Genomic DNA, 54,773 nt, shown 5'->3' with positions numbered 1-54,773 from the left:
GCCGGGATGCCCCAGGTGGTCACGGAACCGGCGCTCAGGGGGGAGCCGAGCAGCTTGGGATCGAAAGCGATCACCAGGATGAAGGCGAAGTACGACGCGAGCATGATGACGGCCAGCGTCCAGGCGAAGCGGCCGCGCTTGGCAACCAGCTCTTGGAAGCGTGGGTCGGCATGGATCTGCCGGTAAACATTTTCATTGTTCATTGGATTGTCTCCACACGATCACAGGCCGCCCGGTGGCGACCAGGCGGCTAATTTACGGTCGGCAAAGGCGATTTCCACCCGACTTTAGTCTGGCTGCATATCGCTGAAACGGCCGTTTCAGAGCCGCTCCAACATCCTGAAATATCTTGTAAGCCGCGGTGCGCGGGCCTTCCGTGCCAGCAGGCATGACTTTTGTCATGGCGCACGAACATGAATCCTGTGCATGAAAAAGTGACGAAGCGGGCCATACATCGGCACCGGCATGGCAGATGCGGCCCGATAACCACGGCGTGACATGGGTCACGGACTCAAGCGCCTCGCTGGCGCCATCGAGATAACGCCCTCCCCTGTCTGCCCGTTTGAGGCTCGGCTAAGATGCGCGCCCCGCTCAACGAGCCTTCGCAATGCACGCTTCCGCCCGTCGCCCACTCCTGCCGTTGTTGCTTGCCAGTGTCCTGGCGCTGTCCGCCATGGCGCTGTTCTGGTACCAGCAGGGCCGAGCCGTACCGCTGCCGGATCTGACCCGGGCCGGCAAGCTGCAGTGCGCGTCCTACAGTCCGTTCGATAAGGATCAGTCCCCCTTCGACCAGCCCTTGCGGCTGCGCCCGGAGCGCATCGACGCCGATCTGGCGCTGCTCGCCGAACGCTTCAGCTGCGTGCGAACCTATTCGATGGAGGGGCTCGAGGCAGTGCCCGAACTGGCTCGCAAGCACGGGCTGCGGCTGCTGCTGGGCGCCTGGGTGAGCCGTGACCCACAGGCCACGCGCCGCGAGATCGAGCAACTGATACGCACCACGCAGGCCAACGCCGATCTGGTGGATGCCGTGATCGTCGGCAACGAGGCACTGCTGCGCAAGGAAGTCACCGCCGGCCAGCTGATCGCGCTGATCGAAGAGGTCAAGGCCGCCGTTGCGGTCCCGGTCACCTACGCCGACGTCTGGGAGTTCTGGCTGCGTCACCCTGAGGTGGCGCCGGCGGTGGATTTCCTGACCATCCACCTGCTGCCCTATTGGGAAGATGAACCGACCGGCATCGACGACGCACTGCGACAGGTCGCCGAGGTTCGCCGGACGTTCGGCAATGCCTTCGCACCAAAGGATATTCTCATCGGCGAGACCGGCTGGCCGAGCGAAGGTCGCCAGCGCGAGACCGCCGTGCCAAGCCGCATCAACCAGGCGCTGTTCGTTCGCGGCTTCGTGCAGCTGGCCGAAGCCAATGGCTGGCGATACAACCTGATCGAAGCCTTCGACCAGCCATGGAAGCGCATCAGCGAAGGGGCCGTCGGCGGCTTTTGGGGGCTCTACGACGCTGACCGACAGGACAAGCACATTCTCGTCGGGCCGGTCAGCAACCTGCCGCACTGGCCGCTGTGGCTAGCCGGCGCGGCTGCGCTCTGGTTGCTCGCCCTGCTGGCGGCCGGCATTCCGGGCGACCGCCGTGCAGCCGCCAGCCTGCCCATCCTCGCGGCACTTGGCGCCTCCCTGACGATGGCATTCGCCGAACTGGCGCTGGTAACCAGCCGCACGCTTGGCGAGGCGGCCTGGGCTGGCGCATTGATCGTCCTGAATCTGCTGGTGCTGCTGCACGCCGCGCTCGCTGCCGGCAGCCGACGGGGCTGGCGCGGGCATGCCTTCGCCTGGATCGAGGCACGCGCCGGCTGGCTGCTTCTGGCCGCAGGTTTCGCTGGCGCGGTGACCATGCTGGCGCTGGTGTTCGACGCCCGCTACCGGAGCTTCCCGAGTACCGCGCTGCTGCTGCCGGGACTGGTCTGCACCCTGCGCCCAGCCGTCGCCGCGCGCCGCGAGCTAAGCCTGCTGGCCGCCCTGATCGCCGCCGGCATCGCACCGCAACTGTTGCAGGAAGGGCTGGACAACCAGCAGGCGCTGGCCTGGGCAGGGACTGCCGCGCTGCTGGTCGTGGCGCTGTGGCGCGGCATTCGTCGGGCGGCGGATCGTCACCGCGCCGGGGCGCAACAATCGTCCGCGGCCGCCTGACGTCGTACCAGTCGCAAGCCGGCCAGTACCACAGCGAAGGCGGCCAGGCTCGCGCTGTAGAGCACCAGCGCAGCCACACCGCAGAACAGCGAAAACACCGCCAGCCAGCTGCCCAGCGGCCGGCGAATGAGGCTGGCGACCAGCGCACCGGCCAATGCCAACCAGGCGAGCAGGCGCCAATGGACGATCAGCCCAAGCGCCGCGCGCGCCTGGCAGGTGAGCTGTTCAGGCTGGGCCAGACAGCGCTCGAGCCAGGTGGCATCCTCCATCAGGGCGAAGCGCGCCCAGTAGAGCGCCGCGAGCCACAGGCACAGCAGCAGGGAAACAGGCAGCAAGGCAGGTACGCGGCGCATCACGGGGCTCCACTCGGCGAGGCGGCACAGCATAGCGGGCGCGACGTCGCGCGCAAGCCGAGGCGTTCTGGTTTGCCGCGGCAGGCTGCGGCATGCTCGCTGCCGTGCTAACAAAGTGCCGCTGCGCTGGTCTTACATCATCAGCCATCGCGCGTTCGCTTCCGTTCGTCGAACTAGGGGCTTCACGGTTCGCCCATTTGAAGAGCCGTGCCGGAGACCGACCATGCTGCAGCTGCTGCGCCTGATTCCCCTGCTGACCTTGCTGGCGCTACCAGCCCATGCGACGGATATCAGCGCCGAAGAATACGGCTTTCCGCTGGACAACCCGTTCGAGGCAACGATTGCCAGCACCCCTCTCGAACTGCGCGCCTCGGTACCGCTGGACGACGACATCGACCAGCGTGACTACAGCCTGCGGCTGCGCCCGGAGCGCGAGTTTTCCCTGCCGGACAATTTCTGGCCGGTCAAGCGCCTGGGTTACCGCCTGGCCCGCCAGGACGGCCCGGCACCGCTGATCTTCGTGATCTCGGGAACCGGCGCGCGCTACTCGGCCAGCAAGACCGAAGCGCTCAAGCGGCTCTTCTACGGGGCCGGCTTCCACGTCGTTCAGCTCTCCTCGCCGACCAGCTATGACTTCATGGCCGCGGCCTCGCGCTACGCCACGCCCGGGCTCAGCCGCGACGATGCGAAGGACCTCTATCGCGTCATGCAGGCCGTGCGTGCCCAGCAGCACGACCTGCCGGTGACCGACTTCTACCTGGTCGGCTATAGCCTCGGGGCGCTCAACGCCGCCTTTGTCAGCGAGCTCGACGAAACGCGTCAGAGCTTCAATTTCAAGCGCGTGCTGCTGATCAACCCGCCGGTCAACCTCTATACCTCGATCAGCAACCTGGACAAGCTTGTCCAGACCCGGGTCAAGGGCGTCGACGACAACACCACCTTCTACGAGATGATCTTCGAGAAGCTCACCCGCTATTACCATCAGAAGGGCTATATCGACCTGAGCGATGCGCTGCTCTACGACCTCCAGCAGTCGCCGCAGCGCATGACCGACGAGCAGATGGCAATGCTGATCGGCTCGGTGTTTCGCCTTTCAGCGGCCGACATCACCTTTACCTCCGATCTGATCAATCGACGCGGCCTGATCACTCCGCCCGATTATCCGATCAACGAAGGCACCAGCCTGGAGCCGTTCTTCCGCCGCGCGATGCAGTGCAACTTCGACTGCTACATCACCGAGCAGCTGATTCCCATGTGGCGCGCTCAATATGACGGGGGCGGCCTGCCGCAACTGATCGATCAGGTCAGTCTCTACGCGCTCGAGGACTATCTGCGCAGCAGCCGCAAGATCGCCGTGATGCACAACGCCGACGATCTCATTCTCGGCCCCGGCGACATCGGGTTTCTGCGCCGCACCTTTGGCGACCGGCTGATGCTGTATCCGCGCGGCGGCCACTGCGGCAACCTCAGTTACCGAGTCAATGCCAAAGACATGCTGGAGTTCATTCGTGGCTAGGTATCTATCGCTGCTGCTGGCAGCCCTGTTGAGTGGCGCCCTGCACGCCGAACCGCGCACGGTGGACGACGACGGCTTCACTCACCCGCTGCGTGAGCTGCGCTTCAACCCGGGGCTGGATCAGCGTGAATTCGAGCGTGCCACCTTCCAGGCGCTGGCGATCTACGATCCGTTCGAATCCTTCAACCGGCGCATGTACCACTTCAACTACCGGCTCGATCAGTGGGTGATGCTGCCGGTGGTGCGCGGCTACCAGTACGTCACGCCGCGCTTCGTACGCACCGGCGTGAGCAACTTCTTCAGCAACCTCGGCGAAGTGCCGACGCTGGCCAACAGCCTCCTGCAGCTCAAGGGCAAGCGGGCGATGAACGCCACCGCGCGGCTGCTGTTCAATACCATCCTCGGCGTCGGCGGTCTCTGGGATCCGGCCAGCCGCATGGGGCTGGTCCGCCAACCCGAGGACTTCGGCCAGACGCTCGGTCACTGGGGATTGCCGCGCGGTCCCTATCTGATCCTGCCGGCACTGGGCCCGTCGAACCTGCGCGATGCCACCGGGCTGGCAGTCGATTTCTCCCTCGAGCGGCAGGTCGACTACCTCAGCTATGCGCAGGCCAGCGGCGGCGAGTTCGGTATCACCGCACTGCGCCTGGTCGACATGCGCTACACCACCAGCTTTCGCTATGGCCAGCTGAACTCACCGTTCGAATACGAGCAGATTCGCTACGTCTACAGCCGCGCCCGCGAGCTGCAAGTCGCCGAGTGACACCTCAGGCCCGGCGGTAGAGGCTCGCCTCGCCTTCCGGGCGCGTCTTGAACCGGCGGTGCGCCCAGAGGTATTGCTCGGGCGTTGCGCTTACCACCTGCTCGACCCAACGATTGATGCGCAGGCAGTCGGCCTCCTCGCTCTCGCCCGGAAAATCCGCGAGCGGCGGGTGGATCACCAGGCGATAGCCGGAGCCATCGGCCAGGCGCTCCTGGGTGAAGGGCAGCACCAGCGCGCGGCCGAGCCTGGCGAACTTGGTCGTGGCGGTGACCGTCGCGGCGGGGATGCCGAACAGCGGCACGAACAGGCTCTGCTTGCGGCCGTAGTCCTGGTCCGGCGCATACCAGATCGCACGGCCGGCACGCAGCACCTTCAGCATGCCGCGCACGTCTTCGCGTTCGATGGCCGACGCATCGAGGTTGTGCCGTTCACGGCCACGACGCTGGATGTAGTCGAACAGCGGATTCTTGTGCTCGCGGTACATGCCGTCGATGGTATGCCGCTGGCCCAGCAGCGCCGCGCCGATCTCCAGCGTGGTGAAATGCAGCGCCATGAGGATGACGCCGCGTCCTTCGGCCTGGGCGGCCTGCAGGTGTTCGAGGCCCTCGATGTGGGCCAGGCGCTGAAGACGCGCGCGCGGCCACCACCAGCTCATGGCCATCTCGAAGAAGGCGATGCCGGTGGAAGCGAAGTTGTCCTTGAGCAAGCGCTCACGCGCGGCCTCATCCAGCGCCGGGAAGCACAGCTCGAGGTTGCGCCGGGCGATGCGGCGCCGAGACCCGGCCACTCGATACATCAGTGCTCCGAGCACGCGCCCCAGGCGCAGCAACGCCGCGTAAGGCAACTGCACCAATAGCCACAACAGGCCAAGCCCGAGCCAGAGCAACCAGAACCGCGGGTGCAGGAAATAGGTGCGAAAACGGGGACGATCCATAACCACACTCGAACTGAACAAACCGCGCATTCTAGCGGCAAACCACGTGCAGGCCGACCCGCGACGCATGGCGTTCCGTCCGCCAGCCGGCCGGCGGCTTGCAGGCGGCGGCGCGCCCCGTTATAAGTCCTCGCCATTTACCGCAGCAGGCAGACCATGAGCCAAGCCGAACCTGATACCCAAGCCCCCGTTTTCCAGCTCAAGGGCAGCATGCTCGCCATCACCGTACTCGAACTGGTGCGCAACGACCTGGACAATCTCGACCAGCAGCTTGCCGCCAAGGTCGAACAGGCACCGGACTTCTTCAACAACACGCCGCTGGTACTCGGTCTGGACAAGCTGCCGGAGGGCGGCCTGGAGGTGGATCTGCAGGCCCTCGTTGCGCTCTGCCGCAAGCACGGCCTGCTGACCCTTGCGGTGCGGACCGGTCAGGCCGCCTATATACAGGCGGCGGGTGTGCTCGACATTCCGGTGCTGCCCCCGTCCGGCGCACGCGAGCGCAAGCTCGACCTGGACAGCAAGACACCCACCAAGCCGAGCGAACCCCAGTACCGCCCGAGCCGCGTCGTGACCACGCCCATCCGTGGCGGCCAGCAGGTCTATGCCCAGGGCGGCGACCTGATCGTGATTGCCCCGGTCAGCCCCGGCGCGGAACTTCTCGCCGATGGCAACATCCATGTCTACGGTCCGCTTCGCGGCCGTGCCCTGGCCGGCATCAAGGGCGACACCAACGCCCGGATCTTCTGCCAGCAACTGGCCGCCGAACTGGTCTCGATCGCCGGCCATTACAAGGTCGCCGAAGACCTGCGGCGCGAGCCTTTATGGGCCGAAGCCGTGAAGATCGGGCTCGCTGGCGACGTGTTGAACATCACCCGCCTTTAACGGATACTGCCGCGAATTTTCCGCACCAAAAACCGGGCTATCCCGCGCCGATCGGCAGGCGGGCCCGACTATTCATATTTAGGGTGAATCACCTTGGCCAAGATCCTCGTAGTCACTTCCGGCAAGGGTGGCGTTGGTAAAACCACTACCAGTGCCGCCATCGGTACCGGCCTCGCTCTGCGTGGCCACAAGACCGTCGTGGTCGATTTCGACGTTGGTCTGCGCAACCTCGACCTGATCATGGGCTGCGAGCGCCGCGTGGTGTACGACTTCGTCAATGTCATCAATGGCGATGCGACCCTCGGCCAGGCGTTGATCAAGGACAAGCGCCTGGAAAACCTCTACGTGCTGGCCGCCAGCCAGACTCGCGACAAGGACGCGCTGACGCTCGAGGGCGTGGGCAAGGTCATCGACGAGCTGAGCCAGAACTTCGAATACGTGATCTGCGATTCGCCGGCCGGCATCGAAAAAGGTGCACACCTGGCCATGTACTTCGCCGACGAAGCCATCGTGGTGACCAACCCGGAAGTCTCCTCGGTGCGTGACTCCGACCGCATGCTGGGCCTGCTGGCCAGCAAGTCGCGCCGTGCGGAAAACGGCCAGGAGCCGATCCGCGAACACCTGCTGTTGACCCGCTACAACCCCGAGCGCGTGCACAAGGGCGAGATGCTCGGTGTCGAGGATGTCGAGGAAATCCTGTCGATCCGCCTGCTCGGCGTGATCCCCGAATCCCAGGCCGTGCTCAAGGCCTCCAACCAGGGCATCCCGGTCATCCTCGACGATCAGAGCGATGCCGGCCAGGCCTACAGCGATGCTGTCGACCGCCTGCTCGGCAAGGAAGTCCCGCACCGTTTCCTCGACATGAAGAAGCCGGGCTTTCTGCAACGACTGTTCGGAGGCCGAGAATGAACCTCTTCGACTTCTTTCGTGAACGCAAGAAGAAGGAAACGCCAGCCGCGATCGCGAAAGAGCGCCTGCAGATCATCGTCGCTCATGAACGTGGCCAGCGCACCCAGCCCGATTATCTGCCGGCCCTGCAGAAGGAGCTGGTCGAGGTGATTCGCAAGTACGTGAACATCGACAGCGATCAGGTACAGGTAGCGCTCGAAGACCAAGGCAGTTGCTCGATCCTAGAACTGAACATCACCCTGCCCGATCGCTGAGAGCCCATCCGCGATCTGGCCCTGCTGCGTTAGAAACAGGCTCGGAATGCTCATTTACTTTAGTAGACTCCGCATCCTCGCCTGTTTTTGCCCCGCAGGTGTCTAGCCCGCGAAATCGTGGACAGGCTCTGAACACCGGCAATAAAAAACGGCGGCCCACGGGTCGCCGTATTCGTTTGTGGAAATTCCATGCCGCTGAGCAATATCGAGATCATCCATCAGGACGCCGCCCTGCTGGTGATCAACAAGCCCACCCTGCTGCTCTCGGTGCCTGGTCGCGCCGAGGACAACCGCGATTGCCTGGTCACCCGCCTGCAGGAAAACGGCTACCCCGAGGCGCGCATCGTGCACCGCCTGGATTGGGAGACCTCCGGCCTGATCGTCCTGGCGCGTGACGCGGACAGCCATCGCGAGCTGTCCCGGCAGTTCCATGATCGCGAGACGGAGAAGGCCTACACCGCCCTTTGCTGGGGCGAGCCCAGCGCCGACAGCGGCAGCATCGACCTCCCACTGCGCTACGACCCGCCGACCAAGCCGCGACATGTGGTCGACCACGAACTGGGCAAGCATGCCCTGACGTTCTGGCGCGTGCTCCAGCGCTGCGGCCACTACAGCCGCGTCGAGCTGACACCGATCACCGGACGTTCGCACCAGCTGCGCGTACACATGCTGTCGATCGGCCACCCGCTGCTCGGCGACCGACTCTATGCCCACGAAGCGGCTCTCCTCGCCCATGACCGCTTGTGCCTGCACGCCAGTCTGCTCTGCCTGAGCCATCCGCACAGCGGCGAGCGCCTGCGCTTCGAGAGCCCGGCACCGTTCTGAACGCACACCTCGGCCGATCCAGGCCGATACGGTAGACTCCGGCGCATTGCAGTCCGGAGTCCACCATGCACGACACCTTCAACCAGGGCCTGATCGAATTCCTGCGGGCGTCCCCTACCCCCTTCCATGCCACCGCGAGCCTCGCCAACCGCCTGCAGGCGGCAGGCTACCAGCGCCTCGACGAACGCGATGCCTGGCAGCTCGAACCCGGCGGGCGCTACTACGTCACGCGCAACGACTCGTCGCTGGTGGCCTTCCAGATCGGCAGCCGCACACTGCTCGAAGGCGGCCTGCGTCTGGTCGGAGCGCACACCGACAGCCCCTGTCTACGGGTCAAGCCTCAACCCGACCTGCAGCGCAACGGCTTCTGGCAGCTCGGCGTGGAGGTTTATGGAGGCGCCCTGCTGGCGCCCTGGTTCGATCGCGACCTTTCGCTGGCCGGTCGCGTGACCTACAGCCGTGACGGACGCATCGAAAGTCAGCTGATCGACTTCCGCCAGCCGATCGCCGTGATCCCGAACCTGGCGATCCACCTCAATCGCGAAGCGAATCAGGGCTGGGCGATCAATCCGCAGAATGAGCTGCCGCCGATCCTGGCGCAAGTCTATAGCCAGGAAACACCGGACTTCCGCGCCCTGCTGGCCGAACAACTGGGCCGCGAGCACGGCCTGGTGGCCGATGTGGTCCTCGATTACGAGCTGAGCTTCTACGACACCCAGCCGGCCGCCGTGATTGGCCTGAACCGCGACTTCATCACGGGAGCGCGCCTGGACAACCTGCTCTCCTGCTTCGCCGGTCTGCAGGCCCTGCTGGCCAGCGGCCCGGAACAGAGCTGCGTACTGGTCTGCACCGACCACGAGGAAGTCGGTTCAAGCTCGCATTGTGGCGCCGACGGCCCCTTCCTCGAACAGGTCTTGCGCCGGATCGTCCCGGAGCCGGATGCCTTCAGCCGTTGCATCAGTCGCTCACTGCTCATCTCGGCCGACAACGCACACGCCGTACACCCCAACTACGCCGACAAGCACGACGGCAATCACGGGCCGAAACTCAACGCGGGGCCGGTAATCAAGGTCAACAACAACCAGCGTTACGCCACCAACAGCGAGACGGCCGGGTTCTTCCGCCATCTGTGTCTGGAAAACGAGGTGCCGGTTCAGAGCTTCGTGACCCGCAGCGATCTGGGCTGCGGCTCGACCATCGGCCCGATCACCGCCAGCCAGCTCGGAGTGCGCACGGTGGATATCGGCCTGCCGACCTTCGCCATGCATTCGATCCGGGAACTGGCCGGCAGCCAGGACCTGGCCCATCTGGTCAAGGTGCTCACCGCTTTCTATCGCAGCAGCGAACTGCCGTAGCGAAATGGGCGCCGGCAGAGAAGGCCGGCGCCTTGTGATCATTCCAGCGATTCGTCGATCACCAGCACGACCTTGCCCGAGACGGTGTTGCTCGCCAGCGCTTCGAAAGCGCCCTGCGCATCGCTGATCGGAAACGAGCGCTCCAGGCGCGAAGAGAGCTGCCCACTGGCGAACAGTGGCCAGACGCGCTCGTGCATTTCCGCGAGCAGGCCGGCCTTGTAGTCGGCATCACGACTGCGCAGCGTGGAGCCGATCAGCTGGATACGCTTGGCGAGCAAGCCAGCCAGGTCCAGCTCGGCTTTGCGCCCGCCCATCAGCCCGATGATCACCCAGCGACCATCCATCCCAAGCAGTTGCAGGTTCATTTGCGCGTACTTGGCCCCGACCGGGTCGAGAATCATGTCGAAGGGAGCAAAGTCGCGCAGCGCCTCCAGGTCCTCGCCACGCAGCACGCCACCCTCGGCACCCAGCGACTCGCAGTAGGCCAGCCGCTCGGCCGACCCGACGCTGACCCAGCAGGGATTGCCAAGCGCCTTGCACAGTTGGATTGCCGCTGAACCAACGCCACTGGCTCCGGCGTGCAGCAGCACCTTTTCGCCCGGTTGCAGCGCGCCAAGGCGGAACAGGTTAAGCCAGGCGGTCGCATAGACCTCCGGAATCACGGCTGCCTCGTGCAGCGACAGCCCTTGCGGTACAGGCAGCACGTGTCGCGCATCGACGACCACCTCCTCGGCCATGCCACCACCGGCCAGCAACGTGCATACGCGATCGCCGATCTTCCAATGACTTCCTGCACCAACCTCACTGATGACACCGGCACATTCCAGGCCAAGGATATCGGTAACACCGGCCGGCGGCGGGTAGTGCCCGGCGCGCTGCAGCAGATCCGCCCGATTGAGGCCGGAGGCCGCCACCCGGATACGTACCTGCCCCTCGGCACATGCCGGGGCCGGCCGCTGCACCCACTCCAGTTCACCCTCGATACCTTGCAATGCCTTCATGCTGCCTCCATAGTGAGTCTTGCCACGTCCCGCCCCAACGCTACTGCTGGCTGATTGCACCACCTGTAACCATCGGGCCCGGGTCTTCTACCGCCGGACGGATGCGTCACGGCGCCTTACTCTCAGATGGCCTAATATGCGTTATTCCTCAGCCTCACGTCGCCCCCATACCATGAAACGCACGTTGCTCTGCACCCTTTCCGCCCTGCTGTTCAGCCTCCAGGCCGCCGCGGCGCTGGCCAAGCCGAGCGACGCCAGCCAGCAGTGGGACTACCTGCAACCCGATCGTGATCAGGTCATCGCCAGTCTGAACATCGTCGAGCTGCTCAAGCGTCACCACTACAACAAGCCTCCGCTGAACGACGCACGTTCCGAGAAGATTTTCGACAGCTACATCGAGATGCTCGATCCGTCACGCAGCTATTTCCTGGCCTCCGATCTGAACGAGTTCCGCCAATGGCGCGATCGCTTCGACGATCTGCTCAAGAGCGGTAATCTCGAGCCGGGCTTTACCATCTACAAGCGCCATCTCGAGCGCCTGCAGAGCCGTCTGGACTATGCGCTGAGCCTGCTGGACAAGGGGGTCGACAGCTTCGATTTCACTCAGGACGAAAGCCTGCTGGTGGATCGAGAAAAAGCGGCATGGGCGAAGGACACGAAAGAACTCGACGACCTCTGGCGCAAGCGCGTCAAGGATGAGGTTCTACGTCTGAAGATCGCCGGCAAGGAGCCTAAGGACATCCAGGAGCTGCTGACCAAGCGCTACCGCAATCAGCTCGCGCGCCTCTCGCAGACGCGTAGCGAGGACGTCTTCCAGACCTATATCAATGCCTTCGCGCAATCGTACGACCCGCATACGCAATACCTGTCGCCGGACAATGCGGAGAATTTCGACATCAACATGAGCCTGTCGCTGGAAGGCATCGGCGCGGTACTGCAGAGCGACAGCGAATATGTGAAGGTGGTGCGCCTGGTCCCGGCCGGCCCTGCCGAGAAGAGCAAGCAGCTGGCACCGGCGGACAAGATCGTTGGCGTCGCCCAAGGTGACGAGGAAATGGTCGACGTCATCGGCTGGCGGCTGGACGAAGTGGTCAAGCTGATCCGCGGACCCAAGGGCTCGGTGGTGCGCCTGGAGGTGATCCCGGCGAGCAACGCGCCCAGCGACCAGACGAGCAAGATCGTAGCCATCACCCGTGAAGCGGTTAAGCTCGAGGAACAGGCCGCAAAGAAATCGGTGCTCAATCTCGAGCACGAAGGGCAGGCTTTCAAACTCGGTGTGATCGAGGTTCCGGCGTTCTATCTGGACTTCAAGGCCTTGCGCGCTGGCGACCAGAACTACAAAAGCACCACCCGCGACGTGAAGAAGCTGCTCAGCGAGCTGGAAAAGGAAAAGGTCGACGGCGTCATCATCGACCTGCGCAACAACGGTGGCGGCTCGCTGCAGGAAGCCACCGAGCTGACCGGACTGTTTATCGACAAGGGACCGACGGTACTGGTACGCAACGCCGACGGCCGCGTGGACGTACTCGCCGATGACATTGAGGGCGCCTATTACAAAGGGCCGATGGCGGTACTGGTCAATCGCCTGTCCGCTTCAGCGTCGGAGATTTTCGCTGGCGCCATGCAGGATTACCACCGCGCATTGATCCTGGGTGGCCAGACTTTTGGCAAGGGCACCGTGCAGACGATTCAACCGCTCAACCACGGCGAGCTCAAGCTCACGCTGGCCAAGTTCTACCGGGTATCCGGGCAGAGCACCCAGCATCAGGGCGTGATTCCGGACATCAGCTATCCGGCCGATGTCGACACCAAGGAGATCGGCGAAAGCTCGCTACCCGAAGCGCTGCCATGGGATAGCATTCGCGCCGCGATCAATCCTGAAATGAACCCGTTCAAACCCTTCCTTACCGAACTCAAGGCGCGGCATGACGCCCGTACACAGGCCGACCCTGATTTCGTCTTCACCCGCGACCGCCTGGCGCTGACCCAGGAGCTGATGAACGAGACGAGTGTCAGCCTCAACGAGCAGAAGCGGCGTGCCCAGCAGGCCGAAGTCGAACGCCGCCAGCTTGCACTGGAGAATGCCCTGCGTCAGGCGAAGGGCGAGGCGCCGCTAGCCAAGCTGGAAACCGATGAGGAAGAAGCGGCTGCGCACGCCGACACGGAACGTGTCGAGCCAGAAAAGGACGCGTATCTGGCAGAAAGCGGCCGTATCCTCATCGACTATCTCGGCCTCGCCTCGGCGATGGCCAAGCATTGAAGGTGCGCGACATAAAGGCACAACGCCAGCACCGTCATGAAACTGCAATAGTCGAAGCTTGAAATACGAGGGCCACCACGGTGGCCCTTTTCTTTGTCTTCGAGATTTCCATGACCGTCACCGAGCAGTTGGGCACGCTGGAACGCATCCTCACACAAGGCACCATCACGACGCTGTTCCAGCCGATCGTCTCGCTTTCCAGCCAACGCATTCTGGGCTACGAAGCATTGAGCCGCGGCCCCTCCGACAGCCCTCTGCACTCGCCCATCAATCTTCTCGCTACCGCGCGTCACGCCGGGCGCCTGCATGATCTGGAAATGACCTGCCGGCAGAGTGCCTGCCGTCGTTTCACCGCGCACGACCTGCACGGAAAGCTGTTTCTCAACGCCTCGCCGGAAACGCTGTTAGACCCGAACCACAAGCCTGGCAGGACACTGGAGCTGCTTGGCCAGTACGGCATAGAGCCGGAGCGCGTGGTGATCGAGCTGACCGAGCAATCGCCCACCGAAGACTTCGAGCTGCTCGACGCGGCCCTGCGTCATTACCGCACAATGGGCTTCTCGATCGCTCTGGACGATCTGGGTGCAGGTTACTCGAGCCTGCGGATGTGGTCGGAATTGCGCCCTGACTACGTGAAGATCGACCGCTACTTCATCGACGGCATTCACCAGGACCGGGTCAAGCGAGAATTCGTCGACTCGATCCTGAAAATCGCCGAAGCCTCCCGAAGCAAAGTGATCGCCGAAGGCATCGAGCTGGAAGACGAGCTGCGGGTGCTCGCCGACATGGGTATCGATCTCGTGCAGGGCTACCTGCTCGGCCGCCCTCAGGAGCAGCCACTGCGCGAACCGGCCCACTTGCCATCCGCTCACCCCGACGCCCTCGAAGACGATGGTGCCACACTGGCCGCTCTGCTGATTCGCCAGCCTGCCATCGGCGCAGAACGCCCCATCGCCGAACTGCTCGACATCTTCCGCCAGCAGGCCAGCCTCAACAGCATTGCGGTCTTGGATGGCACCGGACGTCCGGTGGGCATCGTCCATCGCAGCCTCATTTCGGAAGCCCTGCTCAAACCGTTCGCAACCGATCTGCTGGCTCGCAAGCCAGTCAGCCGGCTGATGAGCAACGACCTGCTCATCGTGGACGTCAACCGTTCGCTGCATCAGGTCAGCCGCCTTCTCACGAGCCGCGCCCGTCAACGCGTCGACGAGGACTTCGTGATCACCGTCGACGGCGGCTATCTAGGTCTCGGACGTGTCATCGATGTTCTCAAACTGATCACCGAGATGAAGATCCAACAGGCCCGCCACGCCAATCCGCTGACCCTGCTGCCTGGCAATGTCCCTATCCGCCAAGCCCTGTCGCGCCTGCTGCAACAACGGCAGGATGCGGTCATCTGCTATGTGGATATCGATAATTTCAAGCCATTCAACGACCTTTATGGCTATGCAAAGGGCGACGAGTTGCTGCTGTGTCTGGCTGAATGCCTGAGTGACGGTCTGGATCCGAGGCGAGATTTCCTCGGTCATATCGGCGGGGACGATTTCATGCTGGTGTTGGGCTTTACCGACTGGGAGACGCGCGTCCGCCAGCTGTTCAACCGCTTCGAAGCACGCTGCCGACGCTTCTATCGCAGCGAACACTTGGCCGAAGGCTGTTTCGTTGCCGAAAATCGCAACGGCCAGGCCGAATGCTTCGCGCTGCTATCGCTGTCTGTCGGGGCGGTACGGTTGCGGGGTGAGCACGCCGAGCAAACGGAGGCTAGCGCACTGGCCGGCCTCGCATCGGAAGCCAAACGACTCGCGAAGCAGCAAGCTGGCTTCAGCCTGCATGTTATCGACGTTCCGAGCGAGGCTCAGGCACCCATTTTTTGTGCAGCGAGCTTGTAGCGATCAGCCAAGGTAGGATCGGCTGGTAGCCCGTGCCCTCCGGCGCGATATAGCTGCTCCAGGCGAATCGCCGCAAGCGGATGCCCACCCTCCACCGCCTGGCTCCACCAGCGAGCGGCCTCCACCCCATCGGGGCCGTGACTGGCGTACTCGCCCAGGCTGATCACCCCCATCTGGTAGGCCGCCTTGGCATCGCCTGCCTGGGCCGCCTGGCGCAGCAAGCGCACCCCTTCCTGCTTGGCACCAAAACCCCGGCCGCGGAAGTAGAGCATATGCCCGTAGAAGCTTTGCGCATCGCGGTCGCCCAAGGCTGCCATGCGCGCAAACTGACCTTCCATCCAGCGCCACAGTTTTGCGTGCTCGACCGCTGCTCGCCACGCCATCAGACGGCGCGCCACGAGATAACCGGTCCGGGCCTGTATTTTCCTGAGCATCAAGCTGTCCTTGAATAATCGTATTCAAACACCCTGGCGACCTCTCCAGCATGCCAACTGGCCGCGGCGGTACCGTCGGCCGCACCAGTGAACCGCCCCAGGCGTGCAACGCATTCGAAGAAACCCGGGCGCGGCAAACGGCTAGCCCCCTGGCTGATCACCAGAGCACTGCGTAGCGGTCGTTCGGCATTCGCATCCAACATCGCCAGGTGCTCCAGCGCTGCGGCCAGCGTCTGCATGGCCGGTGCCGGCAGTTGCAGACGCTCGAGCAACGCACGGTAGGTGACCAGATGACGCTGCCGCTGGGCATCGGCCAACTCCGCCAGCAAGGCCTCCCAATGCGTACGACTAATGCGTACGGATCTGCCGGTCAATCGTCCTCCTCCCAGCCATCGACCCCCAACACGCGCGCAAGCGCTCGCCGAATGGCCGCATCGGGCAAGCGCTCTCCACGCTCGATCAATGTCATATAGGCCGGACTGATGCCAATCGAACGAGCCAGGCTATCGGTGTCCAGGTCAGCTGTCTCGCGCAGCTCAGCCAGTCGCGAGAGCGAAGGGCGCTCCATCCGTGCCGGAGCAGCTGCCTGCTCCGCGGCGGGTTCGCGCCCTGCCGCGACCAGCAAGGCCTGGTATTCATCCCAAGGAATGACCGCATACTCCGGTACGCCATCGCGGGTAATCACCTGCACATTCATCGTCGCATCCTTACCAAAGCTGTGGCGTGATCTTATCAGCGTTAACCGGATACGCATCGCTGAGTCACGAATTCGCCCCAAGCCTGGACGGGGTTCAGCCTGCGAATGCCAAGCGCATCAGCCTTTGGACGAAGCCTGCGCAGATGCAGGCAACTGATCGAGCGCGGCCCGCTCTGAGGCAGACATCGAGTCACGCCAGATGCGAAACGCCGCCAGCTCGGCGGACCACTTTCGGAACACCCAGCTCAGCACCGCAACGTCGTCAATGAAGCCTAAGCCGGGTATCCAGTCGGGCAACGCATCCAGCGGCGACAGGAAATAAAGCAAGGCTGCCACGATCGACACCATTGCCTGGGCGCTGACCGCCCGGTATTCACCTTTCCACCATGCCAAGCAGAGTTGCCTGAGCAAGGCCAGCTGTTCCCTGAGCCTGCTCATCACGCCGCGGGAGCCACCCTTGCGAGCGACAGCTACAAGCAAGCCGGGCAGCCGTCCACCGGCCAGGAGTCGGCGCGCTATTGGCAGGTACGGCAGCAATTTCAGGGGCATTTTCATGTCGGCAACTCCGTGGGATTCGGTTATCCACCGAAGCTGTGGACAACTCTGTGGAAATAGCCTGGATCGATGCCGGCAAGTCAGTACTGCCAAGGCCCAACAACAGAACGGCGCATTTTTGATCAACACTTCAACTGCTTTAAAAACAAGCAGTTAGCTATGCCTATCAGCATTCCTCAGAATCATTGCGCTGGATCGTTCGGAGTGTGGCGAAATGTGCATAACCAGGCCCGCCTGATGTCGAAACGACTTCAGTTCGGACCTGACGACAGAGCGAGGGTTCGAGAGACAGGCGGACCAACGGGTCCGCCTTTCCTTCACAGATGGAGCTTGCTGCGGTTTTTTTCCAGCGTGGCCGCTCCGATGCCTTTGACCTCAAGCAGCTCGTCCACTGACTGGAACGGGCCATGGGCTTGGCGATAAGCGACGATAGCCTGGGCCTTGGTCGCGCCAATGCCAGTAAGTTCGCGGCCAAGGGTCTCGGCATCTGCCGTGTTCAGGTTGACCATTGCCTGCACAGCGGCAGCGCTAGGAGCAGATGGTGCGCCATCGGCCTGATTGGGAGCCGCGTGACTGATTGCGGAGACACCGCAAAGCGCGGTTGCCAAAAGCATGGAACGCAGAAGCGTCATTTTCATGAAGTCATGTCCTTATGATCTGAACGATGAGGCTACGGGACATCCTGCTCCGTAGCCGCCGCAGCTTCGGACAGCGTTTGTCGGGTGTCAAACCTGCCCGGGCATTTTTGCGAAACGCTTCATACCTCAGCGCATCACGTTGAACAGGCTCAGCCCACTGATTTTTACATAGCTCTGCTGGGCAGCCTGCAGCACAACGCTTTGCATCGACAGGCGCGACAGCGCCTCGGGGTAGTCGAGTTCACGCAGTTCCGCCTGAACCGCCTTGTTGACCAGCGCCACATCTTCGTTGTCGGTCAGCGTCGACTCGATCACATTCAAGCGCGCGCCGATGTTGCCGCGCGCCGCGTCGACACTGACCATGCCATGGTCGAGGTTGGTCAGCGCCGCACCAACGGCGTCGCGCACGTCCTCGTTGGCTGTGCCAGTGGTCTCCAGCGCTTGCCGCAAGCCCGCGATGGTGTCGAGAATCCCCTGTTTCTGGTTGCCGGTCTGGCTGAGTGTGATGGTTTCGCCCGAGGCGGAGGGATTACCGTTCACGAACAGGGTGACGCCACCAAAGACCAGCTTGTCCTCCTGATCGGGATCATCATCTAGGCTACCCGAGCCCAAGGTATTGCCGTTCGCATCGGTCACGGTGTAACTGCGCTCGTTCGGGCTGGCGCTGAAGGTGATGCTGATGTCGCCAAGCCCAGCGAATGCCACTTCGTCACTCACCAGAGGCGCGGAAATGGCAAGCGCCGAAGGCGACCCGTCACCAGTCGCCGTGACGGCCGTAACGCGAGCGGCATTGGTTACATTCTCGAATATCGACTTCCCGTTATCGCTGATGGGCACACTCAACGAGCTGGCGATCTGCAGCTTGCGCTGCCCCTCGTCACCGTCGTAGCGATAGCTGCCATCGCCGGTGCGCACGAATGGCTGAGTCTTGCCCTGGAAACCGGAGAACAGATATTCCCCGCGGGCATTGCGCGTATTCATCAAGGAAAGCAGCTCGTCCTCGCGCTCGCGCAGCTCGGACGCAATCGACTTGCGATCCTCCGGATCGAGCGCGCCGTTGCCAGCCTGCACGGCGAGTTCACGCACCCGTTGCAACACGGTATTGACCGAATTGAGCGTGACCTCTTCCTGGGTCAGGCTGTTCTTCGCCGCAGTCAGGTTCGAGTTGTACTGATCGAGCACACTCTGCTGCTGATCGAGCTGCAACAGGCGTACCGACGCGACCGGGTCATCCGCCGGAGTCAAGATGCGGTCACCGGTACTGATCTGCTCCTGCGTACGGGTCACATTGGCATAGTTGCGCTGCAGCCCCGAGACGCCATTGTTGAACGCTTGCAAGGTGGAAATTCGCATGACGGCTGCCTGTTAGCGGAAGGTGCTGATCAAGGTATCGAACAGAGAACGTGCAACTTGAATGATCTGTGCCGAGGCGTTGTAGTACTGCTCGAACTTGATCAGGTTGGCGGCCTCTTCGTCGAGGTTGACTGCCGATAACGAATCTCGATTATCCGTAGCCTGCTTGAGGATGGCGCCCGTGGCTTCGCTGTCCAAACGGGATTGGGCAGTCAGCGTACCGACACGCTCGACCAGCTCGCCGTAGCCATCGGTGAAGCTGGCACCCGACACCGAGCCGTCAGCGGCTACCGTTACGCCTAGCACCTGCTTGTTCTGCAGGTCCACCAGTGCCAGCGCGTTGCGGTTGTCGGACACGCCACTCTGGTTGAACGTCAGGGCGAACTTGTCACCGGTTTGCGGCCGGCCATTCATGGAAAACTCGAACTGGTACGTCTCGCCTGCGGTTGTATAGGCCAGCCGCAGCGTATTGCCGCTTCCCGATTGAAGAGTCGGGGTCGTGGGGTTGCCCGCTTGATCGACGTAGCTCCAGCCCGCAGGCAGAGCTGCCGGATCCAGCGTGTAGCTGCCATCGGCCGCTACGTTGGCCTGCAGCGCTGGCAACGCCGTGAACGCCACCTTGAGTGCATCCCGATCGATCGGAGACGGCGCGGAAATCAGACTGGGCTGGGTAATGCTGCCAGTACCAGCATTTTGTATGTCCGCCTCGGCGCGTGCAGGCGATGCGAAAGCCAGTTGGTCTGCCTGGTCCAGCTCGACGCTGATACCCGCCGCACCACGACGGGTCGGCATGATCTGCACGCGATCGCCGACGCCGAGCGTGTTGCCACCAGCCAGATCAAGAGAGAAGCCGAACTTGTCGTCACCAAAAGCGCCATTGCTCCAGGCGCCACCCGCTTCTCGAATGCGGTAGGTCCCACCGCCCGCGCCATCAAGGCTGACGATCTCGATTTCGTAATCCTTGGTGCCTAGCTGGCTGGTGTCGGTGATATTGACATTCACGCCCGTCGGATAGCTGCGCTTGTCGACCAGATCCGGCGAGTTGATGTCCTTGAACAGATCGACACCGACGTTGCCCTTCAGGTCCAGGCCCTGGCCCAACTGTGCGTTCATTTCGTCCGCAACGCTCAGGGCCAGCCGGCCGAGCGAGTTCAGGGTTGGGTCAAGCACCTCTTCGCGGTAGCGGATCAGGCCACCCAGTTCGCCGCCACTGAGCATCGTAGTAACCGTCTGCCGCGAACTGCCACTGACGAAGTCGACCTGGGCACGGGTGGGGTCGCTGCTGCCGGGGCGAACCTCCAGGCGGTTGACCGTCGCACCGACCACCAAAGGCTGGCCACTACCCACGAAGATGTTGAACGAGCTGTCGTCCTGCGGAACGACCGTCACGCCGACGTACTGCGAAAGCTGCCGCACGGCTTCATCGCGCTGGTCGAGCAGATCATTGGGCTGCTTGCCGTTCGCCGCGGCCACCGCGATTGCATCATTGAGGCTGCCGATGCTGCCAGCAAGCCGATTGACCTGGTCAGTGACGGTCTGCATCTGCTTGTTCAGCGAATCGTTCTGCTGATAGAGCCGGTCGTAAACCGTGTTGAAGCGGCGCGCCAGCCCTTCGGACTCGGCGAGCACCAGCTGACGTGCCGGAATGTTGGCAGGGTCTTCGGCTGCGGTCTGCAGAGCCGAGAAGAAGCTGTTGAGTGACGGTGTGATGCCGGTAGTGGTACCGGCCAGCAGCGAGTCGAGCTGGTCGATCTGGCTTTTATAGGCCTCGACGTCCCGGCTCAAGGAGGTGCTGTTGCGCAACTGCGCGGTCAGGAACTCGCTATAGCTGCGCCGTACTTCGACCAGCGAGGTACCCGAACCGATATAGCCGGCACCGCTGAACTGGGGCGTACGCGTGGCTTGCGTCGCGTCCTGACGCGTATAGCCAGGGGTATTCACGTTGGTCACGTTGTGCCCGGTGATCGACAGCTGCGTCTTGCTGGCGGATAGGCCCGACAGGCCAATATTGAGTAGATCAGCCATGAATTAGCCTCTGGTCCGCATGGCGGGCGCCGATCCTGCATCGGCGACGGTCTGATAGGTCTGCATCTTGCGCGCGATCTGACTGATCTTGCGCGCATACTGCGGGTCGGTCGCGTAGCCGGCCTTCTGCAATTCGCGGACGAAACGTTCGGAATCGCCGGTCTGGCTGGCCACCTGGATCGCAGAGCGATAGCGGTCATTGTTCTGCAGCAGGTTCACGTAGTCGTTGAAGCTCTGCTCGAAGGAGTCGTACGCACGGAAGCCGGCCACCTGACGCGTGGCCATGCCGTTGACGTACTCGGTAGTGGTGGCGGCCGCCGACTCGCCCTGCCAGCCGGTCGACTTGATACCGAACAAATTGTGGCTGTCGGTGCCGTCGCGATGGCGAATCATCGACTTGCCCCAGCCCGTTTCCAGCGCCGCCTGGGCCACCAGGAAGCGCGGTTCGACGCCCAGGCGCTCGGCGGCCTTTTCGGCCATCGGCAGCATGGTAGAGATGAAATCCTGCGGCGAATCGAAACGGGTCCGACTGGCTGCGACGCCCTTTCCGGCCTCGACGCCATTGACGATCAGCGCGCGCTCCTTGGGAGCGGCGAATGCGGTAGCAGGCTTCCAGTTGAGGTCCACCAGCGGTTGCGGAGTGGCATCGCCGACAACCGCGGCCGTCGCCGCTGGGGTTTCGGCGAGTGGCCGTTCCGCCAGGCGCCCAGGGATCGCCAGCCGTCGTTGATTGAGCAAGCGAGAATCGTCACGCGACGACTCGGTTGCCTGCCCCGGATTCTGCGGCCAGGCCGCCGCCTGGGTGCGCTCGACCTGGGCGAACGGATTGGGCCGACTGGTCGAAGCGGTCTGCTTGCTCAACTGGCGCACCAGCACATCGGCCAGACCGATACCGCCGCCTTCCTTGGAGAGGCTCACAGAGAGCTGCTGGTCGTACATTTCCTGGTACTGCTTGGCCGCCGGGCTGTTGAATGGACTGTCCTTGGCCAGTACATCGGTCGCCGAGCGCATCGACTTGAGCATTTCGTTCAGAAACAGCGACTCGAACTCCTGGGCGACCTTGTGGACGTTCTCCTGGCTGTCGCGCTCCTTGCCGACCTTGAGCTGGCTCAGCCGATTGAGATCGTTGTAGCTTCCGCTGTCCAGGCTACGCCGGCCGGCGCCGAGTCGAGTATCCATAACCGCCAAACCCCTTAGATCACAATCAGATCGGCCTGCAACGCACCGGCCTGCTTGAGCGCCTCAAGAATCGCCATCAGGTCGCTCGGTGCTGCGCCGACCTGGTTCACGGCGCGGACGATGTCATCCAGCGTGGTACCCGGGCCGAACTTGAACATCGGTTTGGCCTCCTGCTCGGCCTTGACCTTGGAGTTCGGCAGCACAACGGTCTGCCCACCCGAGAGCGGCTCCGGCTGGCTGACCTGCGGATCCTCGGTAATCGTCACCGTCAGGCTTCCGTGTGTCACCGCCGCCGGCTGAACGCGGACGTTCTGGCCAATCACAATGGTGCCGGTACGGGAATTGATGATCACCTTGGCCACGGCCTGGCCAACCTCGACCTGCAGATTTTCCAGAATCGACAGGTAATCGACGCGCTGGCCTGGATCCAGCGGCGCGGTCACGCTGATCGATCCCCCATCGAGCGCCTGGGCCACGCCCGGGCCAAGCAGTTCATTGATCTGGTCGACGATATTTTTTGCGGTGGTGAAATCGGGACGATTCAGATTCAGCGTCAGCGTATTGCCCTGATTGAAGCCGCTCGGCACCGGGCGCTCGACAGTGGCGCCGCTGGGAATACGACCGGCCGACGGCACATTGACCGTGATGCGCGAGCCGTCGGCGCCACCGGCATCGAAGCCGCCGACGACCAGGTTGCCCTGCGCCACCGCGTAGACATTGCCATCGATACCCTTGAGCGGCGTCATCAGCAGACTGCCGCCACGCAGGCTCTTGGCGTTGCCGATCGACGATACGGTGATGTCGATCGTCTGCCCCGGTTTGGCAAATGGCGGGAGCTCAGCGTGCACGGAAACCGCCGCGACGTTCTTCAGCTGCACATTGCCGCCATTGGGTACCTTGATGCCGAACTGGGCCATCATGTTGTTGAAGGTCTGCACGGTAAAGGGCGTCTGCGTAGTCTGGTCGCCGCTTCCATTGAGGCCGACCACCAGGCCATAGCCAATCAGCTGGTTGGTTCGTACACCACTGATGCTGGCGATATCCTTCAGACGCTCGGCATGCGCCGAAACCCCTACCAACAGCAGACCGAGAAGCACGAGAAGTCTTGCACACATGTCGGTGGTCCTCAGAACGGCCACAGCGGGCTGACGAAGAAGCGGCTCAACCACCCCGGCTGGCTGGCGTCGGCGAACGCGCCGGTCCCGGAATAGGTGATGCGCGCATCGGCAACGCGCATGGAAGACACGGTGTTGTCAGTCGAAATGTCGTCCGAACGCACCAGGCCGGCGATACGAACCAACTCATCGCCGGTGTTGAGCGTCAGCCATTTCTCACCGCGCACCGCCAGGATGCCGTTGGGCAGCACCTCGGAGACCGTGACGGTAATCGAGCCAGAGAGGCTGTTGCTCTGCCCTGCTTGGCCAGAGCCCGACGCCTCTCGGGTGGCATCGAATTCAGCGCCGAGCGACATGTTGTTACCGGTAAGCGGGTTGGCCATCGAGACCGCGCCACCGAACAGCGATCCGAGCCCTATGTTGGCATTGCTGTCCTTCGAAATCTGCGAGCTGGCGTTCTTGCTGGCCTGGGTACGCTCGTTGAGCGTGATGGTGATGATGTCGCCGACCCGGAAGGCCTTGCGGTCGTCATACAGGTTGGTTTCGAAGCCCGCCTGGTAGATGGCACCGTTGGTCTGCGCCGCCGGGAGCGGCGTACGCGGCAACACCGGTGCGTAGTAGGGATCGTTCGGCTTGGGCGCCGGCGCGACACAGCCGCTCAGCGTCAAGGCCGAGGCCAGGGAGAAAGCAAACATCATGCGGCTCATAAGTACCTCAAGCCTTTCAGGGCCATTGAAACGGCGACGGAACGACATGCCCCGCCTACAACGGCCAGCGCCCGTCAGAGCTGCTGGGTGACGAAGGACAACATCTGGTCGGCGGTCGAGATCACCTTGGAATTCATCTCGTAGGCGCGCTGCGTAGTGATCATGTTCACCAACTCCTCGACGACGCTCACGTTCGAATTTTCCAAGGTGTTCTGCAGCACCGTGCCGAGGCCATTGAGGCCCGGCGTGCTGACTTGCGGCGCGCCACTGGCAGCGGTCTCCAGGAACAGGTTGTTGCCCATTGCCTGCAAGCCGGCCGGATTGATGAAGTCGGCCGTCTGCAGGTTGCCAATGATCTGCGGCTGCGGATTGCCGAAGGTGGTGACCGACACGGTCCCGTCTTCGCCCACGGTAAAGGTCTGGGTTTCCGGCGGTACCACGATCGCCGGTTCAAGCGCGTAGCCGTTGGAAGTCACCACCTGGCCGTCGGCATTCAGATGAAAGCTGCCGTCACGGGTGTAGGACACCGTGCCGTCGGGCAACAGGACCTGAAAGAAACCACGGCCATTGATGGCCATGTCCAGCGGCTGCTCGGTGGTCTGCAGGCTGCCGGTGGTGAAAATCTTCTGCGTGCCGGTGATGCGCACACCGGTACCCAGTTGCAGGCCCGACGGCAACTCGCTGTCCTGTGTCGACTGGCCACCAGGTTGGCGACGGATCTGGTAAAGCAGATCCTGAAACTCCGCTCGGTCCTTCTTGAAACCGGTCGTCGAGACGTTCGCCAGGTTGTTGGAGATGGTGGTCAGGTTCATGTCCTGAGCGGACAGGCCGGTCTTGCTGACCCAGAGTGCAGGAAGCATGTGCTTTCTCCTCGGCGCGACGCGCTGATTAGCTGATTTGCAGGACGCGAGACATGGCCGCCGCATCTTCCTCGGCGGTTCGCATCATTTTCACGTGCAGTTCGAACTGGCGAGACAACGCCAGCATCGAGGTCATTTCGGCAACCGCATTGACGTTGCTCGACTCGAGAAAACCCGAGGTCACCCGAACGGCCGCATCGGCCTCCACGGGCTGACCGTTCTTCATGCGGATCAGGCCGTCGGTGCCCTTCTCAAGCTGCGCCGGGTCGGGATTGACGAGCTTCAAGCGATCGACGCTGACCACCACATTCGGGTCTTCACCCAGCGCACGAATGCTGATGGTGCCGTCATGCCCGATTTCGATCTTCTCTTCCGGGGGAATGGCTATCGGGCCGGCATTACCCATCACCGGCAAACCGTCCGCAGTGCGCAGCACGCCCAGGACATCGACATTCAGGCTGCCGGTGCGCACATAGGCCTCGCTGCCATCGGCTGCCTGGACGGCCAGCCAACCTTCGCCCTCCACGGCCACGTCCAGATCGCGTCCGGTTTCCTGCAGGGTTCCCGAGGTGAAATCCGTGCCGGGGCGCTCACTCATCGCGTACACGCGCGACGGAAAACTGTCGCCGAAGACCTGCATCGAGCGTGCCTGCTCGAAATCGCGCCGAAACCCCGTAGTCGAGATGTTCGCCAGGTTGTTCGCATGGGCCTGCTGCGCCCGTGCGTTCTGGCTGGCGCCGGTCATGGCCACATAGAGCATCTTGTCCATCGAGTTCTCCAGGCGCAGGTTTTGACGCGCCAAGCTGAAGTCGATAGAGATTTAGCAAGGCCCATGCCAGGCCAGAACCAACTAATTTTTATCTTTTAAATCAGCTAGTTATTCAAAACGGGCAAAGGCCCTTTCGGGCCTCTGCGGGTAAAGCGGCGGAATACTGCCGTGGGCGGCAAGGTGATACTGCCACCCTCTAGCGTTAGCGCAGGTTGATAATCGTCTGGGTCACCGCGCTTTCGGTCTCGATGGTCTTGGCATTCGCCTGGTAGTTGCGCTGCGCAACGATCAGATTGACCAGTTGATCGGAAAGCTCGACGTTCGAGTCTTCGAGCGCACCGGCTTGCAGGGCGCCGAGCGTACCCGAGCGCGGCGTACCCACAACCGGCTCACCCGACTCGAAGGATTGAACCCACTGAGTCTTGCCTACCGGGGTCAGGCCCTGCACGTTGGCAAAGTTGGCCAGCACGATCTGCCCCTGCACCTTTGACTGGCCGTTGGTGTAGCGCGCGAAGATCACGCCGGTGTCGTCGATTTCCAGACCGGCCAGCTCACCGGTGGTATAGCCGTCCTGGGCAACGCTATTGACCGCAAAGGAGCTGGCGAACTGAGTCGCCTGACTGAAATCCATGACGATTCCCGCCGGGTTGGCCAGCGCACCGTTGGCCGTCCAGGTCGGAGGATTGCCGCCATTACTGATGGCTGGCACCCAGCCGCCATTGGGATCGGCCGCGGTAGCGCTGTTGAGCGTGACCTTGAGATCAGGCGATACGCTGAACAAGGTCGAGCCACCGTTATCGACACCGGTCAGCTTGCCGGTGGAATCGAAGGTCAAGCCCATTACGTACGGCTGAGGCGGCTCTTGCGCCGGATCGGCCGGGTTGCGACCGTCGACCAGCACCTTCATATCCCAGGTATTGGCGTCTGTCTTGACGAAATACTGCGTCAGTACGTGAGCGTTGCCCTGAGAATCGTAAATGTTGAGCGAAGTCGAGCTGTTGTAGGTAGTCGGGTCGGTGGGGTCGAATGTGGCACCGGCAGCCGCCGCTGCAGCTGTCCGTTCCGCCGCGGTCGGTGCAGCCGGATCGGCGGCATTGGTCTGCAGGTACGAATCGTAGGTCGCCTGCCAGGTAGTCGGCGTGCTCAACGCCGAATTCAGGTTGAAGGTGGTGTTGATCGCACTGGTAGCCTTCGGCGCCTGGTTGGTCGTCTGGACACGCATGTCGCCGATCACACCGTTTTGCAGGTTGCCGCTACCATCGACCGGATAGCCCTGCAACTTGTAGCCGAAGTTGTCGACGATGAAGCCGTCACGGTCGGTACCGAAATAACCGGCACGCGTATAGCTCAGTGCGCCATTGTTGCTGACCTGGAAGAACCCGTTGCCATTGATCGCCAGATCGAGGGCATTCTGCGTGTAATTGATGTTGCCCTGATTGAACTGCTGCGAAACGTTACTCAGCAGCACCCCGCTGCCCTGTGGATTCTTGCCGGTTCCCAGCACGGACGCCGCGTAGACATCGGAGAACTCCGCCCGCGACTGCTTGAAGCCGACGGTGCCGGCGTTGGCGATGTTGTTACCGGTGACGTTGAGGTCCTTGCTGGCGGCGCGCATGCCGCTGAGGCCGATATTGAAAGACATGTGATGCTCCTCTGCCGAGCCTGGCAGCGCTTATTGACCGATGATCTGGACCTGAGAGAGACCGACGCTGCCGACGCCAGCCAGATTGAGCATCAGCTCCCCGCCATTCTGTCCGAGGGTGACGCTGTCCACGTTTGCGGGCAGCAGGGTATACAGCCCTTTGGTTTCATTCTGGTAGGTCGCTTGCGCCTCGAAGCGATAGGTACCAGGCGGCACCACTTCACCGCTGGCGTTCTTGCCGTCCCACATGAACGACACGTTGCCGGCCTGCTGCTGGCCGAGGTTGACCCGGTTGACCAGCGTTCCGGAGCTGTCATAAACGTTGACGAACACGTTGCTGCTCGACGTCGGCAGGATCAGGCTCGCCTTGAAGGTTTCGCTGGTATCGACCACCGCTTTCTCGGACGGCACGATCACCTTGCGCCCAACCAGCGAAGAGGCCTGTAGCGCCTGGGATGACTGATAACCCGAGAGAATCGTTTCCATGCTCGAGTTCAGCTTCTCGACCCCTTCCACGGTGCTGAACTGAGCCAGCTGGCCGATGAACTCGCCGTTTTCCTGAGGCTCGAGTGGATTCTGGTTGTTCAGCTGCGCAACCAACAGCTCGAGAAACTCGTTTTTGCCCAGATCATTGCCCTTGGCCTCGCGGTCATTGCCGATCTGGTATTGATCCAGCACCGAGCTGCCGGCACCCACGCCACTGGTAGTCGTCATCGTCTTCGCTCGCTATCACTGACCAAGGGTCAACACTTTCTGCAACATGGTTTTGGCGGTGTTCATCAGTTCAGCGTTGGTCTGAAACGACCGGCTTGCCGAAATCATGTCTGCCATTTCCTCGACGACGTTGACGTTCGGGTAATAGACGTAGCCCTTGTCGTCGGCCGCCGGATGATTCGGCTCATAGCGCGCCTGAAGCTCGCCCTGATCTTCAACAACACCGAGCACCTGAACGCCAACGCCTGCCTGCTGCTGCTCGGCGAACAACGAACCGCTGCTGTCGCCGCCCGCCTGCTGCAGCATCGTGGCGAACACTGGATGGCGCGCGCGGTAGGTCTGATCGACGCTGGACGAAACCGTCTCGGCGTTGGCGATGTTGCTGGAGATCGTGTTGAGGCGAGTGCTCTGGGCGCTCATGCCGGTTCCGGCAATGTTGAAGACGCTGCTCAGTGACATGGTTGTTCGCTCCGTTATTCGCCGCGCAGGGCGTTCATCAGCCCGCGGAATTTACTATTGAGCAGGGTGAAGCTGGCCTGGAAATCGATCGCATTCTGGGCGTAGTTGGACTGCTCGATCTGCATATCGACGGTGTTCTGATCCAGCGAAGGTTGAGACGGAACCCGAAAGCGCAGGGCCGGGTCGGCCAACTCCATACCTTCAGCGGCGATGTGCCGCTCATTGGTACGTTCGACGCCGAACCCGCCCTGCGTGCGGGCAGCCTGCTGCGCAAGTACGGTCTTGAAATCGAGGTCGCGCGCCTTGTAATTCGGCGTATCGGCATTGGCGATGTTGTTGGCCAAGACCTCTGCGCGCTGCGCACGGAACCCCAGGGCTTTCTCGTGTATGCCCAGAGCCTTGTCGAAACTGATGCTCATCGGCTTGCCTCCATTGACTCGCTGACGAGACAAAAGCAAAGCCCATGCCACAAGCGCAAGCCCTTGATTATTCAAGGGTCGCCTGCTCAGTTGGTAGGAAGAAGCGTCAAAAGCGGCAAGCGATTACCGCCTTGCTTGCCGCCGAGCGACCGAGAGGTGACGGTTTTTTGCCGTCACTTGGCCTTGTAGATGATACCGGGGCTGCACTGAACCATCTGATACAGCTCGGGCAGACCATTCAGCGCTTCGGAAGCGCCCAGAAACAGATAACCGCCGGGCTTGAGCGTGGCGTGGATGCGCTTGAGGATGTCTTTCTTGACGTCGGCCGAGAAGTAGATGAGTACGTTGCGACAAAAGACGATATCGAACTTGCCGAGCGCTGCGTAGCTGTCGAGCAGATTCTGCACGCGAAACTCGACACGCGCCCGGACAGCAGGCTTTACCACCCAACGCCCCGGCCCCTTGGGCTCGAAGTAGCGCTGGAGCCGCTCACTCGACAACCCGCGCGCGATCGCCAGCGTGTCGTATTCGGCCGCCTTGCTGGCCGCAAGCATAGCCCCCGACAGCTCGGTCGCAACGATCTGCACGCCCAGCTTCGGCTGACTGGGCGCAGCCCTTTCGTATTCATCAACGGTCATCGATATGGAATAGGGCTCCTGGCCGGACGAACACGCGGCTGACCAGATCCGCAGACGCTGACCGACACCTGACTTCACCAACTCAGGGAAAACACGATTCTTGAGCACTTCGAAGGGGTAGGTATCGCGAAACCAGAGCGTCTCGTTGGTCGTCATGGCATCGACCACCTGCTCCTTCAAGCCCGAGCGCGGAGTCGCCTGGATCTTTCGAACCAACTCACCAAGGCTCTTGATACCCTGCTGCTCCATGAGCTTGTTGAGCCGACTGGAGACCAGATACTGCTTGTTGCTGCCAAGCAGAATCCCACAGGTCTTTTCCAGAAACGTTCGGAACTGCTCGAAATCCTGATCAACTGACACCAAATTGCCTCACTGTCGAATGCGAGGACCCAGCCTCAGTTTGCATCTGCCTGCCTGATTCGTTCCACGACGCGCCCGGCGAGATCATCGGGCTGAAACTTTGCCAGAAAGTCGTTTGCGCCAACACGCTTGACCATGTTCTGGTTGAAGACACCGGAGAGCGAAGTATGCAGCAGTACGTGCATGTTCTGCATGCGTGGATCGCGGCGGATTTCGGTGGTCAGCGTATAACCGTCCATCTCGGGCATTTCGATGTCAGAGATCAGCATCAGAAACTCATCTGCCGGAGCCCGCCCCTCGTCAGCCATGCGCTTCAGGTAAGTCAGCGCCTCGCGACCATCGTTCAAGGAGACCACTTCCACGCCGATGTTCTGCAGACAGCGTGTCACCTGCTTGCGAGCGACGGAAGAGTCATCGACGATCAATACCCGGCACGAAACGGCCTTGGACTGCACGTCGGAGTCTACCTCGGGCATCGGCATCGAATCGGATCCAGGCGTTGCCTCCGCCAGCACCTTCTCGACATCGATGATTTCGACGAGGCTACCATCAATATGGGTCACAGCCGTCAGGTAATGGTCGCGGCCGGCGCCTTTGGGAGGCGGAAGAATCTTTTCCCAGTTCATGTTGACGATGCGCTCCACGGACCGCACCAGGAAGCCGAGCGTACGATTGTTGTATTCGGTAATGATGGCGAAGCTGTTGCCGGCATCCTTAAGGCTGGACTTGCCGGTTGCCAATGCAAGATCGAGGATTGGCAGCGTGCTACCCCGAATCGAAGCCACACCGCGGATGACGGGTGCTGACTGCGGCATATGGGTCAATTTGGGACAAGGCAGCACTTCCTTGACTTTGAACACGTTGATTCCATAGAGCTGCGCGCCGTCCAGGCGAAACAGCAGCAATTCGAGCCGGTTTTGCCCCACCAGCTGAGTGCGCTGATTAACCGAATCCAAAACACCGGCCATGCCAGTGACCTCTCTGATCAAATGAACGACGTTCGCCACGCGGGCATGTACTTTGCAACCAACACGGCATGAACAGGCGAATGACTATTTCTCGACATCTAACCTCCAGGCGTAAGCAAATACTCGCCTGGCTGGTCCTGCTATTGACCGCAAGCAACGGCGCGCACGCCGAAGCCATGACTCATCCTGATCAACTTATCGACGCCGCCCGCAGCTTTCTTGAGCAAGCAGTGGACAATTATTTACAGCGTAGCGCCATCGACGGCCGGCGGGAGATTCACTTCAGCCGTCTCGACCCGCGCCTGCGCCTGGCCTATTGCGACGCCCCCCTTAGCGCACAATTGGAAAGCCCCGATCAGCCAGTGGGCCGCGTGACCTTGAGAGTCAGCTGTAGCGGTAGCTCTCCCTGGTCAGTGTTCGTCCCTGCCCAGGTCAAGCTGTACCGCAAGGTCCTGGTTACCAATAAGGCCCTCCAACGCGGCGCGGCACTTGGCGATAGCGATATCAATGAGGCGGAACGCGACATCTCTCTGCTCACCCAGGGTTACCTGACGACCCCAGCGCAAGTCGCAGGGACCAAACTCACCCGCATCGTGCAGCCAGGCCAGGTGCTGACGCCGGCAATGCTGGAGCTGGCCGAGGTAATACGCAGGGGCGACCAGGTCGTTATCTCGGCCGGGAATCAATCGGTCAATGTGCGTATGCCAGGCGAGGCGTTAACCGACGGAGCGCCCGGCGAGCAGATCCGCGTGAAGAATCTTCGCTCGGGGCGTATAGTCAGAGCCCGCGTGACCGGCCCCGGGCAGGTCGAGGCCGCGATGTAACGCGTCACAGGCTCGACGCTTTTCTCCGCGGCGCCAGAAAAAATACTAAAGTTTCAGCACACCACGCCGAAAGCCAGGCAAGCGTACTGATTCTCGAGGTTTGCATCATGGTTATCGACTTCAATAGACCCAATGGCCCCGCCGGTCCCGGCGCCAGCCGTAGCAATCAGATTCAAGGCAGTGAGCGCCCGACTGCGACGCAACCTTCCGACAACGCGGTGAGCAGCCAGGAGACCGGCGCTGCAGCTGGCGAGCCGGTACAGCTGAGCCCGGAAGCGCAGCGGCTGCAGCAGGCCACCGAGCAGCTCAGTCAGCAGCCGGTCGTCGACCAGGCGCGTGTCGAGCGCATTCGCCAAGCGATTTCCGATGGCACTTATGAGATCGATCCGAAGCGCCTAGCCGCCAAGCTGACCGCCTTCGAATCGCAGCAGTAATCCCGAGGTAGATCCAGCCAGGTTCGAAATGCACGACGAAAATCTGCTGCAACAACTTGTCGATGACATCAATACCGCCAAGCAACTGCTCGAACTGATCGAGCACGAACTCGCGGCACTCGCCGAGCGAAACCTGGCCGAGCTGGAAATTATTCTGACGAAAAAGCAGCCTCTGTTAGCGCTGCTCGGCCAGCATGGCGTCGAGCGCAGCAGGATGCTCACTGAGCGCCAGTTGAGCAACGACCGTAGCGGGCTGGAAGCGTTTGCTTCGATCTCCTCGCAGGGTGACGCCATTCTGGCCCGCTCGTCCGAGCTTGAGGCGCTGCTGCAAGACTGCCAAGCCGCCAACGAACGCAACGGGCGACTGATTCGCGCCAATCAGGGTGCCGTCGGCAGCTTGCTCGCCATTCTGCAAGGCAGCAACGAAACGCCCGACCTGTACAATCGTCGTGGCGCCACCGCCAAAAGCAGCCAGCACCGGCCGCTGAGCCAGGCGTGACCATTACAACTCTAAGGATGCTCGGGCCCAGGCCCGTAACGCAGCATTGCCTAGTGCTGGAGAACAGCGGACGTGTCGAATCCGTTCTTTGACGAAGCCGGTCCGCAACCCCCGAAGGTTCTGACCGCCCCACTCGAAATACAGGCCAATCTCAAGCAGCTGCTGGACAACAACGTTCCTGTCAGCATCCGCTTTCTGGAGCGCAATCAGCGCTACCAGAGCTATTTAATCGATCTTCACCGTGACAGGGGCTGGCTCGCTTTCGACGAACTCATTCCCAGTGATGGTGATCGCCTGATGATGGCCAGCGAGCCGTTCGAAGCCGAAGCCTTCTATGAGGGGGCCCGCCTCTCTTGGAAAAACCATCAAACGGTACATCCAGCCGACTACGATGGGGCTCGCTGCTATTGGACGCCACTACCCGACGAGCTGACCTATCATCAGCGCCGCAATGCGTACCGTGCTCGGCTGGATTCGATACCTATCACCGCGACGCTCGGTGGCGCACCGCTGAGCAGGACACTCACCGGGCGACTGCTCGATCTTTCAGCCACAGGCTGCAAGATGAGCTTCAAAGGCAACGTCGAAACCGGTCTTCAGACTGGGCAGGTCTACCCGGACTTTTGCGCAGAGCTTCCCTCAGGTCCAGCCAAGTGCGCCGTCGAACTGCGGCACGTCAGCTATGATGAGCGCCGCGACGCTACTTTCTGCGGAATGCGTTTTTATCAGATGAGCGGATTGCTTCAGCGCCAGATAGAACGCTTCGTCTATCAGCTGCAACGCGAAGCCAGACGACAAAGCGACGCGCCGTTCGCTTGAACCCGCCTGCCGCTCCAGGGGAGCGGCAAGCCTCCCCCGACGAACCCGTTCAAGCGCACTTGAGAAACAAGTGGCGTCCCAGGCGAGGTTCGAACTCACAACCTTCCCCTTAGGAGGGGGATGCTCTATCCAATTGAGCTACTGGGACTCGGGGGCGCATGTTAACGACCCCCGGCATGTTTGTCATGCCCCGCGCCGGCTGTCATTTATCCCCTTGCATTTTGCACGAAGCCATCAGGCAGAGCTTGCAAAGTGCAAATCGCAGGCGCTAGAGCTGAAAGCATAACTTATTGATTTACAACATTTTTTTCGTATAAAACTGCTTGGCACAACACCTGCTATGCATTTCGCATTGAACTTTCGATCGCGAAGGAAACGCAGAGATGCCGAAGCCCCTTTATTTGATCAGCACCACAGCTGTCTCGATTGCCGCGGCATTTGCCCTGCAGCTGCCCTCCGCCGAAAAGCACGCTGCCAACGCCAGCCCAGCCGCCACCTACGCACGCTCGATCTCCCCCCAACCGAATCGGCATCCCACGGCCAAGCTATTCAATCTCAGCGGCGATCACATCATCGCCCCCACCAGAGCCCAGCGCTGGGTGTTCTGACGATCCTTGGAGGAAAATGAGAATGTCCAAGCTAGCGGCTTATAGCCTTGTCCTGTTGGCCATATGCGGATTGACCGCACTCTGGGCGCCAAGCGAAGCAGCTCGCGCTGTCAGCCAGTACGGCATGGCGATATTCAGTCTCTCGACGTTCGCCGGCCTGCTGATCGGGCGTCGAGTGAAGTTCGATCCCATCCTGCGCTAGCACGCAGTGCAACAGCACCATGCGCATGGGCAGCCGGTCACACATTGGCTTTCTGATAGCAAAACGCCTTTACTAATCAAGCTGAAGACGTACAATTGGCGTCAGCAAGCCGACCATCTATAGTTTTTTCAGGACAAGCGGAACAGCGCGGGTGGGCGGTTGTCAGACCGATGACTTCCACGGCAATTCGCTACCACGCAACCTGACTAACCGGTTTTACTATGCGCCCAATGAAACAGGCAGTTTATTCCAGCCGCACGGCTGACAAATTTGTGGTTCGGTTACCTGACGGCATGCGCGAGCGTATCGCCGAGGTATCACGCAACCACCACCGAAGCATGAACTCAGAGATCATTGCACGACTCGAGCAGAGCCTTCTGCAGGAGGGCGCGCTGGATGATGATCTGAACATGCGACTCGATAGCCCTGAGCTGAGTCTTCACGAGCGCGAACTGCTTCAGCGGTTCCGCCAGCTCACCCACCGCCAGCAGAACGCCTTGATCGCACTGATTGCGCAAGATACCGAGCTGGCCAAGGACGAAGCCTGACAGGCTCGCTGCCGCGAGACATAAAAAAAGCCGGCGTTGTTCGCCGGCTTTTTTGTGCTAGCGACCAAACACCTACCTATAGCAGGAACAGTGTCGCCAACCCCAGGAAGATGAAAAAACCACCGCTGTCGGTCATCGCAGTGATCATGACGCTCGCACCCATCGCAGGGTCTCGCCCAAGTCGCGCCAACGTCATAGGAATCAGCACCCCCATAAGCGCAGCCAGCAGCAAATTCAACGTCATTGCCGCAGTCATCACCACGCCCAGCGCCCAGTTACCGTACAGCCAATACGCGACGAAACCTATCACCCCACCCCACAACAGGCCGTTGACCAACCCCACGCCGGCCTCCTTGCGCAACAGCCGCAGGGTATTGCCTGTACCGACCTGATCCAGCGCCATGGCTCTCACGATCATGGTGATGGTTTGATTTCCGGAGTTGCCGCCAATTCCCGCGACGATCGGCATAAGCGCAGCCAGGGCGACCAGCTTTTCGATCGAGCCATCAAACAACCCAATTACACGGGAAGCCAGAAACGCAGTGACCAGATTGACAGCGAGCCAGGCCCAACGGTTACGCACTGACTTCCATACCGAGGCGAAGATATCCTCCTCTTCGCGAAGGCCCGCCATGTTGAGAACTTCACTCTCGCTCTCTTCGCGAATGAGGTCGACCATTTCATCGATGGTCAGGCGCCCGATCAGCTTGCCCCCCTTATCGACAACGGGCGTTGAAACAAGATCGTATCGCTCGAAAGCCTGCGCAGCCTCGTAAGCATCTTCATCGGGATGAAAGGTCACCGGATCGGTGGCCATCACCTCGGCGACTTGTTTTTCGGGATCATTGACCAGCAACCGCTTTATCGGCAGAACACCTTTGAGCACACCGTCGTAATCGACCACAAACAGCTTGTCGGTATGCCCTGGCAGCTCCTTGAGACGACGCAGATAGCGCAATACCACTTCCAGACTGACATCTTCCCGGATGGTGACCATCTCGAAGTCCATCAACGCGCCGACCTGGTCCTCATCGTAGGACAACGCGGAGCGGACGCGCTCGCGCTGCTGGGCGTCCAGGCTTTCCATCAACTCGTGAACGACGTCGCGAGGCAACTCCGGCGCGAGATCAGCCAACTCGTCGGCGTCCATCTCCTTGGCCGCCGCAAGAAGCTCCTGATCATCCATGTCGGCGATCAGCGTTTCACGGACCGCGTCCGACACTTCAAGCAGGATATCGCCGTCTCGCTCGGTCTTGACCAGCTGCCAGACAGCGAGGCGCTCATCGAGCGGAAGCGCTTCGAGAATGTGGGCAACGTCTGCAGGGTGCAGCTCGTCGAGCCTCAACTGCAACTGCGCGAGATCATCGATCTGAGCAGGATCCGTCAGTGATTCGCCGCCATGCTGCTGGGCGAGCGCCTCAGCAAGATCATGGCGATGCAGCAGTTCGAGCACCTGCGCCAGGCGATCCTGCAGTGTTTCTTGTGGCTTCTTGGCTTCTACTTCGGTCATGGCGCACTCCACCCCCAGCTCTGGGGCACGCCGGGAGAATCAGACAATCAAGCGGGCAGGCAGGAATTTGGAACGACTACTGGGTAAGTCCATGAGGGGGATTTGTTTCTACAAGCCCAACGGGGCGGACCGCGCAATGATAACACCGCAGCGGCTCAGCAATGCGAGCTTTCAGTGACAATACAAGTAGTTGCGCAACACAAATCCGCCTCCTGCAGTGTCGACGTCATCACGAGCGGCGAAGACACCCTCCCTCGCACGACGCAAGAAGCGCTAGGCTCGATATGCCAGTCAAACGTCAAGGAGGACGAGAATGCCAAGACATACCGTTTTGGCCTGGTGCCTGCTCGCCTGCGCAGGCACCAGCGCACATGCCACCACTGTTTACCGCTGCGTCGACAGCGCCAACCATGTCAGCTTTCGCCAGCAGGGCTGTCCCGAAGAAATGATCGGCAAACCGCAAAAGATCAGCAACGTCAGCACCGACCACAGCAATCCGAGGCGCAGGGCGCCCTCAAGCAAGCCACGCGCCAGTCAAGGCGAAGCCAGAGAGCTCGTAGTCGTCGGCACTCATCACGACAAATGCGGAAGCCAGCTGACCAGCAGAGATCGCCGAAGGGCCATCATCGAGAAACGGATAGTGCCTGGAATGACCCAAGAGGACGTGCAGAGCGCCCTAGGCACGCCTGACAGAGTGGCAACAACTAACGGCAGGACCCAGTGGCGCTATGAGAGCGAGCGCGGACGAAGCCGGACCGTCACCCTCGACAACGAAGGCTGCGTAACCACCAAGCGCTAGCCAATAAAAAAGGGCCTGCATTTCTGCAGGCCCTTTTCAAATGGCGCACTCAGGAGGATTCGAACCTCCGACCGCTCGGTTCGTAGCCGAGTACTCTATCCAGCTGAGCTATGAGTGCGTGTGCGTTTTTTAAACCAGACCGCCCTGGCTTCATAAACCCCGCAGAACGAGGCTTCATGATATGGCGCACTCAGGAGGATTCGAACCTCCGACCGCTCGGTTCGTAGCCGAGTACTCTATCCAGCTGAGCTATGAGTGCGCTAAGGGTGCGCATTATAGGGTGGTAAACCTTAGCGTCAAGAGCAACAAAGCACTCTGACAAACCACCCGATCATGCAATATGGCGGAGAAGGGGGGATTCGAACCCCCGACACCCTTTTGAGGTGTACTCCCTTAGCAGGGGAGCGCCTTCGGCCACTCGGCCACCTCTCCGCAACACGGGGCGCATAATACCGATCTTTACCCCGTTTGCAAAGCCAAAAATTACATAAAAATTAGTGGCTTGGTTCCTGGTCCTTTTCTTTCTGGATCCGCTGGTAAATCTCCTCGCGATGCACCGCAACCTCCTTGGGTGCGTTCACGCCGATACGTACCTGGTTCCCCTTTACGCCCAACACGGTGACGGTAACGTCGTCACCCACCATCAGGGTCTCTCCGACCCGGCGAGTCAGAATCAGCATTCCTTTCTCCTTAAACGGATTCAGTCAGTAAGCAGTCTGCAAAGAATAAAAACGGATATTGTCCGTCAGACATATAGCCAAAAGCCTTACACCAGCTATTGACCAGCACGCGGGACGCTAAAGTTCCTCGACGGCAGGCCAACACGACAGAAGGCGCGCTAAAACGGGCCTTCTGACGACTATTCTGCCGAACCAGCAGGCGCGTCCAGTTCGAAAGCGGTATGCAAGGCGCGCACAGCCAGCTCCAGATACTTCTCTTCGATCACCACCGACACCTTGATCTCTGACGTCGAGATCATCTGGATGTTGATGTTCTCCTTGGCCAGCGCCTCGAACATACGACTCGCCACACCGGCATGCGAGCGCATGCCGACGCCCACGATAGACACTTTTGCGATGTCAGTATCACCAATGACTTCGCGCGCCCCCATCTGTTGAGCGATGGCGTTCAGGATTTTCAAGGCGTTGTTATAGTCGTTACGGTGCACGGTGAAGGTGAAGTCTGTGGTGTTATCGTGCGCCACGTTCTGCACGATCATGTCGACTTCGACGTTTGCGGCGCTGATCGGACCGAGGATCTTGAACGCCACACCGGGAGTATCCGGCACCCCACGGATGGTGAGCTTGGCTTCGTCGCGATTGAAAGCGATGCCGGAAATGATGGGCTGTTCCATGGATTCCTCTTCATCAAGGGTAATGAGGGTCCCCGGACCCTCCTGAAAGCTGTGCAGCACCCGCAGCGGTACGCTGTACTTGCCAGCGAACTCGACTGCCCGGATCTGCAGGACCTTCGAGCCCAGGCTAGCCATTTCCAGCATTTCTTCGAAGGTGATCTTGTCCAACCGCTGCGCTTTGGCGACAACCCTCGGGTCCGTGGTGTAAACGCCGTCCACGTCAGTGTAGATCTGGCACTCGTCAGCCTTCAGTGCCGCGGCCAACGCCACTCCGGTCGTGTCCGAACCGCCACGGCCGAGGGTCGTAATGTTGCCTTTCTCATCGACACCCTGGAAGCCTGCTACCACGACGACCCGTCCAGCCTTGAGGTCGCGCTGAATGCGCTGCGAATCGATCTGCAGAATGCGCGCCTTGGTGAAGGCACTGTCGGTCAGGATGCGCACCTGATTACCGGTATAGGACACGGCCGGTACGCCGCGCTTGATCAGCGCCATGGCCAGCAAGGCGATGGTGACCTGCTCCCCGGTGGACACCATGACGTCCAACTCACGCGGCACCGGCTGCTCACTGATCTGCTTGGCCAGATCGATCAGGCGGTTCGTCTCGCCGCTCATGGCCGAAACCACTACCACGATGTCGTCACCGGCATCGCGAAACTTTTTGACCTTCTCTGCCACCTGCTCGATACGCTCGACGGTGCCGACGGAAGTACCGCCAAACTTCTGTACGATCAAAGCCATTTCATGCCGCCTATGCCCAAACGGGCGTTCATTGAACCTGTCATTCATCCCCCGCCGAGCGAATGGACGCTCGGCGGATACAGCAACACCTCTTTCAGAGTCCCTGCTCGACGAACTTCGCCGCCAGTGCCAGCGCGTCGTCGAGGGCGCCGACATCGGTGCCGCCGCCCTGAGCCATGTCAGGACGCCCACCGCCCTTGCCGCCCACTGCCGCCGCAGCCTGCTTCATCAGCTCGCCAGCCTTGAAGCGCGTGGTCAGATCCTGGGTGACGCCCGCCACCAGCACGACTTTATCTTCCTGCGCACCGCCCAATAGGATCACCGCACTACCGAGCTTGTTCTTCAGCTGATCGACCAGGGCCAGCAACGCCTTGCCATCGAGCCCGTCCAGCCGTGCTGCAAGCACCCGGACGCCCCCGACATCGATCGCCGAGCCAGCCAGATCATCACCCGCGGCGCTGGCAGCCTTCGCTTTGAGCTGCTCGAGCTCCTTTTCCAGCTGGCGATTGCGCTCCAATACACCGGCGAGCTTGTCGAGCAGGTTATCGCGACTGCCCTTGACCAGGCCGGCGGCCTCCCGAAGCTGCTCCTCAGCCTGGTTCAGGTAGGCCAGCGCCGCTGCCCCGGTCACCGCCTCGATGCGACGCACGCCCGCGGCAACACCGCCTTCGCTGATGATCTTGAACAGGCCGATATCGCCGGTACGCGCAACGTGCGTACCGCCGCAAAGCTCGACGGAGAACCCGCCGCCCATGGAAAGAACGCGGACAGTATCGCCGTACTTCTCGCCAAAGAGCGCCATCGCGCCTTTGGACTTGGCGGTATCGATGTCCGTTTCCTCGATCTCGACGGCGGTATTGCGGCGAATCTCAGCGTTGACCAGGTCCTCCAGCGCCTTGATCTGCTCGGGGCGAATGGCTTCGAAGTGACTGAAGTCGAAACGCAGGCGCTGGCTGTCGACAAGCGAACCCTTCTGGCTCACATGTTCGCCCAGCAACTTGCGCAGCGCGGCATGCAGCAGGTGGGTCGCCGAGTGGTTCAGCGCCGTCGACTGGCGTACGGAGTCATCCACCACCGCCTCGATCTGCGCGCCGACTTCCAGCGAACCACTGTCGAGAACGCCATGATGCAGAAACGCCGCGCCCGCCTTGGTGGTGTCACGAACATCGAAGCGCACCCCCTCGGCAGCAAGGTAGCCGCAATCGCCGACCTGGCCACCGGACTCGGCGTAGAACGGGGTGCGATCCAGCACCACGACGCCCTCCTCGCCCGCCGTCAGTTTCTGTACCGACATGCCTTCCTTGAACAACGCGACGACCTTGCCGGCATCACGCGTCGTTTGATAGCCGCGGAACTCGGTTTCACCTTCGATCTTGACCAGGCTGTTGTAATCCATGCCAAAGGCGCTGGCAGAACGAGCCCGCTCGCGCTGGGCCTCCATCTCACGTTCGAAGCCGGCTTCGTCCAATGTAAGGTTGCGCTCGCGAGCGATGTCATTGGTCAGGTCGACAGGGAAGCCGTAGGTATCGTACAGCTTGAACACCACAGCCCCCGGAATGACGCTACCCTCGAGCGAAGCGAGATCCTGCTCGAGGATTCGCAGCCCCTGTTCGAGCGTCTTGGCGAACTGCTCTTCTTCATTGCGCAGCACCCGCTCGATATGCGCCTGCTGCTGGCGCAACTCGGCAAATGCGTCGCCCATTTCCGCAACCAGTGCAGCCACGATCTTGTGGAAGAAGGCGCCCTTGGCGCCGAGCTTGTTGCCGTGGCGACACGCTCGACGAATGATCCGCCGCAGCACATAGCCACGCCCCTCGTTCGACGGAGTCACTCCATCGGCAATCAGAAAACCGCAGGAGCGAATGTGATCGGCAACCACCTTCAATGACGCCTGCCCCTCGTTGCGGCAGCCGATTGCATCAGCCGCGGCGTTCAGCAGGCTCTGGAACAGGTCGATCTCGTAGTTCGAGTTGACGTGCTGGAGTACTGCGCTAATGCGCTCGAGCCCCATGCCGGTATCGACGCTCGGTGCCGGCAATGGATGCAGCACACCATCTGCAGTGCGATTGAACTGCATGAACACGTTGTTCCAGATCTCGATGTAACGGTCGCCGTCTTCTTCAGGCGAGCCGGGCGGGCCGCCCCAGATGTGCTCGCCGTGGTCGAAGAAAATCTCGGTGCAGGGACCACAGGGGCCGGTGTCGCCCATCGCCCAGAAGTTGTCCGACGCATATGGGGCGCCCTTGTTGTCACCGATCCGCACCATGCGCTCGGCCGGCACGCCGACTTCCTTGGTCCAGATGTCGTAGGCCTCGTCATCGGTGGCATAGACGGTGACCCACAGCTTTTCCTTGGGCAGCTTCAGCCACTTGTCACTGGTGAGAAATTCCCAGGCATAGTGAATCGCGTCGCGCTTGAAGTAGTCGCCAAAGCTGAAGTTGCCGAGCATCTCGAAGAAGGTGTGATGGCGCGCGGTATAACCGACGTTCTCCAGGTCGTTGTGCTTGCCACCGGCACGCACGCACTTCTGGCTGGTGGTCGCGCGGGTGTAGGCGCGCTTCTCCAGGCCGAGGAAGCAGTCCTTGAACTGGTTCATGCCGGCATTGGTGAACAGCAGGGTCGGATCGTTCGCCGGAATCAGCGAGCTGGAGGCGACGCGGGTATGGCCCTTCTCTTCGAAGAAGCGGAGGAAGGCTTCACGGATTTCTGCGCTTTTCATAATTTCTTCCAGAAGACGGCGGCCGAACGGCTGCAAAACGCCACGAGGTGGCGGCACCGCCGAGCGATTCACAACTACCCCGAGCAGGTAGTCGGCAAAGGGCCCCATTATATCGGGCCTGCGCGCCGGGTATAGGGGATCGGCGCAAGAGAATCAAGCGATTCGACAAGGCCTGACAGGGACAGAACGCACCGTTTGTGCGGAGCGAGGCCGGCAACCACTACCCTGCCCCTCCCCGCATCGGGCTGTCAGCGCAGCAAGTCCATGTCGAGTGTCTTCGCCGCGCCGCCGAGCATGGTTTCGGTAATGTCGATGAAGTCGTTCGTGGTGACCTTGTCCAACCGCATCAGCCCGCGGCTCACGTCGTCAAGCGAATGCCGCCCTTTGCTGCGCTGACGAATCTCGCGATCCAGATCCTGCAGCATCAGCACGGCACGCGCCGTGACCGGCCCGGTCGAGTGCTCGGTGCGCAGACTGCTGACGCCTCGGCTCCATTTGGCCAGATGTTCGCGCACGATCCGATAGCGATCCTCACTGAGCCCACCAGCGCGCCGCACCAACTCGATCGCGTAGTACTCGGCGAGCCCTTCGCTGATCCAGTCGCTGCGATCGGCATCACTGATGCGACTGAAGACGTGCACCAACTCATGCACCAGCGAGCTGGTGCCGTTCTCGCTTACCAGTGGTCGATCGGCATGCATGTAGAGCGAGTTGGGCCCGGACAGACCGCCGCGCCACATCGGATCGCCTGCGCCGACGATGAGCAGCTTGGCGGGGTCGCGCGGGAAGACATTCTGCAACTCCGGCCAGACGAAGGTCAGCATCGTCAGGATGTCCATGCGTCGCACGCCCTCCCCTACCGGCGCTGCCACAGTGACATCGGTCTCGCCTAGCCGGGCGCGACGTGTGCCCAGCTTGCCTGCGAGAATCCAGCCGGTCGGACGATCAAAAATGCGTTCGGGGTTATCGATGCGGAAGCGGTTCTTGCCGATGCGCTTCCAGCCGGTTTCGACGCTTTTCCACCCTTCGGGGAGTTCGAACTGCAGGCGCGCCACCAGCTCGGTGCCATCGACTTCGTCCAGGTGCGCCGACGGCACCAGATCATCGCCACGAAACAGCGCCCAGCTATCGGTCATGCGCGCATCGAAACGGCCATTCTCGCGCTGATGACTGAGGCGAACGCGATACCTGAGCTGCGCCTTGCCGTTCGCTGGCTTCCAGACACCGCGGCCGGCCTGCTCCTGAATCCACTCCCCATCCGCCTCGAAATCGCTGTAACGCCCTTCATCACCGAGGTTCAGATCGAGGCTGCGTATCACTTCGCCCCGTTCCAGAGTCAACCGGACTTCCGCCTGGTCGTCCTGCGGCATAAGCCGTACCTGATAGTCGAGATCGACACGCTGGGCCGCCTGGGCGGAGACGACACACAGCAGCAGTGAAAACAGCGTCAGCAGACGGGCGCGCATTCGGGTATGACTCCTGGGAGTGGATTCAGCTATGACGCTAGCGAGGGATACGGATTCACCCTGCGCGGAAAATCAGATGCGCCTCCCACTCCTGCTCAGGCACGCTGCCCTCGGCGAGCATGCGACCGGCCTGGGAGATGCGCTCGGCATGCACCTGCTCGCGGTCGCCGCAGACCAAGTAATGCCAAAGAGGGAGATCCTTTCCTTCACCTACCAGCCGATAGGCGCAGGTGGGCGGCAGCCATTTGAACTCAGCCGCATCGCGCACGCTGAGTTCGATGCAGTCCGGAACGCTGGCACGTCGATTGGAATAATCGGTACAGCGGCAGCTCTGAAGGTCGAGCAGGCGACAGGCGATGCGGGTGTAGTAGACGCTGCCGTCTTCCTCATCCTCCAGCTTCTGCAAGCAACACAAGCCACAGCCATCGCAAAGCGATTCCCACTCTTCTTTGTCGAGCTGGGCCAGCGTCTTGCGCTTCCAGAAAGGTTCGACCTTTGCCGCCATGCTTAGTCACCGCTATTGCAAAGAGGCAAGTCTAGCGACTGGCCATGGCACGGCCAAGCGTGACCCTGCCATGGTCAGTGTGCGGTGACCTTGCGTCACGCTACTGCTTGTCGAGCATCTGCCGATGACTGCGCATCTGCTCGAGCAGCTGTTCCATGCGCTGAATGCGCATGTCGAGCACTTCCTTGGTCGGTGCGCCGCCGAACGCACCCGGGCCCATGCCCGCGCCGCCCTGCATCCCCATGCCTCCGGCGCCGGGGCCACCCAGCGGGCAGCCGCCCATCATTCCCGCGCCGGACTGCATGCTCCGCCAGTGCTGTTCGCGCAACTTCATGCGCTCTTCAGGCGTCTTGGCCTGGCGCCACGCCTGGCGATATTCCTGCATCTGCTGCCAGTGCTTCTGCCAAGCGGAATCATCGGTTGCGGCATCCTGCGCCGAGGCCCCTACCGCCGCGCCCAGCATCAGCGCACCCAGCAAAATCGAACGGACGTCCATCGTGCTTCTCCTCGAGTGTTCCAACCCAGAGCAAGCATAGCCTTGGTCTGCCAGCCGGCCTTGCGTGAGAACAATTTCACGAGCGATTCAGACGGGATCGTTCATCCGCAGCAACTCGTCGGGCAGATGCTCGATGTATTCCTCCTCCGGTGGCGGCATCTGCAGGTGGTAGCCCTGCTCACGCACATTCGCCAGCACCTTGTCGACGTCCTCGCGGGCCAGCTTTCGCTCAGGGCTCAGGACCAGATCGAACGCCAGCTGCGGCGGGCCGAAAGCAGCCAGCAGAGCCTCGGGGACGCGTTTGAGCGCATCCTTCTTTTCCACGTAGAGATACATCTCGCGCTTGCGCGGACTCTTGTACACCGAGCAGATCAATTTCATTGCTTATGTTCCATAACGTCGAGCAGAGCCTGCCCCATGAGCTCGCGCCGCCATCCGCGCAACGAGTCGGGCAGGCGATAGGGACCCTGTGGATAGCCGCTCTTTATGAGCGCCTCGAGGGATTTCTTGCGCAGCATCAGCTCGGGCGCAATGTCCAGACGCTCAGCCTCTCGCTGGCCTACCGCACGCAGTTTTTTCAGCAGGCCGCCGGCCTCCAACGGCAATGGCTCAGGCAGCGGTGCCGGCCAGGTCGCCGCGTCTGACGCGGCAGCCTCGCCGATCAGCGCGAGAATCGTCTCGCCATCCTGGCGCACGGTGCGTGGATGCATATCCTCGATCCGTGCCAGCGCAACCAGATCCTTCGGCTGGGTGCGCGCCAGCGGCCAAAGGCTCGCCTCACGCAGGATACGGTTGCGCGGCTGGTTGCGCGTTCGCGCCTCGCTTTCACGCCAGGCGGTCAAGGCGCGCAGGACCGCGAGCTGCTGCGGCTTGAGCCGCCAGGCCTGCTTGACCTCACGATAGGCCTCCAGCGGATCGCTATGACGACGCAGGTTGGCGACCAGCTCTTCGCCATCCTCGAGTATCCAGGCACGCTTGCTCGAATCCAGCCTGGGCAGCAGCGCCAGGTAGAGTTCAGCCAGGTGCTGGGCGTCTTCGGCGGCGTAGCGCACCTGCATTTCGCTAAGAGGGCGTTGCAGCCAGTCCGAGCGCGTCTCCCCCTTCGGCAGCTCGATACCGAGCACCGCCTGCACCAGCCGCGAATAGCCCATCGAAAAACCGATGTTGAGGTAGCCGGCCGCCAGCTGCGTATCAAACAGTGGCGAAGGCAGGCTGCCGGTCAGCCGCAGCAAGACCTCCAGATCCTCGCTGCAGGCATGCAGCACCTTGGTCACGCGCTCGTCCTCGAGCAGCCCGCAGAACGCGGACCAGTCGCTGATCCGCAATGGATCGATGAGATAGGCGCAGCAGCCATCACCCACCTGAATCAGGCCGGCGATGGGATAAAAGGTGTCGACACGCATGAATTCGGTGTCCAGTGCGACGAACGGCAGCTGCCGCCAGGCATCGCACAGACGGGTCAGATGCTCATCATCCAGCACCCATTGGGTTTCGATGGCCACTCGGCCTCCTTGTTTCGGCGGACGACCGCCGCACGGCCGAACGAGGCCGGCAGTATATCGCCAGTTACCGGCATCAGGCGTTTCTGCCTCATCGGAGGCCTGCTAGTGTTTCCGCTCTTGCCGAGGAGCTCCCTATGTCGCTTGCACGCCTGATCACCGCCCAGCAACTGGCCGGCAGCCTGCCGCAGAGCCTGCTGATCGATTGCCGCTTTGCCCTTGAAGACCCCAGCCATGGCCAGCGCAGCTATCTCGAAGGCCATCTGCCAGGCGCGCGCTTCCTGGATCTGGAGCGCGATCTCTCCGGCCCGGTGGAGCCCGGCGTGACCGGGCGCCATCCGCTGCCGGAGCCGCAGCGGCTGATACGCCGATTGCGTGAAATCGGCGTCGACAACGACAGCCGCATCGTGCTCTACGACGACGGCCCCGGCGCCTTTGCCGCACGCGCCTGGTGGCTGCTGGCCTGGCTCGGCAAGCGCAACGATGTCTATCTGCTCGATGGAGGGCTTGCCGCCTGGCGACAGGCTGGTCTGCCACTGGAGGCTCATGAGTGCTCCGCAGAATGCGGAACGTTCACCGGCCAGCCGGACCCGCAGATGCTGATCGAAGCCACAGAACTGGCGCGACAGCTAGCGGATTTCCAGCTGCTCGACGCCCGAGCACAGCCGCGATTCCGTGGCGATGTCGAGCCCCTGGACCCGGTGGCAGGCCACATTCCGGGCGCCATCTGCGCACCGTTCAGCGAGAATCTCGGCGGCGACGGGCGCTTCCTCGCCCCAGACCAACTGCGTCAGCGCTTTCTATCGATCAGCGACGGCGACGCTCGGCCCCTCGTTGCCTATTGCGGATCGGGCGTAACGGCTTGCCACAATCTGTTCGCCATGTCCCTGGCAGGGCTTGGCCTGCCGCGCCTGTATGCCGGCTCATGGAGCGAGTGGATCACAGACCCCGCACGACCGGTAGCACGCGGCGATTCCTGACCAATCGGTCACCAAGAGGATTGACGGTTTCACAATCACCTTGACTTTTGCAGGTATTTACGACCGATCGTCGCCGTATTTACGAAAAATTGCACTCTTTCGTTTGCTGCTGCTCAGACAAAGTTGGTAGGTTCCGAGCCGCTTTTACCTGAGGAGTACACAATGAAAACAAGATGGTTGAAAACCGCTCTCGCAGTGGCCGTAAGTGCAATGTCCACCCAGCTGATGGCTTCCGGCTTCGCGCTCAACGAGCAGAGCATCAGTGGCATGGGCACCTCCTTCGCCGGCCGCTCCTCGTCTGCCGATGACGCTACCACCTTGTTCGGCAACCCGGCGGGCATGGCTCGCCTCAAGCGTGAGGAAGTCAGCTTCGGCATGGCGGCGATTCATGCCAAGACGGATATCGACGATGCCTCCGGCAGCTTTTTCAACGGCCTCGGTCCGGCCGCTGGCCCCACGAGCGGCAGTAACGATGGCGACATGGTGCCGACGACCGCCGTCCCGATGGGCTACTACGTCAAGCCGATCGATGACAAGTGGGCGCTGGGCGTCGGCGTCTACGTGCCGTTCGGCCTGATCACCGACTATGAGGGTGGCTTCCAGGGTCGTTATTTCGGCGACTACAGCGAGGTCCGGGTAATCACCGTCCAGCCAACGGTGAGCTACCGCTTCAACGAGAAACTGTCGATCGGCTTTGGCCCGACCATCAACCGTATCGACGGTCAACTGGAAAGCGCAGTGCCGGGTATCGCCGGCCCGAATGACAGCCGGGTAAAAATCGAGGGCGACGATACCGCGCTTGGCTTCAACGCCGGCTTGCTCTACGAATTCACTCCGCACACGCGCGCCGGTATCACCTATCACTCGAGCGTGGACTACAAGCTCGAAGGCGACACCAAAGTGTCGGGCAGCGATCCGGTGCTGGGCAACGGCATCCCGGGTTTGAGCATTAACGCTTACGGCGAATACGATGCGTCCCTGGACCTCGAAACCCCCGAATCCGTGGACGTCTCCATCACGCACGAGCTGAACGCCAACTGGACGCTCTATGCTGGCGCCATGTGGACGCGCTGGAGCCGGCTCGAAGAGATCACCGTGGAGAACGAAGGCGTGGGCGCGGCCGCGGCCGGCCAATTCGGCACCATCACCGAGGAGCAGGATTGGCATGACACCTGGTCCTACGCCTTGGGCGCCGCCTACAAGCTGAATCCGCAATGGACGCTGCGTACCGGCCTTGCCTTCGATCAGAGCCCGGCGAATAACACCCATCGCTCTCCGCGAATCCCCACTGGCGACCGTACGGCAGTCAGCGTGGGTCTCGGCTGGAGTCCGACAGAAGACATCACCGTGGACCTGGCCTACTCCTACCTGATGGAAGAAGAAGTCAGCATCGACCAAAGCAAAACCTATGCAGGTGGTGCTGTCGGCCAGAGCTACAGCTCGAAGTACGAGAACAGCGCTCACGGCTTCGGCGCTGCCTTGAGTTACCGCTTCTGATGCAATCAACCCCGGCTTCGGCCGGGGTTTTGCTTTCAAGACGACTATTTGCCCAGCGCTTTCTCGACGGCGGCGAGCAACTCCGGGTCGTCAGGCGTGACCTTGCTCGAGAACGACGCCACCACCCGCCCCTCGCGGTCCACCACGTATTTGTAGAAATTCCAGCGCGGCGCGCGCCCGGCCTGTTCGGCCAGCTCGCGGAACAACGGGGTCGCATCATCGCCACGCACCGGTTGCTCGGCTGTCATGGTGAAGGTGACGCCATAATTGACGTAGCAGACCTTCGCCGTTTCGGCGGCGTCATCATCCTCCTGAAAAAAGTCATCGGACGGTACGCCGACGACCTCCAGCCCCTGCTCCCGGTAACGCTGATAAAGCGCCTCCAATCCCTTGAACTGGGGAGTAAAGCCGCAGTGGCTCGCAGTATTGACGACGAGCAAAGCCTTGCCGGCAAAGCGCTCGCAGAAATTGACCTGCCCCTTGGAGCGCAACTCGGGTAACTCATGTTGCAGCAGTGCCGGGCATTCGCCCGCCTGTACGGCACCCGCCGCCAGAGCCAGACAGGCGCCAAACCAGAATCGATGTCTCATAGCCATGCCTCCGAACGGTCTGCTCACAAGCTAGCGTCGGTTGCGGGCTGCCGCAAACCCTCCGCCACCAAGCCAACCGAAATTCGGCTGCGCTATATACAGACGAATATAACGAGGCCAGAATGCGCCCAATCCGATGGAGCACCGCATGGCCAGCAAACGCCTCCCTCCCGCACTGCAGATCGATGGCGAACTGCGCTTCAACCGCAGCGACAAAGGCTATCTGAGCGGCAAGCGAATCGACCTGCTGGAACAGATCGAAGCGACCGGTTCGATCAGCCGCGCCGCCAAGGCAGCCGGCATCAGCTACAAGGCCGCCTGGGATGCCGTGGATGCGATGAACAATCTGTCCGAACGGCCGCTGGTGGTGCGCTCGACCGGCGGTGCCGGCGGCGGTGGAACCCGGCTAACCGAGTTCGGCCGGCAAATGCTGCACGTGTGGCGACGCATGCAGCGCGAATACGAACGGTTCCTCGAGCAGGTCGCACTGGGCATCGAGGACTTTGACGATATCGATCGACTGCTCAAGGCCATTGCCATGAAAACCAGCGCCCGCAACCAGTTACGCGGCACCGTCAGCAGCCTCGAGAAAGGCGCCGTCAACGGCAGCGTGACACTGGATATCGGAGCCGGACAAACGATCACCGCCACCCTGACGAACGACAGCATCGACGAACTGCAGCTTGGCATTGGCAGCCCGGCGATCGCCCTGATCAAGGCAAGTTTCGTGCTGCTCTCACCCGACCCGCAGATCCGCATCAGCGCGCGCAATCGCCTGCACGGCACCATCACCACGTTGCGGCCAGGCGCGGTCAATTGCGAAGTCAAGCTCAGCCTCCCCGGCAATCGCACGCTTGGCGCGGTGATTACCAACGAGTCCGCCGAAGAGCTGCAACTGACCGTCGGGCAGCCCTGCACCGCCTTGATCAAGGCCTCGCAGGTCATTCTCGCCACCGATTGAAAGGAGTCGCCCATGTCCCTTCGCCACGTCCTTGCCGCATTCTTGCTGGCCGCGCTTCCAGCGCTCGCCTGCCAGGCCGACGAGGTTCAGGTTGCCGTCGCCTCGAATTTCGCCGCGCCGATGCGCGAACTGTCGGCGCTGTTCGAGCAGGCCAGCGGCCATCAGGCGCGCCTTGCGTTCGGCGCAACCGGCAAGTTCTACGCGCAGATTCGCAATGGCGCGCCCTTCGACGTGCTGCTGGCTGCCGACGACAAGGTCTCGGCACGCCTGGCGCAGGAAGGCGACGCCGTTGAGAGCAGCCGCTTCACCTATGCCATTGGCCGCCTGGTGCTCTGGTCGCCAAGCCGTAAGGCCCTCGACGAAAACGCTCTGAAGACCGGGGACTTCCGCCATCTGGCCGTCGCCAATCCGAAGACCGCACCCTACGGTGTCGCGGCGATGGACACCCTCGAGCATCTTGGCCTCGCCGAGCCACTGCGGGCACGCCTGGTCCAGGGCGAGAACATCGCGCAGACGCATCAGTTCGTGGCAAGCGGCAACGCCGAGCTCGGCTTCGTCGCCTTGTCGCAGGTCATTCGGAACGGCGAACCCGATGGCGGCTGGCTGGTGCCAGGCAATTACCATCGGCCGATTCGCCAGGACGCCGTTCTGCTCGAACGCGGCGCCGGCAATCCCGCCGCTGTCGCCCTGCTGGCCTTTCTTCGCGAACCGGCAGCCCGCGAGGTGATCGAGCGCTACGGCTATCGGGTTCCCTGACATGCCGCAACTGGACGACGCGGCACTGGCTGCGATCTGGCTCACGCTTAGGCTGGCCGGCCTGACGACCCTGCTCTTGCTGCTGCTCGGCACACCGCTGGCGTGGTGGCTGGCGCGCACGCGTTCACCACTGAAGGGGCCGATCGGCGCCGTGGTGGCCCTTCCCCTGGTGTTACCGCCGACCGTGCTCGGCTTCTACCTGCTCGTCGTGCTCGGCCCGCAAGGCGCCATCGGTCAGCTGACCCAGGCGCTCGGCCTCGGCACACTGCCTTTCACCTTTTCCGGCCTGGTGGTGGGTTCGGTCTTGTACTCGATGCCGTTCGTGGTCCAGCCACTGCAGAATGCGTTCCAGGCAATTGGCGAACAGCCCCTGGAGGCTGCCGCTACGCTGCGCGCCAGCCCCTGGGACCGGTTCTTCAGCGTGGTACTGCCGCTGGCCCGCCCCGGTTTCGTGAGTGCAAGCATTCTCGGCTTCGCCCACACGGTCGGCGAGTTCGGTGTCGTGCTGATGCTGGGCGGCAACATCCCGCAGCAGACCCGGGTGGTTTCGGTGCAGATCTACGACCACGTCGAAGCGATGGAGTATGCCCAAGCGCACTGGCTGGCCGGCGGCATGCTGTTGTTTTCCTTCGCCGTGCTGCTGTTTCTCTACAGCGGACGCGACCGCGCGGGGTGGCAGGGATGAGCCCGGACGACTGCCGAGGCATTCAGGCACGCTTTCGCCTCAGCTACTCCGGCTTTTCGCTGGACGTGGACCTCGCGCTTCCAGGTAGCGGCATTACCGCGCTGTTCGGCCCGTCCGGCTCTGGCAAAACGACCTGCCTGCGCTGCGTCGCCGGGCTGGAGCAGGCGGCGTATGGCCAGCTGTCGGTCAACGGCGAGTGCTGGCAGGACACCGAACGCGGCTGGTTCACCCCCACGCATCGCCGCGCCATCGGCTATGTCTTCCAGGACGCCAATCTGTTCTCGCATCTGTCGGTGCGCCGCAACCTGGAATACGGCATGCGCCGCGTCGCTGCGTCTTCCCGGCGCATCGCCTGGGAGCAGGCCATCGACCTCCTGGGAATCGAGCACCTGCTGCAACGCATGCCCGCCCGCCTCTCCGGCGGCGAGCGCCAGCGCGTCGGGATTGCCCGCGCCCTGCTCACCAGTCCACGTCTGCTGCTGATGGACGAACCACTGGCCGCCCTGGACCTGCCGCGACGTCGTGAAATCCTGCCGTATCTCGAGCGCCTGCATGGCGAGCTTGCCATTCCGATCCTCTACGTCAGCCACTCGCCGGATGAGGTCGCGCAGCTCGCCGATCACCTGGTACTGCTCGAACAGGGCCGCGTCGTCGCCCAGGGCGAGCTGCAGGCAACCCTGGCGCGCCTGGATCTGCCGATCGCCCTGCAGGAAGACGCCGGCGTGGTGGTCGAGTCGCAAGTCGCCGGTCACGACGACCATTACCACCTCACCCGCCTGGCCTTTGCAGGTGGCGAGGTGCTCGTCGCTCGACGCCACGAGCCTCCCGGCAGCCGGTTGCGCTTCCGCGTGCATGCGCGGGATGTCAGCCTTGCGCTGGAACGCGCCGCGGGCACCAGCATCACCAACCTGCTGCCCGCGCGCGTGGTAGCGATTGCCGCGGCCGATTCGCCAGCACACGTACTGGTCCGCCTGGAAGCAGGCGGAACGCCGCTGCTTGCCCGTATCACCAGGCGTTCGCTCGATCAGCTGCGGATCGCGCCAGGGCTGTCGCTCTGGGCCCAGATCAAGACCGTCGCCCTGCTGGCTTGATCGCTCCGGCAACCTGCGCTTGCATCTGGTGCGCCGATGCCGGGAACATCGAATCGACCGGCGGCTTCGAATACAGGGCAGCGCCCGCTGAGGGTTGCCATCGGGCCCCTACAGCAATCATTCGAAGACCGCCAGCAGACCCAAGGAACAGTCCGGCCGATGACCAGCATCCTGCAGATTTCCGACGCTCACTTCGGCACCGAACAGCCGCATGTCGTCGAGGCGCTCGAACGGCACGTGCGCGAGCATGCGGTCGACCTGTTGGTGTTTTCCGGCGACATCACCCAGCGCGCCCGTCGCAGCCAGTTCGCTGCCGCCGAGGCCTTTGTCCGCCGTCTCGAAGGCTATGGCGTGCCGCGCACGTTGGTCATACCCGGCAACCACGATATCCCGCTGTACAACCTGTTCGCTCGCTTTCTGACGCCGTATCGCAACTATCGCCGGCACTTCGGCAATGAGCTCGAGCCGGTGTTCGAAAATGACGACGCCCTGGTGATCGGGCTCAATACCACCCACCCAAGGCGCCACAAGGATGGCGCGATCACCGCCGCGCAGCGAGCCGCAGTGACCCGCCGTCTGCAGGCGACCTCTGCCAAGAAGCTGCGCATCGTCGTCGCCCACCAGCCCTTCGGCGCCATGCTGCCGAGCGACCTGCGCAACCTGCAGCATGGCGCAGCAGATGCGCTGCAGGGCTGGGCCGACTGTGGTCTGGATCTGGTGATGGGCGGGCACATTCATCTGCCCTACGTGCTGCCCCTGTCCAAGCAGTATCCCGCGCTGTCTCGGGAGATCTGGATGGTTCAGGCCGGGACGACGCTATCCTCGCGCCTGCGCGGCACCTCGCCCAACTCGTTCAACCGGCTGAAGCTGCATCCCGGCGAGGCCAAGAAAGTCTGCGTGGAGCGCTGGGACATGCTCGACGATCACTTCGTCCTCGGCTCGCACTTCAATCTGGGCTGGCCATAGCCGCGACCTCAAGGGTTGCGTGCCAGCGCGGGGTTGCCGAGCACGCGCTTGGCGCCAAGATAAGTCTTGTTCCAGTAGCGGTTGCCCAGGCTGTCGAGGCGAACGGTGCCGCCACTGGACGGCGCATGCACGAAACGGCCTTCGCCGACGTAGATTCCGGCATGGCTGACGCGGCGCCCGCCACTGGTGGCGAAGAACACCAGATCGCCGGCCTGCAGCGCCTCACGCCGCACATTCGCGCCCTGGGCCTGACTCATCTGCTGCGTCGTTCGCGGCAGAGCGAGGCCGGCGGCATCGCGATAGACGTAGCCGATCAGCCCGCTGCAATCGAACCCGCTGTCCGGCGTGTTGCCGCCATAACGATAAGGCGTACCGACGAGCCCCAGCGCACGAAACAGTACGTCGTTGGCAGCGGTAGCGGAAACGGGTTCAGGCGGTACGCCGCTGGGCTCGAGGACAGGGCTGCGACCGGCGCAGGCGGTCAGCAGCGCGGCCAGAAGAATGATCGTGAGGCGAGCCGGAAGAGGCATGGCAGAGCGATCCTGGCAAATGAGCCATCACTCTGCCGGCACCGCTGGATCGGTGCAACCCCATGCAAGGGAAATTGGCTCAGCGGTGAACGGTAGCGCTCGGCAGATCAGGCGCCAGTGCGAGCACGCGCTTGGCTTCCAGGTAACTGCTGCGCCAATACTTGTCGTCCAGGCTGTCTACCCGTACGCCGCCACTGCGACGACTGGCGGAATGAATGAAGCGATCGTCACCGATATAGATACCGGCGTGGCTGACGCGCCCCCGGCCGCGATTGTTGAAGAACACCACGTCGCCAGGTTCGAGCTCGTCGCGCTTGACCAAGGGCGCGTCGAGATTGATCAGTTCGCGCGTGGAGCGCGGCAGTTCGAGGCCCGCTTCCTTGCGAAAAACGAAGTTGACGAAGCCGCTGCAGTCGAAACCGGTCTTGGCCGACGTGCCACCGTAACGGTAGGGCGTGCCCATCAATGAAAAGCCAAGCTCGATCACGCTGTCGGCCAGCTGCGGCAACTGATAGCCACCGTCGGCATGCAGTTCGCCAGGCGAAGCCTGTTCGGCATGCACCGGGGCGAAGATGGCGTCGAAGTCGATTTCGGTGCTGGCAGAGCCACGCGCCGAAACGCTGGGCTGCGCGGGTTCGGGCTGAAGCTGCTGGCCGGCGCAGGCCGACAGCAGTGCGATGAGTGCGAAAGGCACGAGGGGTGCGAAGCGTGAGCGCATGGGCACGACCGTGTCTGGAAATTGGAATCGCGCGACTATGCCGCCTATCGGGGCGATAAGCAAATTTCATTGGTCCAATTGTGACGAATGAACTGCGACAAATCGTCTAGCGCCGCTACCCCAGCAGCGCTCGAGCCAGAATCCAATAGCCCAGCGCGCACAGGCCCCAGGCCGGCAGCGGCCCGAGGCCCCAACGCACCGGGCGATTGGTCGGAACGAACCCGACGCCATGAACGAAGCCCGCCGAGATGCCCCACATCACCAGCAGCAGTTGCGGATGGCTATAGCCATCCTGGCCATCGAGCA

The 54,773-nt window shown here is 62.1% G+C and carries 61 protein-coding genes and 4 tRNA genes (2 of these 65 running past the window's edge); 25 read left to right on the top strand and 40 right to left on the bottom strand.

What is annotated here, in order from left to right:
* Positions 1-203 carry the 5' portion of a DUF485 domain-containing protein gene (locus CL52_RS06865; protein WP_041106209.1) on the bottom strand. 112 nt of this gene lie to the left of the window's left edge, so the window shows 203 of its 315 coding nt (coding positions 1-203); it begins with the start codon at positions 201-203; its stop codon lies off the left edge, out of view.
* A 404-nt stretch (positions 204-607) separates the two neighbouring features.
* Between CL52_RS06865 and CL52_RS06860 the strand changes: the two genes are divergently transcribed.
* Entirely contained in the window at positions 608-2,197 is a 1,590-nt protein-coding gene (locus CL52_RS06860) for a glycoside hydrolase family 17 protein (RefSeq protein ID WP_052264523.1), read from the top strand.
* Here the strand turns inward: CL52_RS06860 and CL52_RS06855 are convergent.
* Entirely contained in the window at positions 2,158-2,550 is a 393-nt protein-coding gene (locus CL52_RS06855) for a hypothetical protein (protein ID WP_043219291.1), read from the bottom strand. The genes CL52_RS06860 and CL52_RS06855 overlap by 40 nt on opposite strands.
* A gap of 223 nt (positions 2,551-2,773) precedes the next feature.
* Here CL52_RS06855 and CL52_RS06850 point away from each other — a divergent pair, with 223 nt between their 5' ends.
* Positions 2,774-4,066 (top strand): alpha/beta fold hydrolase family protein, encoded by a 1,293-nt coding sequence (locus tag CL52_RS06850; protein ID WP_043219289.1) that lies wholly within the window; start codon positions 2,774-2,776, stop codon positions 4,064-4,066.
* A complete protein-coding gene (locus CL52_RS06845; RefSeq protein WP_043219286.1) occupies positions 4,059-4,829 on the top strand; it encodes an MlaA family lipoprotein in 771 nt (256 codons plus the stop codon). Before CL52_RS06850 ends, CL52_RS06845 begins: the two co-directional genes overlap by 8 nt.
* A 4-nt stretch (positions 4,830-4,833) precedes the next feature.
* Here CL52_RS06845 and CL52_RS06840 read toward each other — a convergent pair whose 3' ends face one another.
* Positions 4,834-5,763 (bottom strand): lipid A biosynthesis lauroyl acyltransferase, encoded by a 930-nt coding sequence (locus CL52_RS06840; RefSeq protein ID WP_043219284.1) that lies wholly within the window; start codon positions 5,761-5,763, stop codon positions 4,834-4,836.
* A gap of 156 nt (positions 5,764-5,919) precedes the next feature.
* On the opposite strand from CL52_RS06840, the gene minC reads away from it, so the two are divergent.
* From minC to CL52_RS06815, 5 genes are all read left to right on the top strand, one after another.
* Complete coding sequence (minC, locus tag CL52_RS06835) at positions 5,920-6,645, top strand: septum site-determining protein MinC (protein ID WP_043219281.1); 726 nt, start codon at positions 5,920-5,922, stop codon at positions 6,643-6,645.
* Positions 6,646-6,738: 93 nt separating this feature from the next.
* Positions 6,739-7,554 carry a septum site-determining protein MinD gene (gene minD, locus CL52_RS06830; protein ID WP_041106220.1) on the top strand — a complete coding sequence of 272 codons (816 nt, stop codon included), beginning with the start codon at positions 6,739-6,741 and terminating at the stop codon, positions 7,552-7,554.
* Complete coding sequence (gene minE / locus CL52_RS06825; RefSeq protein WP_041106222.1) at positions 7,551-7,808, top strand: cell division topological specificity factor MinE; 258 nt, start codon at positions 7,551-7,553, stop codon at positions 7,806-7,808. The genes minD and minE overlap by 4 nt, the downstream gene beginning before the upstream one ends.
* A gap of 189 nt (positions 7,809-7,997) precedes the next feature.
* On the top strand, positions 7,998-8,633 hold the full coding sequence (locus CL52_RS06820; RefSeq protein ID WP_041106224.1) for an RluA family pseudouridine synthase: 636 nt from the start codon (positions 7,998-8,000) through the stop codon (positions 8,631-8,633).
* A 65-nt stretch (positions 8,634-8,698) separates the two neighbouring features.
* On the top strand, positions 8,699-9,988 hold the full coding sequence (locus CL52_RS06815; RefSeq protein ID WP_043219278.1) for a M18 family aminopeptidase: 1,290 nt from the start codon (positions 8,699-8,701) through the stop codon (positions 9,986-9,988).
* 38 nt (positions 9,989-10,026) lie between these two features.
* Here CL52_RS06815 and CL52_RS06810 read toward each other — a convergent pair whose 3' ends face one another.
* Positions 10,027-10,989, bottom strand: coding sequence for an NAD(P)H-quinone oxidoreductase (locus CL52_RS06810; protein WP_043219274.1), 963 nt, complete (start codon positions 10,987-10,989; stop codon positions 10,027-10,029).
* A 172-nt stretch (positions 10,990-11,161) separates the two neighbouring features.
* Here CL52_RS06810 and CL52_RS06805 point away from each other — a divergent pair, with 172 nt between their 5' ends.
* Together CL52_RS06805 and CL52_RS06800 are read left to right on the top strand one after the other, a co-directional pair.
* Positions 11,162-13,249, top strand: coding sequence for a carboxy terminal-processing peptidase (locus CL52_RS06805; protein ID WP_043219272.1), 2,088 nt, complete (start codon positions 11,162-11,164; stop codon positions 13,247-13,249).
* 110 nt (positions 13,250-13,359) lie between these two features.
* Positions 13,360-15,138 (top strand): GGDEF domain-containing protein, encoded by a 1,779-nt coding sequence (locus CL52_RS06800; RefSeq protein WP_052264618.1) that lies wholly within the window; start codon positions 13,360-13,362, stop codon positions 15,136-15,138.
* Here CL52_RS06800 and CL52_RS06795 read toward each other — a convergent pair.
* From CL52_RS06795 to CL52_RS06710, 18 genes are all read right to left on the bottom strand, one after another.
* Positions 15,105-15,572: an SEL1-like repeat protein gene (locus tag CL52_RS06795; RefSeq protein ID WP_041106231.1), complete on the bottom strand. Its 468-nt coding sequence runs from the start codon at positions 15,570-15,572 to the stop codon at positions 15,105-15,107. The two genes, CL52_RS06800 and CL52_RS06795, sit on opposite strands and share 34 nt — an antisense overlap.
* Positions 15,572-15,946 (bottom strand): hypothetical protein, encoded by a 375-nt coding sequence (locus CL52_RS06790; protein ID WP_043219269.1) that lies wholly within the window; start codon positions 15,944-15,946, stop codon positions 15,572-15,574. The genes CL52_RS06795 and CL52_RS06790 overlap by 1 nt, the downstream gene beginning before the upstream one ends.
* Complete coding sequence (locus CL52_RS06785) at positions 15,943-16,269, bottom strand: helix-turn-helix domain-containing protein (RefSeq protein WP_041106235.1); 327 nt, start codon at positions 16,267-16,269, stop codon at positions 15,943-15,945. The genes CL52_RS06790 and CL52_RS06785 overlap by 4 nt, the downstream gene beginning before the upstream one ends.
* A gap of 117 nt (positions 16,270-16,386) precedes the next feature.
* A complete protein-coding gene (locus tag CL52_RS06780) occupies positions 16,387-16,824 on the bottom strand; it encodes a YkvA family protein (RefSeq protein ID WP_041106237.1) in 438 nt (145 codons plus the stop codon).
* A gap of 317 nt (positions 16,825-17,141) precedes the next feature.
* Positions 17,142-17,438 carry a ComEA family DNA-binding protein gene (locus CL52_RS06775; protein WP_235366412.1) on the bottom strand — a complete coding sequence of 99 codons (297 nt, stop codon included), beginning with the start codon at positions 17,436-17,438 and terminating at the stop codon, positions 17,142-17,144.
* 150 nt (positions 17,439-17,588) lie between these two features.
* Entirely contained in the window at positions 17,589-18,815 is a 1,227-nt protein-coding gene (flgL, locus tag CL52_RS06770; RefSeq protein ID WP_043219262.1) for a flagellar hook-associated protein FlgL, read from the bottom strand.
* A 12-nt stretch (positions 18,816-18,827) separates the two neighbouring features.
* Positions 18,828-20,840: a flagellar hook-associated protein FlgK gene (gene flgK, locus CL52_RS06765; RefSeq protein ID WP_043219258.1), complete on the bottom strand. Its 2,013-nt coding sequence runs from the start codon at positions 20,838-20,840 to the stop codon at positions 18,828-18,830.
* Between the two features lie 3 nt (positions 20,841-20,843).
* Positions 20,844-22,019 carry a flagellar assembly peptidoglycan hydrolase FlgJ gene (flgJ, locus tag CL52_RS06760; RefSeq protein WP_043219255.1) on the bottom strand — a complete coding sequence of 392 codons (1,176 nt, stop codon included), beginning with the start codon at positions 22,017-22,019 and terminating at the stop codon, positions 20,844-20,846.
* Positions 22,020-22,033: 14 nt separating this feature from the next.
* Positions 22,034-23,134, bottom strand: a complete 1,101-nt coding sequence (locus CL52_RS06755) for a flagellar basal body P-ring protein FlgI (protein WP_043219252.1) — start codon at positions 23,132-23,134, stop codon at positions 22,034-22,036.
* Positions 23,135-23,145: 11 nt separating this feature from the next.
* Positions 23,146-23,841, bottom strand: a complete 696-nt coding sequence (gene flgH, locus CL52_RS06750) for a flagellar basal body L-ring protein FlgH (protein WP_041106244.1) — start codon at positions 23,839-23,841, stop codon at positions 23,146-23,148.
* Between the two features lie 74 nt (positions 23,842-23,915).
* Complete coding sequence (flgG, locus tag CL52_RS06745) at positions 23,916-24,701, bottom strand: flagellar basal-body rod protein FlgG (RefSeq protein WP_041106246.1); 786 nt, start codon at positions 24,699-24,701, stop codon at positions 23,916-23,918.
* A 28-nt stretch (positions 24,702-24,729) separates the two neighbouring features.
* Positions 24,730-25,470 (bottom strand): flagellar basal-body rod protein FlgF, encoded by a 741-nt coding sequence (flgF, locus tag CL52_RS06740; RefSeq protein WP_041106247.1) that lies wholly within the window; start codon positions 25,468-25,470, stop codon positions 24,730-24,732.
* Positions 25,471-25,672: 202 nt separating this feature from the next.
* Positions 25,673-27,112, bottom strand: coding sequence for a flagellar hook protein FlgE (locus CL52_RS06735; RefSeq protein ID WP_043219250.1), 1,440 nt, complete (start codon positions 27,110-27,112; stop codon positions 25,673-25,675).
* A gap of 30 nt (positions 27,113-27,142) precedes the next feature.
* Positions 27,143-27,826, bottom strand: a complete 684-nt coding sequence (flgD, locus tag CL52_RS06730; RefSeq protein WP_041106251.1) for a flagellar hook assembly protein FlgD — start codon at positions 27,824-27,826, stop codon at positions 27,143-27,145.
* A 15-nt stretch (positions 27,827-27,841) separates the two neighbouring features.
* Positions 27,842-28,285: a flagellar basal body rod protein FlgC gene (gene flgC / locus CL52_RS06725; protein ID WP_043219246.1), complete on the bottom strand. Its 444-nt coding sequence runs from the start codon at positions 28,283-28,285 to the stop codon at positions 27,842-27,844.
* A 14-nt stretch (positions 28,286-28,299) separates the two neighbouring features.
* Positions 28,300-28,704 carry a flagellar basal body rod protein FlgB gene (gene flgB / locus CL52_RS06720; protein ID WP_043219244.1) on the bottom strand — a complete coding sequence of 135 codons (405 nt, stop codon included), beginning with the start codon at positions 28,702-28,704 and terminating at the stop codon, positions 28,300-28,302.
* Between the two features lie 173 nt (positions 28,705-28,877).
* On the bottom strand, positions 28,878-29,705 hold the full coding sequence (cheR, locus tag CL52_RS06715; protein WP_043219241.1) for a protein-glutamate O-methyltransferase CheR: 828 nt from the start codon (positions 29,703-29,705) through the stop codon (positions 28,878-28,880).
* Between the two features lie 32 nt (positions 29,706-29,737).
* On the bottom strand, positions 29,738-30,670 hold the full coding sequence (locus CL52_RS06710) for a chemotaxis protein CheV (RefSeq protein ID WP_041106258.1): 933 nt from the start codon (positions 30,668-30,670) through the stop codon (positions 29,738-29,740).
* A gap of 68 nt (positions 30,671-30,738) precedes the next feature.
* On the opposite strand from CL52_RS06710, the gene flgA reads away from it, so the two are divergent.
* From flgA to CL52_RS06690, 4 genes are all read left to right on the top strand, one after another.
* On the top strand, positions 30,739-31,494 hold the full coding sequence (gene flgA / locus CL52_RS06705) for a flagellar basal body P-ring formation chaperone FlgA (protein ID WP_082041975.1): 756 nt from the start codon (positions 30,739-30,741) through the stop codon (positions 31,492-31,494).
* A gap of 107 nt (positions 31,495-31,601) precedes the next feature.
* The gene (gene flgM / locus CL52_RS06700; protein ID WP_041106262.1) at positions 31,602-31,928 is read left to right on the top strand and encodes a flagellar biosynthesis anti-sigma factor FlgM; all 327 of its coding nucleotides are present in this window, start codon (positions 31,602-31,604) and stop codon (positions 31,926-31,928) included.
* 28 nt (positions 31,929-31,956) lie between these two features.
* A complete protein-coding gene (locus CL52_RS06695; RefSeq protein WP_043219236.1) occupies positions 31,957-32,427 on the top strand; it encodes a flagella synthesis protein FlgN in 471 nt (156 codons plus the stop codon).
* A 72-nt stretch (positions 32,428-32,499) separates the two neighbouring features.
* Positions 32,500-33,246, top strand: a complete 747-nt coding sequence (locus CL52_RS06690) for a flagellar brake protein (protein ID WP_043219233.1) — start codon at positions 32,500-32,502, stop codon at positions 33,244-33,246.
* Between the two features lie 71 nt (positions 33,247-33,317).
* Here CL52_RS06690 and CL52_RS06685 read toward each other — a convergent pair.
* Positions 33,318-33,394, bottom strand: a tRNA-Arg gene (locus CL52_RS06685).
* Positions 33,395-33,629: 235 nt separating this feature from the next.
* Here CL52_RS06685 and CL52_RS06680 point away from each other — a divergent pair.
* From CL52_RS06680 to CL52_RS06670, 3 genes are all read left to right on the top strand, one after another.
* A complete protein-coding gene (locus tag CL52_RS06680; protein ID WP_043219232.1) occupies positions 33,630-33,854 on the top strand; it encodes a hypothetical protein in 225 nt (74 codons plus the stop codon).
* Between the two features lie 22 nt (positions 33,855-33,876).
* Complete coding sequence (locus CL52_RS06675; protein ID WP_041106268.1) at positions 33,877-34,056, top strand: PA3371 family protein; 180 nt, start codon at positions 33,877-33,879, stop codon at positions 34,054-34,056.
* 221 nt (positions 34,057-34,277) lie between these two features.
* Positions 34,278-34,604, top strand: a complete 327-nt coding sequence (locus tag CL52_RS06670; RefSeq protein ID WP_041106270.1) for an Arc family DNA-binding protein — start codon at positions 34,278-34,280, stop codon at positions 34,602-34,604.
* Between the two features lie 76 nt (positions 34,605-34,680).
* Here the strand turns inward: CL52_RS06670 and mgtE are convergent, their stop codons facing one another.
* Complete coding sequence (gene mgtE / locus CL52_RS06665; RefSeq protein ID WP_043219231.1) at positions 34,681-36,114, bottom strand: magnesium transporter; 1,434 nt, start codon at positions 36,112-36,114, stop codon at positions 34,681-34,683.
* Positions 36,115-36,427: 313 nt separating this feature from the next.
* Here mgtE and bamE point away from each other — a divergent pair, with 313 nt between their 5' ends.
* The gene (gene bamE, locus CL52_RS06660; RefSeq protein ID WP_052264521.1) at positions 36,428-36,913 is read left to right on the top strand and encodes an outer membrane protein assembly factor BamE domain-containing protein; all 486 of its coding nucleotides are present in this window, start codon (positions 36,428-36,430) and stop codon (positions 36,911-36,913) included.
* A 41-nt stretch (positions 36,914-36,954) separates the two neighbouring features.
* On the opposite strand, the gene CL52_RS06655 is transcribed toward bamE, so the two are convergent.
* The 11 genes from CL52_RS06655 to rnd form a co-directional block, all read right to left on the bottom strand.
* Positions 36,955-37,031 (bottom strand) — tRNA-Arg (locus CL52_RS06655).
* Positions 37,032-37,095: 64 nt separating this feature from the next.
* A tRNA-Arg gene (locus CL52_RS06650) sits at positions 37,096-37,172 on the bottom strand.
* An 82-nt stretch (positions 37,173-37,254) separates the two neighbouring features.
* Positions 37,255-37,345, bottom strand: a tRNA-Ser gene (locus tag CL52_RS06645).
* 62 nt (positions 37,346-37,407) lie between these two features.
* A complete protein-coding gene (csrA, locus tag CL52_RS06640) occupies positions 37,408-37,593 on the bottom strand; it encodes a carbon storage regulator CsrA (RefSeq protein WP_003283978.1) in 186 nt (61 codons plus the stop codon).
* Between the two features lie 179 nt (positions 37,594-37,772).
* The gene (locus CL52_RS06635) at positions 37,773-39,008 is read right to left on the bottom strand and encodes an aspartate kinase (RefSeq protein WP_043219228.1); all 1,236 of its coding nucleotides are present in this window, start codon (positions 39,006-39,008) and stop codon (positions 37,773-37,775) included.
* A 94-nt stretch (positions 39,009-39,102) separates the two neighbouring features.
* Positions 39,103-41,727 (bottom strand): alanine--tRNA ligase, encoded by a 2,625-nt coding sequence (gene alaS / locus CL52_RS06630; protein ID WP_043219227.1) that lies wholly within the window; start codon positions 41,725-41,727, stop codon positions 39,103-39,105.
* A 248-nt stretch (positions 41,728-41,975) separates the two neighbouring features.
* A complete protein-coding gene (locus tag CL52_RS06625) occupies positions 41,976-43,193 on the bottom strand; it encodes a hypothetical protein (protein ID WP_043219225.1) in 1,218 nt (405 codons plus the stop codon).
* A gap of 55 nt (positions 43,194-43,248) precedes the next feature.
* The gene (locus CL52_RS06620) at positions 43,249-43,698 is read right to left on the bottom strand and encodes a YcgN family cysteine cluster protein (RefSeq protein WP_041106280.1); all 450 of its coding nucleotides are present in this window, start codon (positions 43,696-43,698) and stop codon (positions 43,249-43,251) included.
* A 100-nt stretch (positions 43,699-43,798) separates the two neighbouring features.
* Positions 43,799-44,194 (bottom strand): hypothetical protein, encoded by a 396-nt coding sequence (locus tag CL52_RS06615; protein WP_041106282.1) that lies wholly within the window; start codon positions 44,192-44,194, stop codon positions 43,799-43,801.
* Positions 44,195-44,281: 87 nt separating this feature from the next.
* Positions 44,282-44,575, bottom strand: coding sequence for a YcgL domain-containing protein (locus CL52_RS06610; RefSeq protein WP_041106284.1), 294 nt, complete (start codon positions 44,573-44,575; stop codon positions 44,282-44,284).
* Entirely contained in the window at positions 44,572-45,696 is a 1,125-nt protein-coding gene (gene rnd / locus CL52_RS06605; protein ID WP_043219224.1) for a ribonuclease D, read from the bottom strand. The genes CL52_RS06610 and rnd overlap by 4 nt, the downstream gene beginning before the upstream one ends.
* A gap of 134 nt (positions 45,697-45,830) precedes the next feature.
* On the opposite strand from rnd, the gene CL52_RS06600 reads away from it, so the two are divergent.
* Positions 45,831-46,673, top strand: a complete 843-nt coding sequence (locus CL52_RS06600; RefSeq protein ID WP_043219223.1) for a sulfurtransferase — start codon at positions 45,831-45,833, stop codon at positions 46,671-46,673.
* Between the two features lie 113 nt (positions 46,674-46,786).
* Here the strand turns inward: CL52_RS06600 and CL52_RS21425 are convergent, their stop codons facing one another.
* Positions 46,787-46,942 (bottom strand): hypothetical protein, encoded by a 156-nt coding sequence (locus CL52_RS21425; RefSeq protein WP_235366432.1) that lies wholly within the window; start codon positions 46,940-46,942, stop codon positions 46,787-46,789.
* Here CL52_RS21425 and CL52_RS06595 point away from each other — a divergent pair.
* Positions 46,884-48,170, top strand: a complete 1,287-nt coding sequence (locus tag CL52_RS06595; RefSeq protein ID WP_235366411.1) for an OmpP1/FadL family transporter — start codon at positions 46,884-46,886, stop codon at positions 48,168-48,170. The two genes, CL52_RS21425 and CL52_RS06595, sit on opposite strands and share 59 nt — an antisense overlap.
* A gap of 44 nt (positions 48,171-48,214) precedes the next feature.
* Here the strand turns inward: CL52_RS06595 and CL52_RS06590 are convergent, their stop codons facing one another.
* The gene (locus CL52_RS06590) at positions 48,215-48,760 is read right to left on the bottom strand and encodes a glutathione peroxidase (RefSeq protein ID WP_043219220.1); all 546 of its coding nucleotides are present in this window, start codon (positions 48,758-48,760) and stop codon (positions 48,215-48,217) included.
* A gap of 148 nt (positions 48,761-48,908) precedes the next feature.
* Between CL52_RS06590 and CL52_RS06585 the strand changes: the two genes are divergently transcribed.
* From CL52_RS06585 to CL52_RS06565, 5 genes are all read left to right on the top strand, one after another.
* Positions 48,909-49,721, top strand: coding sequence for a TOBE domain-containing protein (locus CL52_RS06585; protein ID WP_043219219.1), 813 nt, complete (start codon positions 48,909-48,911; stop codon positions 49,719-49,721).
* 12 nt (positions 49,722-49,733) lie between these two features.
* On the top strand, positions 49,734-50,477 hold the full coding sequence (gene modA, locus CL52_RS06580; protein ID WP_043219216.1) for a molybdate ABC transporter substrate-binding protein: 744 nt from the start codon (positions 49,734-49,736) through the stop codon (positions 50,475-50,477).
* A gap of 1 nt (position 50,478) precedes the next feature.
* Entirely contained in the window at positions 50,479-51,162 is a 684-nt protein-coding gene (gene modB, locus CL52_RS06575) for a molybdate ABC transporter permease subunit (protein ID WP_043219215.1), read from the top strand.
* Positions 51,159-52,253: a molybdenum ABC transporter ATP-binding protein gene (modC, locus tag CL52_RS06570; RefSeq protein ID WP_043219213.1), complete on the top strand. Its 1,095-nt coding sequence runs from the start codon at positions 51,159-51,161 to the stop codon at positions 52,251-52,253. Before modB ends, modC begins: the two co-directional genes overlap by 4 nt.
* Positions 52,254-52,412: 159 nt before the next feature.
* Entirely contained in the window at positions 52,413-53,219 is an 807-nt protein-coding gene (locus CL52_RS06565) for a metallophosphoesterase family protein (protein WP_043219211.1), read from the top strand.
* Between the two features lie 8 nt (positions 53,220-53,227).
* Here the strand turns inward: CL52_RS06565 and CL52_RS06560 are convergent, their stop codons facing one another.
* From CL52_RS06560 to CL52_RS06550, 3 genes are all read right to left on the bottom strand, one after another.
* On the bottom strand, positions 53,228-53,749 hold the full coding sequence (locus CL52_RS06560; RefSeq protein WP_043219210.1) for a C40 family peptidase: 522 nt from the start codon (positions 53,747-53,749) through the stop codon (positions 53,228-53,230).
* A 79-nt stretch (positions 53,750-53,828) separates the two neighbouring features.
* Entirely contained in the window at positions 53,829-54,467 is a 639-nt protein-coding gene (locus tag CL52_RS06555; protein WP_041106304.1) for a C40 family peptidase, read from the bottom strand.
* A 115-nt stretch (positions 54,468-54,582) separates the two neighbouring features.
* Positions 54,583-54,773, bottom strand: the 3' portion of a protein-coding gene (locus CL52_RS06550) for a cyd operon YbgE family protein (protein WP_043219208.1). Its footprint extends 112 nt past the window's final position; 191 of the gene's 303 nt are visible here — the last part of the coding sequence; the start codon falls outside the window, past its right edge; the stop codon is at positions 54,583-54,585.

Origin of the sequence: Stutzerimonas balearica DSM 6083 (assembly GCF_000818015.1) — a bacterium.
Lineage (GTDB): Bacteria > Pseudomonadota > Gammaproteobacteria > Pseudomonadales > Pseudomonadaceae > Stutzerimonas > Stutzerimonas balearica.
This window is presented reverse-complemented; position numbering and strand designations above follow the sequence as displayed.

Excerpts from the sequence above, each read along its gene's own strand:
- CL52_RS06860 (WP_052264523.1), top strand. The coding sequence starts at position 608 with ATGCACGCTTCCGCCCGTCGCCCACTCCTGCCGTTGTTGCTTGCCAGT.
- CL52_RS06855 (WP_043219291.1), bottom strand. The coding sequence starts at position 2,550 with ATGCGCCGCGTACCTGCCTTGCTGCCTGTTTCCCTGCTGCTGTGCCTG.
- CL52_RS06850 (WP_043219289.1), top strand. The coding sequence starts at position 2,774 with ATGCTGCAGCTGCTGCGCCTGATTCCCCTGCTGACCTTGCTGGCGCTA.
- CL52_RS06840 (WP_043219284.1), bottom strand. The coding sequence starts at position 5,763 with ATGGATCGTCCCCGTTTTCGCACCTATTTCCTGCACCCGCGGTTCTGG.
- minC (WP_043219281.1), top strand. The coding sequence starts at position 5,920 with ATGAGCCAAGCCGAACCTGATACCCAAGCCCCCGTTTTCCAGCTCAAG.
- minE (WP_041106222.1), top strand. The coding sequence starts at position 7,551 with ATGAACCTCTTCGACTTCTTTCGTGAACGCAAGAAGAAGGAAACGCCA.
- CL52_RS06820 (WP_041106224.1), top strand. The coding sequence starts at position 7,998 with ATGCCGCTGAGCAATATCGAGATCATCCATCAGGACGCCGCCCTGCTG.
- CL52_RS06815 (WP_043219278.1), top strand. The coding sequence starts at position 8,699 with ATGCACGACACCTTCAACCAGGGCCTGATCGAATTCCTGCGGGCGTCC.
- CL52_RS06810 (WP_043219274.1), bottom strand. The coding sequence starts at position 10,989 with ATGAAGGCATTGCAAGGTATCGAGGGTGAACTGGAGTGGGTGCAGCGG.
- CL52_RS06805 (WP_043219272.1), top strand. The coding sequence starts at position 11,162 with ATGAAACGCACGTTGCTCTGCACCCTTTCCGCCCTGCTGTTCAGCCTC.
- CL52_RS06800 (WP_052264618.1), top strand. The coding sequence starts at position 13,360 with ATGACCGTCACCGAGCAGTTGGGCACGCTGGAACGCATCCTCACACAA.
- CL52_RS06795 (WP_041106231.1), bottom strand. The coding sequence starts at position 15,572 with ATGCTCAGGAAAATACAGGCCCGGACCGGTTATCTCGTGGCGCGCCGT.
- CL52_RS06785 (WP_041106235.1), bottom strand. The coding sequence starts at position 16,269 with ATGAATGTGCAGGTGATTACCCGCGATGGCGTACCGGAGTATGCGGTC.
- CL52_RS06780 (WP_041106237.1), bottom strand. The coding sequence starts at position 16,824 with ATGAAAATGCCCCTGAAATTGCTGCCGTACCTGCCAATAGCGCGCCGA.
- CL52_RS06775 (WP_235366412.1), bottom strand. The coding sequence starts at position 17,438 with ATGCTTTTGGCAACCGCGCTTTGCGGTGTCTCCGCAATCAGTCACGCG.
- flgL (WP_043219262.1), bottom strand. The coding sequence starts at position 18,815 with ATGCGAATTTCCACCTTGCAAGCGTTCAACAATGGCGTCTCGGGGCTG.
- flgK (WP_043219258.1), bottom strand. The coding sequence starts at position 20,840 with ATGGCTGATCTACTCAATATTGGCCTGTCGGGCCTATCCGCCAGCAAG.
- flgJ (WP_043219255.1), bottom strand. The coding sequence starts at position 22,019 with ATGGATACTCGACTCGGCGCCGGCCGGCGTAGCCTGGACAGCGGAAGC.
- CL52_RS06755 (WP_043219252.1), bottom strand. The coding sequence starts at position 23,134 with ATGTGTGCAAGACTTCTCGTGCTTCTCGGTCTGCTGTTGGTAGGGGTT.
- flgH (WP_041106244.1), bottom strand. The coding sequence starts at position 23,841 with ATGAGCCGCATGATGTTTGCTTTCTCCCTGGCCTCGGCCTTGACGCTG.
- flgG (WP_041106246.1), bottom strand. The coding sequence starts at position 24,701 with ATGCTTCCTGCACTCTGGGTCAGCAAGACCGGCCTGTCCGCTCAGGAC.
- flgF (WP_041106247.1), bottom strand. The coding sequence starts at position 25,470 with ATGGACAAGATGCTCTATGTGGCCATGACCGGCGCCAGCCAGAACGCA.
- CL52_RS06735 (WP_043219250.1), bottom strand. The coding sequence starts at position 27,112 with ATGTCTTTCAATATCGGCCTCAGCGGCATGCGCGCCGCCAGCAAGGAC.
- flgD (WP_041106251.1), bottom strand. The coding sequence starts at position 27,826 with ATGACGACTACCAGTGGCGTGGGTGCCGGCAGCTCGGTGCTGGATCAA.
- flgC (WP_043219246.1), bottom strand. The coding sequence starts at position 28,285 with ATGTCACTGAGCAGCGTCTTCAACATTGCCGGAACCGGCATGAGCGCC.
- flgB (WP_043219244.1), bottom strand. The coding sequence starts at position 28,704 with ATGAGCATCAGTTTCGACAAGGCTCTGGGCATACACGAGAAAGCCCTG.
- CL52_RS06710 (WP_041106258.1), bottom strand. The coding sequence starts at position 30,670 with ATGGCCGGTGTTTTGGATTCGGTTAATCAGCGCACTCAGCTGGTGGGG.
- flgA (WP_082041975.1), top strand. The coding sequence starts at position 30,739 with ATGAACAGGCGAATGACTATTTCTCGACATCTAACCTCCAGGCGTAAG.
- flgM (WP_041106262.1), top strand. The coding sequence starts at position 31,602 with ATGGTTATCGACTTCAATAGACCCAATGGCCCCGCCGGTCCCGGCGCC.
- CL52_RS06695 (WP_043219236.1), top strand. The coding sequence starts at position 31,957 with ATGCACGACGAAAATCTGCTGCAACAACTTGTCGATGACATCAATACC.
- CL52_RS06680 (WP_043219232.1), top strand. The coding sequence starts at position 33,630 with ATGCCGAAGCCCCTTTATTTGATCAGCACCACAGCTGTCTCGATTGCC.
- CL52_RS06675 (WP_041106268.1), top strand. The coding sequence starts at position 33,877 with ATGTCCAAGCTAGCGGCTTATAGCCTTGTCCTGTTGGCCATATGCGGA.
- CL52_RS06670 (WP_041106270.1), top strand. The coding sequence starts at position 34,278 with ATGCGCCCAATGAAACAGGCAGTTTATTCCAGCCGCACGGCTGACAAA.
- mgtE (WP_043219231.1), bottom strand. The coding sequence starts at position 36,114 with ATGACCGAAGTAGAAGCCAAGAAGCCACAAGAAACACTGCAGGATCGC.
- bamE (WP_052264521.1), top strand. The coding sequence starts at position 36,428 with ATGCCAAGACATACCGTTTTGGCCTGGTGCCTGCTCGCCTGCGCAGGC.
- csrA (WP_003283978.1), bottom strand. The coding sequence starts at position 37,593 with ATGCTGATTCTGACTCGCCGGGTCGGAGAGACCCTGATGGTGGGTGAC.
- CL52_RS06635 (WP_043219228.1), bottom strand. The coding sequence starts at position 39,008 with ATGGCTTTGATCGTACAGAAGTTTGGCGGTACTTCCGTCGGCACCGTC.
- alaS (WP_043219227.1), bottom strand. The coding sequence starts at position 41,727 with ATGAAAAGCGCAGAAATCCGTGAAGCCTTCCTCCGCTTCTTCGAAGAG.
- CL52_RS06625 (WP_043219225.1), bottom strand. The coding sequence starts at position 43,193 with ATGCGCGCCCGTCTGCTGACGCTGTTTTCACTGCTGCTGTGTGTCGTC.
- CL52_RS06620 (WP_041106280.1), bottom strand. The coding sequence starts at position 43,698 with ATGGCGGCAAAGGTCGAACCTTTCTGGAAGCGCAAGACGCTGGCCCAG.
- CL52_RS06615 (WP_041106282.1), bottom strand. The coding sequence starts at position 44,194 with ATGGACGTCCGTTCGATTTTGCTGGGTGCGCTGATGCTGGGCGCGGCG.
- CL52_RS06610 (WP_041106284.1), bottom strand. The coding sequence starts at position 44,575 with ATGAAATTGATCTGCTCGGTGTACAAGAGTCCGCGCAAGCGCGAGATG.
- CL52_RS06600 (WP_043219223.1), top strand. The coding sequence starts at position 45,831 with ATGTCGCTTGCACGCCTGATCACCGCCCAGCAACTGGCCGGCAGCCTG.
- CL52_RS06595 (WP_235366411.1), top strand. The coding sequence starts at position 46,884 with ATGTCCACCCAGCTGATGGCTTCCGGCTTCGCGCTCAACGAGCAGAGC.
- CL52_RS21425 (WP_235366432.1), bottom strand. The coding sequence starts at position 46,942 with ATGCCACTGATGCTCTGCTCGTTGAGCGCGAAGCCGGAAGCCATCAGC.
- CL52_RS06590 (WP_043219220.1), bottom strand. The coding sequence starts at position 48,760 with ATGAGACATCGATTCTGGTTTGGCGCCTGTCTGGCTCTGGCGGCGGGT.
- CL52_RS06585 (WP_043219219.1), top strand. The coding sequence starts at position 48,909 with ATGGCCAGCAAACGCCTCCCTCCCGCACTGCAGATCGATGGCGAACTG.
- modA (WP_043219216.1), top strand. The coding sequence starts at position 49,734 with ATGTCCCTTCGCCACGTCCTTGCCGCATTCTTGCTGGCCGCGCTTCCA.
- modB (WP_043219215.1), top strand. The coding sequence starts at position 50,479 with ATGCCGCAACTGGACGACGCGGCACTGGCTGCGATCTGGCTCACGCTT.
- modC (WP_043219213.1), top strand. The coding sequence starts at position 51,159 with ATGAGCCCGGACGACTGCCGAGGCATTCAGGCACGCTTTCGCCTCAGC.
- CL52_RS06565 (WP_043219211.1), top strand. The coding sequence starts at position 52,413 with ATGACCAGCATCCTGCAGATTTCCGACGCTCACTTCGGCACCGAACAG.
- CL52_RS06560 (WP_043219210.1), bottom strand. The coding sequence starts at position 53,749 with ATGCCTCTTCCGGCTCGCCTCACGATCATTCTTCTGGCCGCGCTGCTG.
- CL52_RS06555 (WP_041106304.1), bottom strand. The coding sequence starts at position 54,467 with ATGCGCTCACGCTTCGCACCCCTCGTGCCTTTCGCACTCATCGCACTG.